The following is a 57671-nucleotide window of genomic DNA, read 5'->3' as shown; positions in this document are numbered from 1 at the left end:
GTAGACCGTCTGGGTATCTTCACGCCTAAGCAGGTCGATACTGACCAGCTGAGCACCGGCGAAGTAGGCTGGGTAGTGTGTGGTATCAAAGACATTCTGGGTGCGCCGGTAGGTGATACCCTGACTCTGGCAAAACACGGCTGTGAAGAAGCCCTGCCAGGCTTTAAGAAAGTAAAACCTCAGGTTTACGCGGGTCTGTTCCCGGTATCGAGCGATGATTACGAGAACTTCCGTGACGCGCTGGGTAAACTGAGCCTGAACGATGCGTCTCTGTTCTACGAGCCGGAGAACTCGGCGGCACTGGGCTTTGGTTTCCGTTGTGGTTTCCTTGGCATGCTGCACATGGAAATCATCCAGGAGCGTCTGGAGCGTGAATACGATCTGGATCTTATCACCACCGCTCCAACGGTAGTGTATGAAGTTGAGAAGACTGACGGCACCCTGCTGTACGTTGACAGCCCGGCCAAACTGCCGGCCGTGAACGACATCGAAGAGATCCGTGAGCCAATCGCCCGCTGTAATATTCTGGTGCCATCTGAGTACCTGGGTAACGTGATCACTCTGTGTGTGGAAAAACGCGGTATTCAGGTTGATATGGTTTATCACGGTAACCAGGTTGCAGTGACTTACGATATTCCGATGGCAGAAGTGGTACTGGACTTCTTCGACCGTCTGAAATCGACCTCGCGCGGCTACGCGTCACTGGACTACAACTTCCAGCGCTTTGAAGCGTCTGACATGGTACGTGTAGACGTACTGCTGAACGGTGATAAAGTCGATGCACTGGCGATGATCACGCATAAAGGTCACTCTCAGACCCGTGGTCGTCAGCTGGTAGAGAAGATGAAAGAGTTCATCCCGCGTCAGATGTTTGATATCGCGATTCAGGCGGCGATCGGTAACCACATCATCGCCCGTTCGACAGTAAAACAGCTGCGTAAGAACGTAATCGCCAAGTGTTACGGCGGTGACGTCAGCCGTAAGAAGAAACTGCTGAAGAAGCAGAAAGAAGGTAAGAAACGCATGAAGCAGATCGGTAACGTTGAACTGCCTCAGGAAGCGTTCCTGGCCATTCTGCACGTCGGCAAAGAGTAACCGGTTTTCCGGAGTTACTCAGGACTGGAAACAAAAATACAGGGAAAGGGTAGGGAACTGCCCTTTCTTCTTTTGTAAGAAAGATCAAAAACGAAGGGATCGAAATGGCAAATACGTTTTCTCTCATTCTGGTGATTGTCACCCTGGTGACCGGTATTGTCTGGGCACTGGAAAAGTGGGTTTGGGCCAAACAGCGTCAGCAGAAGCTGGCGGGTATCGAGGCGCAAACCCAGGAAGGGCTGGATGCTTCAGCTCAGGCCAAAGTGCTGGCACAGCCATGGTGGATTGAAAACAGTGTCTCCATTTTCCCGGTGATCGCGCTGGTACTGATGCTGCGTTCTTTCGTTTATGAACCATTCCAGATCCCGTCCGGCTCTATGATGCCAACTCTGCTGATTGGCGACTTTATCCTGGTGGAGAAGTACGCTTACGGCCTGAAAGACCCGGTATGGCGCACTCAGCTGGTGGAAACCGGCAAACCTGAGCGCGGTGATATCGTGGTCTTCAAATACCCGGTGAACCCAAACATCGACTACATTAAGCGTGTTGTGGGCCTGCCGGGTGATACGGTTTACTACTCAGAAGACAAGCAGCTGTGTGTGCAGCGTAAAGGCGAGAGCAGCTGCAGTCTGGTGCCGACCAGCAATGTTCGTGAGAGCGATTTTGTTCAGGGACGCATCTCTCTGATCCAGATGGAAGAGAAACTGGGTGAAGTAAACCACGAAATTTTGATCCATCCGCTGGTGCGTAACCCGGTAGAGCGTTTCAGACCGCGTCCGGGCGTCGCTGAGTGGGTGGTTCCTGAAGGTCAGTACTTTGTTATGGGTGATAACCGTGACAACAGTGAAGACAGCCGTTTCTGGGGCTTTGTCCCGGAAGGCAACCTGGTAGGCAAAGCGGTCGGTATTTGGATCAGCTTTGAATTTGAACGTGGACAGGACAGCATTCTGCCATCCTGGATCCCGACTGGTGTGCGCCTGAGCCGCATCGGTGGAATTGACTAAAGAGAGAGTATGACTTCTCAAATTGCAACCTTAGAGAGAAAGCTCGGCTATCAGTTTAACAACGCTGAGCTTATCAATCTGGCGCTGACTCACCGCAGCGCCAACAGTAAACATAATGAGCGTCTGGAATTCCTGGGCGATTCAATTTTAAGTTTTGTTATCGCGGATGACCTGTACCACCGTTTCCCGAAAGTGAATGAAGGTGATATGAGTCGTATGCGTGCGACCCTGGTGCGGGGGAATACGCTGGCTGAGCTCGGCCGTGAGTTCATGCTGGGTGACTATTTAAAATTGGGTCCAGGTGAGCTGAAAAGTGGTGGATTCCGCCGCGACTCTATCCTTGCGGATGCGGTGGAAGCGATCATCGGTGCTGTCTATCTCGACAGTGATATCGAGAAAGTGCGCGAGATCATTCTGAGCTGGTACAAGCAGCGTCTTGACTCGATCAAGCCGGGCGTATCGCAGAAAGATCCGAAAACCCGCCTGCAGGAGTTCCTTCAGGGGCGCAGAAAACCACTGCCGGTCTACAGTGTGACTAATATTAAAGGGGAAGCTCACAACCAGGAGTTTACCGTGACCTGTGAAGTCACCGGGGTCGACCAGCCTGTTATCGGTAAAGGCAGCAGCCGCCGTAAAGCAGAGCAGGCCGCTGCAGAAACCGCATTAGGATTACTGACCAATGTCTGACGATAAAGAATTTGACCTGGATGCGTACTTCGCATCCCAGCCGGGCTCTGAACAAACCACTTCAGAAAACCAGCACTGTGGCTTTGTGGCCATTGTTGGCCGTCCGAACGTGGGTAAATCTACCCTGCTGAACCAGCTGCTCGGGCAGAAGATTTCTATCACCTCGCGTAAGCCTCAGACTACCCGTCACCGCATCATGGGTGTGGACACTGAAGGGGATTACCAGGCGATTTACGTCGATACCCCGGGTTTGCACATCGAAGAGAAGCGTGCGATTAACCGCCTGATGAACCGTGCGGCGAACAGCTCGCTGAGTGATGTGAACCTGGTGCTCTTTCTGGTCGATGGTACTCACTGGACCAAAGACGATGAGATGGTGTTCAACAAGCTGCAAAAAGCCAACTTCCCGGTGGTTCTGTGTGTCAACAAAGTGGACAACGTAAAAGACCGCAACGAAGTGATGATGCACATGATGGACCTGTCGAAGAAGATGGAGTTTGTTGACGTAGTGCCAATCTCGGCCAAGCACAATAAAAACATCGACGTTCTTCGCAAGCACGTGCGCGAGCACCTGCCGGAAGCGGTGCACCACTTCCCTGAAGAGTACGTGACAGACCGCTCCCAGCGTTTTATGGCGTCTGAAATCGTGCGTGAAAAGCTGATGCGCTTTACCGGTGAAGAACTGCCTTACTCGGTAACCGTTGAAATCGAGCGCTTCGATTACAATCCGGAAACCGACGGTTTCCATATCAACGCCCTGATCCTGGTTGAGCGTAACGGCCAGAAGAAAATGGTGATCGGTAAAGGTGGCGAGAAGATCAAAACCATCGGCCGTGAAGCCCGCCTGGATATGGAAGAGCTGTTCGGCCGTAAGGTCTTCCTGGAGACCTGGGTGAAAGTGAAATCCGGCTGGGCCGATGACGAGCGCGCCCTGCGCAGCCTGGGTTACATCGACGACCTGGAATAAACCGGTAAGATTTAAAAAGGAGCTGCGGCTCCTTTTTTATTTGTGTAACACTGTGCCTGCCGGGTGGTGTAAGCTTGGTCAGGAAAGAATTTATAACCGGAAACAGAGTGGCCGGAGCCGGGTATTACCCATGGCTCCTGGCAGGCAAAGATCATGTCAGACGGACTTCAGCGTTGTTTTGTGCTTCACCGCCGCCCCTACAGTGAAACCAGCCTGATCCTGGACGTATTCAGCGAAGAATACGGCCGGGTCTCGGTGATGGCCAAAGGCGCGCGCAGCAAACGTTCGAACCTCAAAGGGGCGCTGCAGCCATTTGTACCGCTGCTGCTGAAATGGTCCGGCCGGGGCTCGATGCGCACCCTGCGTCAGGCAGAACCGATAAGCCTTGGGATCCCGCTCAGCGGCATCACCCTGTATTCGGCGATGTACCTGAATGAGCTGCTTGGCCGGGTGCTGGAGAGTGAGACCCCTTATCCGGCGCTGTTTCTCGACTATCTTCAGGCGCTCACCGAGCTGGCGCAAAATGACAACCCGGAGCCGGCGCTGCGCCGTTTTGAGCTCGCGCTGCTCTCTGCCATGGGTTACGGGGTAGACTTTATGCACTGTGCCGGTACCGGTGAGCCGGTTGAGCCGGGTATGACCTACCGTTATCGTGAGCAGAAGGGGTTTATTGCCAGCGTCAGACGCGATAATCTGACCTTTACCGGTGACGAGCTGATCGCGATCAGCGAGCGGCGCTTTATGACCAAAGGCCAGCTGCAGGCTGCCAAACGATTTACAAGAATCGCCCTCAAACCTTACTTGGGCGGAAAACCATTAAAAAGCAGGGAATTGTTTATTCCCCGCGCACGGAGTATTGGAAAATGAGTTCTATTCTTTTAGGGGTTAATATCGACCACGTTGCCACACTGCGTAACGCCCGTGGTACCAAATATCCTGACCCTGTTCACGCTGCTGAAGTGGCCGAGCGCGCAGGCGCAGACGGCATTACCATTCACCTGCGTGAAGACCGCCGCCATATCAAAGACCGCGACGTGCGCATTCTGCGTGAGACCATCCAGACCCGTATGAACCTGGAAATGGCGGTAACCGATGAAATGGTGGATATCGCGCTGCAGACTCAGCCTGAATTTGTTTGCCTGGTACCGGAAAAGCGTGAAGAGCTGACCACAGAAGGTGGCCTGGACGTGGTAGGCCAGCTGGAAAAAGTGAAAGCGGCAACGGAAAAACTCTCTGCGGCGGGCATCAAAGTTTCCCTGTTTATTGACGCAGACCGCGCACAGATCGATGCGGCCAAAGCGTGTGGCGCGCCGTTTATCGAGCTGCACACCGGTCACTATGCGGATGCAGAAAACGATGAAGAGCAGAGCAGTGAACTGAAGAAGATCGCTGCCGGCGCCAGCTACGCAGACAGCATCGGTATCAAGGTTAACGCCGGTCACGGCCTGACTTACCATAACGTTGCGCCAATCGCGGCTCTTCCGGAAATCTACGAGCTGAACATCGGCCACTCGATCATCGGCCGCTCGGTGTTTGATGGCCTGAGCAAAGCGGTTTCTGATATGAAAGCCGTGATGGAGCAGGCGCGCCGCTGATTTGCCGCGCAGTGTAATCATTTCAAAGGCCGTTTCTGTACGGCCTTTTTTTTAAAGGAAACAACCGATGGCAATTGTGGGTCTGGGTACCGATATTGCGGAAATTGAACGAATTGAGAAAGCCCTGGAGCGTACCGGTGAGGCGTTCGCGAAGCGGATCCTGGCTGTGTCTGAGATGGAGACTTTTCAGGGCTTAAAGCAGCAGGCGCGTTTTCTCGCCAAGCGCTTTGCCGCCAAAGAAGCGGCCTCCAAGGCTCTCGGTACCGGTATCGCTAAGGGCGTAACGTTTCACGACTTTGTCGTCAGCAATGATGCGCTGGGTAAGCCTCTGCTCAGGCTGGAAGGGAAGGCCAGGGAGCTGGCTGCAGCATCCGGCGTTAATCATATTCACCTTTCTATCAGTGACGAACGCAGCTATGCGGTAGCGACCGTGATCTTTGAGTCCTGATCTTTCAACTATGGTCTACACTCTTTCTATAGGATTCAGCATCTTGCAATGGCAGGATTCCGGCAAAGGCAGAGAGAGTGAACGGACGTTTTCGTTATTTCCCCCCCCTTCAGTTCAGGCAGACCTACAGCGCCACTATTCTGGCTTTACTGGGGTTGCTGCTTTCTCCCACAGCGGCCGCTGACTGGGAGGAAGCCTGGTCGCGTAATGGCTCGGTATCCGGGTTTGGTAACCTGGCTTATGTTTATGAAGGCAATGACACTCTGGGTTATATCGGCAACCTTAACCAGGCGGCAGACCCGGACTCCGGCGGTTCATTTATTCCCGACTCCAGACTGGGCCTCCAGCTCAGTTACCGTTTTGACCCCAGCTGGTCTGTGACCACCCAGTATGTGATTGAAGACCGTGCCGGGAGTGAGTGGACCGATGGCTTTAAACTGGGTTTTATTGCGTACCGGCCGGATGATCACTGGGATCTCCGTCTTGGCAGGCTGGGGTATGATGTTTTCCTCAATACCGATACCCGGGCGGTGGATTTTGCTCACCTCTGGGCCAGGGCGCCAATGGAGATATATGGCTGGGTTCCGCTGCCGAGCCTGGATGGTGGCGATATCACCTGGCATTTCAGCGCACTGGATCTGGACTGGGCGCTCAATGCCCAATACGGCATTACCAGAACAGCCACTGATTTGCTGGAAGGGGAAGAGTCCCTGCGTTTTACCGGCAAACACGCAATGGCCTTCAGCCTGACTGCCGCGTGGGAGAGCTGGAAAGCACGGCTCTCTTATGCTCAGCTCGAATCTCACAGTGAAGTCCCCGCTTCTATGGCGCAGATCGGAGAGCAACTCGGACTGGTTGCGGCCACCATACCCGGGCCGGTCGGCACAGAAGCGGCGCAGATGCAGCACGACCTGATGGTGAGTGGTGGTAATGTGCGTTATATCCATGCCGGTCTGGAGTACAGTGACGGGCTATGGTATCTGCTGACGGAAGTGGTCAGGGTGGAGACTGACCGGCGTATTTTGCCTAATGGTCATGGTGGTTATCTGATGGCCGGCCACCGTATTGGCCAGTTCACCCCTTACGTTATTGGCTCGCTATTCACCCGTGATACTGAACCGGCAACAGCGCAGACTGACTGGGGGCTGGTTTCCCCCGGGCTGGGTGCGCTGCAGCAGGGGGCCCTGGTGGCAATGAACCGCACCCTGATTGACCAGCAGACCCTGTCACTGGGTCTGCGCTGGGATATCACGTCTCAGGTAAGCCTCAAGGCACAGGCTGACTGGGTCAGCCTCACTAAAGACGGGCTTGGGCTGTGGGCTACTGAACTCACCGATAACGGAGAAGCGCGGGATGTACAGCTGTACACCCTGGCGCTTTCCTTTGTGTTCTAGGTGGCCATTATGAAAAGGTTATGGCTGCTGTTAACCCTGCTTCTTACCCCACCCGTGATGGCGGACATTTATGTGCTGGTGCCGCAGTCCAGTGCGCTGGAGTCCATCTCTGAATCGGAGCTGACCGATCTTTATATGGGGCGTAAAAAAGCCATGCACCGTCATCAGGTGGTGATCCTTGAGCGCGGTGAAGAAGACAGGGAAGTGCTGTTCTCCCACCTGACCAGTCTGACCCTGAGTCAGGTGAATGCTTACTGGGCCAAGCTGCGCTTTTCCGGCCGGGTGATGGCGCCGGTGGTCGTAGAGTCAAATGAAGAGCTGCTCAGGCAGCTCAAGGCCAATCCCAACATGCTCAGTTACAGTCGCAGTATTCCGGATGATGAAGGGGTTAGGGTGATCCTCACCATTAAAGATGATGAATAAAGACTCGTTAGTTCACCGCCTGATCACCGCGGTCGTGATTTTCGCCGCGCTTTACCTGTTGATCGCGGCGGGCTTTTTATCGGTGTTTTACCTGGAGCAGGCAACCAAAAGTGTTTCTGAGACGGAGAAAAAACTGGTGTTGACGGTCTCCGACAGCGCAGCAATCGCGGTGTTTGTTGATAACCCGGAGATCGCCCACGAAGTAATGAACGCCATGCTGCTGCACGACGAGTTCCTCGGGGTGCGTATCCGTGATACCGAAGGCCTGATAAGTTTCAGTGCTTCCAAACTGCCTGCTGCGAAGGAGCGCTGGCAGCATACCGCTTCCTACCCGCTTAAATCCCCGGTTGATGGCCTTGTGATCGGCTATCTGGAGCTGGATATTAACCAGGGCTATATCGATGACATTACCCAGCGGCAGGTGCTGATCCAACTGCTGGTGCTGCTGGTCCAGCTGTTGGTGCTGGTACTGGTGCTGGTTATCGCAGCCCGGCACATTATTGGTATTCCGCTGCAGGAGCTGGCTGTTAACCTCGGTAAGGTAAAACCCGGCCGGGCGGATAAACTGCCGGTCAGTTCTGAGCACAGTGATGATGAGCTGACCCTGGTGACTCACAGCATCAACCACTTTGTTGAATCTTCCGCCAGGGCGCTGGAGACCGAGCGTGACCTGCGCGCCACTATTGAAAAGATGGAGCAGCACTACCGGCACATTTTTGATACCACTCAGGTGGGGATCCTGGTGCTGGATGAAAACGGCTGCCTGATCCATAAAAATCCAACCCTGTTTGGACGGCTTATCCATGAGAGCTATGAGCTGCTGGCTCTGCTGGAAAACCAGCCGTTCTTTAAGCTGGTATTTGAAGACGCGGATGAGGCTTGGGCGATGTCTGAGCAGGCAATGTCGAGCGGGGATGTCGCCGCCGGTGATCTCCGGATCAACCGCCAGTACAGCCCGGATCAGTGGGTGCATCTGTTGCTGTCGGCCTATCAGGATGAGAAAACCGGTGAATGGTTTATCGAAGGGATCATGTATGACATTACCGCGCGGGTGAAACGCGAGCACGATACCCTGCTGCTGGCACTGGAAGACAACCTTACCGGGCTGAAGAACCGTCTGGGCTGTGAGCGATACGTGGAAGGGGTACTGGCATCAGAGGTGTCGGGCACCCTGGTGGTGATGTTGCTCGATCTCGATGGTTTTAAGCCGGTTAATGATCAGTATGGTCACGCTGCGGGTGACCAGGTATTGCGGACCATCGCCAGCCGGCTCGAATCACTGCCGCTGGAAGCGGACCATCAGGTTGGGCGTCTGGGCGGGGATGAGCTGGTGGTGATGCTGGTGGCGGATCCTTTCAGCCAGGATCAGGCTGACCAGGCCGCACAGCAAATAGTTCAGGTGTGCGCTGAGCCTGTCACGCTGGCGGATGGCCAGAAAGTCCGGGTCACCTGCAGTGTTGGGGTCGCGTATGCGCCGCTTGGTGAGTTGGCGTTTACCGCTCTGGTGGAGCGGGCGGATAAAGCCATGTATCAGGTTAAACAGGGTGGGCGAAACGGGGTCTGCCATTACGCCCGGCTGGAACTGCCGCCTCAGTCTAAGTAAGGCGCAGCGGCTGCGACGACTTTTTCCATCTCATCCTGCAGTTCAAACAGCTCCGGCTCAATATCTTCTACACTGCTGCCGGAACGAAGGTTTTTCTCGATAAGGCCGCACAGCTGTTTCAGCCTTGGCACGCCACTGTATGAACAGCTGCCGTGCAGCTTGTGAATATGGTGAACCAGCAGCTCGCCGTCTTGGTTGCCGGACTCTGTCATCTCATCGACAAACTCTTCGACCTCACCGATGTAGCTGACCAGCATCTGCAGCATCTCTTTGGCGAGATCTTCCTGGTTGGCAGCCTGTTTGAGCGCCTGCGGCCAGTCGATGATCACATCCGACGGGCTCTCGCTCATAGTGACCGGGGCGTAGCTGCCTTCGCTGATATTGAGCTTGTCGACCGGGCTGTCACCCTGCTGCGGGCTCCAGTGGACCAGTACCTGCTGAAGAATATGCTCTTCAATCGGTTTGGTCAGATAGTCATCCATACCAGCCTGAAGCAGACGATCCCGCTCACCGGCCATCGCGTGAGCGGTGACGGCGATCACCGGGGTATGAGAGTTGAGTGGGGATTTCTTCACTTCCTGACAGGCGGTCACCCCGTCCATTTTCGGCATCTGAATGTCCATCAGGATCATATCAAAGGTCTGTTCGCGGGCGGCGTTGACCGCCTCTTCACCATTGGAGCAGGTGATCACTTCGGCAACCCGCTCTTTGAGCAGGGCAGTGATCAGTTTAAGGTTGGCCGGATTGTCATCTACCGCCATCACTTTCAGCGGCATTTTCTCACTGTCATCGGTCGCCGGTTCCGGCAGCAGCTGGGTTTCCGGCTCGTCGCGCATCATGCTCATCAGCAGTTTACGTCGCGACAGCGGTTTGGTGATGCACTGGGCACTGGTGCTGGCGGCCAGCAGTTCGGCCAGTGCCAGTTCATTGCTTGGCAGGCCAACCACCACCTGAGGCGCAAACTTAAACGCTTTGTTCACCCAGTTCAGGGCATCGTCCCCGGCGTACTCCTGATTCGGAGACAGGTTGATCAGGGCGTAGTCATGGAGCTCGATCTGCTCAGGCAGGCTGGAACGGTAGGTGACTACGATGCCTTCCTGGGTCAGCTGCTGCTGAACCACAGATGCGGCCTGCATGTTTGGCTCGATCAGCAGCAGATGTTTACCGGCAAACTGTGCAGTATCCAGTTCAGCGGACATCGGCAGCTCGCTCGCTGCCAGACGAAGGGTAAACCAGAAGGTTGAGCCCTGATGGAGACGGCTCGACAGGCTGATCTCGCCACCCATCTGACCAACCAGTTTCTGGGTGATCACCAGACCCAGCCCGGTACCGCCATAGCGGCGGGAGATGCTGGCGTCAGCCTGACTGAAGGCCTGGAACAGCTGGGCCTGCTGGCGCTCAGAGATACCGATGCCGGTATCGCGCACCATAAACTGCAGTTCCACTACGTCTTCTTTCTGTGAGCGCAGCTCTACGCTGATGTCGATGTTGCCGCGCTCGGTAAACTTGATCGAGTTACCCACCAGGTTGGTCAGGATCTGCTGAATACGCAGCGGGTCGCCCACCAGACCGGCCGGGATTTTCGGGTCAACTTTCAGTGTCAGCTCCAGCCCTTTCTCATGGGCGCTGGTGGCCTGCAGGCTGGCAACCTCTTCCAGACACTCCTGGAATTCGAACGGAATGTTTTCCAGCGCCAGTTTACCCGCTTCCAGTTTGGAGAAGTCGAGGATGTCATTGATGATGCTGAGCAGGTTATTAGCCGAGCGCTCGATGGTCACCAGGTAATCCTCCTGGCTCGGCGAAAGCCGGGTTTTGAGCATCTGGCGGGTAAAGCCAATCACGCCGTTAAGTGGGGTACGCAGCTCGTGAGACATGTTGGCGAGGAACTCGGATTTCACCCGCGCGGCTTCCTGGGCGCGTTTCTTGGCGATATCCAGCTCAACGTTCTGGATCTCCAGCTGCTCCAGGGTCTCCCGCAGATCCGAGGTGGCCTGGTCGATGCTGTGCTGCATCTCCACGTGGTATTCCGACAGCGACATCGCCATGGCGTTGATACCGTTTTTCAGCGAGTCCAGCTCACCGTGCATCTTCCCTTCGATCCGCACATCCAGGTGACCACGGCGGATGCGGTCGACCATGTTTTTCATATTGGTGATCGGCAGGGTCACGTCGCGCATCAGGCGGTAAGCAAACAGGCCTGAAAGGCCCAGGCCGAGTACCAGTACCACCAGTGCGGCAAAAATTTCCTGATACTGCTGCAGGCGCAGCGCCGACAGATCCAGCTCGATGGCGATATAGCCCAGCGCCTGGTTGAGCTCGGTTTTGCCTCCCTGAGGTGAAGAGAACTGACCTTCAGCCAGAATAGGGGAGCGGATGATGAGATCGGTATCGACCAGCTCTATGGTGCTGAGCAGCGGGATCGGTTCGTCTTTGGGAAACGTCAGTGCAGCAAAGTTTGGGTGAAAGTTTGAGGTCACGAACAGTTCATGGCGGGCGTCAAATACCGCGATGCTTCGGACAATATTGGAATTTTTGCGATGAGCGTAGCTGATAAGCCGGCGCACGGCCTCGCGGCTCTGCTGGGTCATACCGTATTCACTGGCGATCGCCAGGGGTTCAATCACGCTCATCCCGGTTGAAATCAGCTGTGATTCCAGATCGTTATAGCGGTTTGAGGTAAAAAACGCGCTCAGCAGCAGGCCGATGATCAGGGTCGGGGCCAGGGTCAGGGTGATTACGCGCGCTCTTAAGCCGTATCGGGTCATGTTCTCATTACTGTCCGGATGTGGGAAAATACGCGTCAGGGCAACAGGTCCTGAGCATACGTTTTGTGCTGCAGATTATAATTCTTTTATCCGTGCCCGTGGGCAGGGTGTGATTTTGCAGCAAAATCAGCGGTTAGCTTATCAAACCTGTGCCATTCGACAATCACCCCACAGTTAAATAGTGACTGTGGCGCAGAAAACACACGAACAGGCTGAATCAGATATGGCGCGTTTTTATAAGCCAAGCAAGAAAAAGACTCCCGATACCAAACACCAGGCCGTTGCCATTGGCAAACTCGACCACCACGGAGCCGGGATCGGCCAGCTTGGCGGTAAGCCGGTGTTTATCGACGGCGCCCTGCCGGGTGAAGAGGTGCTGGTGCAGCTGACTGAACAAAAGAGCAAGTTTGCCAAAGCGCGCCTGATCAAAGTCCTTAAAGCCGGTGAAGATCGGGTTGTTCCGCCCTGTCCTCACTACGCAGAGTGTGGCGGTTGTAACATGCAGCACCTGTCTGTGGACGGGCAGCGCCGCTACAAGCAGGCCGCACTGGCAGAGCTGATGAAAAAGTTTGGTGGCAGCACCCGTGAGCTGGATGCGCCGGTGACCGGTGACGAGTGTGGTTATCGCCGTCGTACCCGTATTGCGCTGCAATGGGATAAAAAGCAGCGCGCGCTGCAGTTTGGTTTCCGCCGCAAGGCGAGCAAACAGATCGTCGCGATTAAAGAGTGTCTGGTGCTGGCTCCGCAGCTGAACGCCCTGCTGGCTCCGGCCCGTACCCTGCTGGAGGGCTTCAGTCATCCGGAAAAACTCGGTCACCTGGAGCTGGTGCTGGCCGATTCCGGCCCGGTAGTGGTGCTGCGCCACGACGGTCCGCTGAAAGGCAAAGACCATGATGCGCTGCTGGCTTTTGCCTCAGAACGTCAGGTCGCCGCTTACCTGATGCCGGAATCCGGCCGTCTTGAACAACTGAGCGGCGAAAAGCCGTATTATCGCGAAATCGGGGCTGAGCTGCAGTTTGAGCCGAACAACTTTATTCAGGTTAACCAGCAGGTGAATCAGGCGATGGTGGCCCAGGCGATCGACTGGCTGGACCTTCAGCCGGGCGAGAGTGTGTTAGATCTCTTCTGTGGTATCGGCAACTTCAGTATTCCGATGGCCAAACGCTGCCAGAAGGTAGTGGGCATCGAAGGTGTGGACGCCATGGTGGAGCAGGCCGGCAGCAACGCACGGCGCAATCAGCTGGAGAACTGTGAGTTTTACCAGGCCAATCTGGAAGCGCCGCTCAGCGAAGCAGCATGGGCCAGATCACAGTTTGATAAAGTGCTGCTCGATCCGGCGCGTGCCGGGGCCAGTGGTGTCATCGATCAGATTGGAGAGTTTGCGCCGAAGACAGTAGTATATGTCTCCTGTAACCCGGCCACCCTGGCAAGAGACAGCCAGAGCCTGCTCGCTCAGGGTTACCGTCTGACCAGACTGGCGATGCTGGATATGTTCCCGCATACCAGCCATCTGGAGAGCATGGCTAAATTCGAAAAATAATTAATCCGGTGGCGGGGAATCAAAGACCGGAATAACGGTCATACTGCCGGAAGGCAGTGGAATGACACTTAACCAGGAAAGGAAAATGGTCGCAGTACGAAGCGCGCACTTAACGTCAGAGAAAGAATTTGAGCTTGAGGCCTGGGTGGACAGCCTGGGGCAGGAGAGTAAAACCCGCAAGAAACTGATCAAGGTTTACCGCCAGTGTGAGAAGTGGCTGGAAGGCAATGATCAGGCTGAGCTGCTGCTGTGGCGCGGCCGGGAGATGATTGAAATCCTGATCACCCTGTCGATGGACAGGGCGACTCTGGTGGCAGCGCAGCTGTTCCCGCTGGTCAGCTCCGGCGCCTGTGACCGTGAAGAGCTTGAAGAAAACTACGGCAAAGAGATCATCAAGCTGATTGAAGGCGTCGACGAAATGGCGGCTATCGGTCAGCTGAACGTGACCATGAGTGGCTCTGCGGCTTCGGCTCAGGTCGATAACGTGCGCCGCATGCTGCTGGCGATGGTCGATGATTTCCGCTGCGTGGTGATCAAGCTGGCGGAGCGGATCTGCAACCTGATCGAAGTGAAAAAAGCGCCGGACGAAGTACGCCGCGCTGCGGCCAAAGAGTGTGCCAATATCTACGCCCCCCTGGCGAACCGTCTTGGTATCGGTCAGCTCAAGTGGGAGATCGAAGATTACGCCTTCCGCTACCAGCACCCGGAAACCTACAAACAGATCGCTAAACAGCTCTCTGAGCGCCGTATCGTGCGAGAGCAGTATATCAAAGATTTTGTCGATGACCTGTCAACGGATATGAACGGTTCCGGCATCAACGCCGAAGTGAGCGGTCGCCCCAAGCACATCTACAGTATCTGGCGCAAGATGCAGAAAAAAGGTCTCGCGTTTGATGAGCTGTTTGACGTGCGTGCGGTGCGCATCATCGCTGACCAGCTGCAGGACTGTTATGCCGCGCTGGGCGCTGTTCATACCAAATACAAACACCTGCCAAACGAGTTTGATGACTACGTGGCCAATCCCAAGCCGAACGGTTACCAGTCTATCCATACCGTGATCCTGGGCCCGGAAGGCAAGACCATCGAGATCCAGATCCGTACCAAACAGATGCACGAAGACTCCGAGCTGGGTGTCGCGGCGCACTGGAAGTACAAGGAAGGCGCCAGCGGCCGCAGCGGTTACGATGAGAAGATCACCTGGCTGCGTAAGCTGCTTGACTGGCAGGAAGAGATGTCCGATTCGGGTGAAATGCTCGATGAGCTTCGAAGCCAGGTCTTTGATGACAGGGTTTACGCCTTTACCCCGCGCGGTGATGTGGTCGACCTGCCAATGGGCGCGACACCACTTGATTTTGCCTACCATATTCACTCTGAAGTGGGCCACCGCTGTATCGGTGCTAAGGTAGCCGGACGTATCGTGCCGTTTACCCACAAACTGCAGATGGGTGACCAGGTTGAGATCATTACCTCGAAAGAGCCCAATCCGTCCCGCGACTGGCTGAACCCGTCTCTGGGCTTTGTCCATTCCGGCCGTGCGCGCGCCAAGATCAACGCCTGGTTCCGTAAGCAGAGCCGGGAGAAGAACCTGGAAGCGGGCCGCGAGATCCTGGAAGGTGAACTGAACAAGATCGGTGCGACCCTGAAAGACGCCGAGCAGTACGCGCTGAAACGCTTTAACGTCAATACGGCGGATGAGCTGTACGTTGGGGTGGGCAGTGGCGACCTGCGTATCAATCAGATCATCAACCACATTAACGCGCTGGTGAACAAGCCGACCGCGGAAGAAGAAGACCAGCAGGCGCTGGAAAAACTTCAGGAAGCACAAAGCCGTCCTGCGCCGCAGAGCCGTCCGAAGAAAGATGCGGTAGTGGTTGAAGGGGTGGATAACCTGATGACCCACCTGGCGCGCTGTTGTCAGCCGATCCCGGGCGATGAAATCAAAGGTTATATCACCCAGGGGCGTGGCATCTCGGTTCACCGCAGTGACTGTGAACAGCTGGAAGAGCTGAGTCTGCACGCACCGGAGCGGATCATTGATACCATCTGGGGCAGCGGTTACATTGGCTCGTACATCATCACCATGCGGGTGGAAGCGCTGGAGCGCAGCGGTCTGCTGAAAGACATCACCACACTGCTGGCGAACGAGAAAATCCGTGTCTCCAGCATGAAGAGCCGTACCGACTACAAACGTCAGATGGCGGTGATGGACTTCCACCTGGAAGTGGGCAACGTGGAAGGTCTGTCTCGGATCATTACCCGGGTCGAGCAGATCAAAGACGTGATGTCTGTACAGCGTCTTGGTTAATCACAGTTAAATTACCAAAAGGCGGGTTGAGTTCACCCGCCTTTGTTTTATTTGCAAGTAAGAGAAATCCCTATGAGTCACCCAATCGAACAGCTCACAGAAATCATGGCCAGACTGCGTGACCCGCAGCAAGGCTGCCCGTGGGACCGCAAGCAGACCTTCGACACCATCCTGCCTTACACCATAGAAGAGACCTATGAAGTGGCGGATGCGATTACCCGTAAAGACTGGGGTAACCTTAAAGAAGAGCTGGGCGATCTGCTGTTTCAGGTGATCTTCTACGCTCAGATGGCCAAAGAGCAGGGGTTGTTTGATTTTGAAGAGGTGGTGGAGACAGTGAATGAAAAGCTGACCCGCCGCCATCCGCACGTCTTTTCCGACACCGAATTTGACAGCGAAGCGGAGATCAACGCCAACTGGGAAGCGGAAAAACGCAAAGAAAAATTGCAGGCAGGCAAAAACGAACAAAGTGTTCTAGACTCAATACCAGCTTCGATGCCGGCGCTTTCCCGTGCTACAAAAATTCAGAAGCGGGTGGCCAAATTCGGCTTTGACTGGGATTCTCTCGGGCCTGTGGTGGATAAGGTGCGTGAAGAGGTCGACGAGGTGGTGGATGAAGTGGTTCAGGTCAGCCCGGATGAAAGCAAAGTTGAGGCTGAACTGGGTGATCTGCTGTTCGCTGCGGTGAATCTGGCCCGTCACCTGGGTAAAGATCCGGAAGTGGCGCTGACCAAAGCCAATCAAAAGTTTTGTGGCCGTTTTCACGGGGTTGAACAACTGGTTGCACAAAACGGCAAAAGGTTAGAAGATTGTACGCTTCAGCAACTTGATGGATATTGGAATCAGGTCAAACAAGGTGAGCTAAGCAACCGTTAGCTTTTGCTCAGAATTGATTTGAAGCAAAAAATAAAAAAATTGAATGTGATAAGTTTCACGTTGTGGCGATAAGGCTCTTCTGGTATATTTACGTCCCGTCCAGAAGTAGTCCATTTCCCTCATTCAACCAATTTCAGGTTAAACATGACGACAAATTACATTTTTGTTACTGGCGGGGTTGTATCCTCTCTAGGTAAAGGTATTGCAGCAGCATCTCTTGCAGCGATTCTAGAAGCTCGTGGTCTAAAAGTGACCATTATGAAGCTGGATCCATACATCAACGTTGACCCGGGTACTATGAGCCCGACTCAGCATGGTGAAGTGTTCGTTACGGAAGATGGCGCGGAAACCGACCTGGACTTGGGTCACTATGAGCGTTTCATCCGTACCAAGATGACTAAACGCAATAACTTCACTGCAGGTCGTGTTTACGCAGACGTACTGCGCAAAGAGCGTCGCGGTGATTACCTGGGTGCAACTATCCAGGTTATCCCTCACATCACTAACTCAATCAAAGACCGTGTTATTGCCGGTGCTGAAGGCCATGACGTAGCGATCGTAGAGATCGGTGGTACTGTTGGTGATATCGAATCTCTGCCGTTCATGGAAGCGATCCGTCAGCTGGCGGTTGAGCTGGGCCGTGAGCGTGCGATGTTCATGCACCTGACTCTGGTTCCTTACCTGGCAGCGGCCGGTGAGGTGAAGACCAAACCTACTCAACACTCAGTTAAAGAACTGCTGTCTATCGGTATCCAGCCTGATATTCTGGTTTGCCGCAGCGACCGCATGATCCCGGCGAACGAGCGTAAGAAAATCGCTCTGTTCTGTAACGTGCCTGAAAAAGCCGTTATTTCGATGAAAGACGTGGATTCTATCTACAAGATCCCTCAGCTGATCAAATCTCAGGGTCTGGATGATCTGGTATGTTCACGCTTTGGCATCACTGCGCCGGAAGCGAACCTGTCTGAGTGGGAACAGGTAATTTACGAAGAAGCAAACCCAACCGGTGAAGTTACTATCGGTATGGTCGGTAAGTACATTGAACTGCCGGATGCATACAAGTCTGTGAACGAAGCGCTGAAGCACGCGGGTCTGAAGAACCGCCTGAGCGTTAACATCAAGTATGTTGATTCACAGGACGTAGAGACCAAAGGTGATGAAGCACTGGCTGGCCTGGACGCGATCCTGGTACCTGGTGGCTTCGGTGACCGTGGTGTGGAAGGTAAGATCCTGGCGGCGAAATACGCCCGTGAAAACAAGGTTCCTTACCTGGGCATCTGTCTTGGTATGCAAGTCGCTCTTATCGAATACGCGCGCAACGTTGCGGGTATGGAAGGCGCACATTCAACAGAATTTAATAAAGACACAAAGTACCCTGTGGTAGGCTTGATCACAGAATGGGTTGACGGCGAAGGTAACGTTGAGGAGCGTACCGAGCAGTCTGACCTTGGTGGTACTATGCGTCTTGGCTCTCAGCTTTGTCACCTTGAGAAAGGCACCAAAGCGCGTGAGCTGTACGGTAGCGCGACTATTCATGAGCGTCACCGTCATCGTTACGAAGTAAACAACGTACTTCGTCCGAAACTAGAAAAAGCTGGTCTGAAAGTATCGGGCCTGTCTGCAGACAAGAAGCTGGTCGAGATGATCGAAAACCCGGCACACCCTTGGTTTGTAGCGGCTCAGTTCCACCCAGAGTTCACATCTACTCCACGGGACGGTCATCCACTGTTCTCTGGATTTGTGGCAGCAGCGGGTGAATTCATGCGCGGCGATTTCGAAAAGTAAAAGGATACGGGCAGTAACTCGGGTTGTGTTGCTGCCCTTTATATTTCGACATTAATATTGAACGAGAGGAAACATAATGTCTAAGATCGTTAAGGTTCTAGGTCGTGAAATCATCGACTCACGTGGTAACCCAACTGTAGAAGCTGAAGTACACCTGGAAGGTGGCTTCGTAGGTATGGCGGCTGCGCCATCAGGTGCTTCTACTGGTTCTCGCGAAGCTCTTGAGCTGCGCGACGGTGACAAAGCACGTTTCCTTGGTAAAGGTGTACTGAAAGCTGTTGAAGCTGTAAACGGCGCAATCGCTGAAGCACTGGTTGGCAAAGACGCGAAAGCACAAGCTGACATCGACCAGGTAATGATCGACCTGGACGGCACTGAGAACAAATCTAAGTTCGGTGCTAACGCAATCCTGGCTGTTTCTCTGGCAAACGCAAAAGCAGCAGCTGCTGCTAAAGGCATGCCTCTGTACGAGCACATCGCTGAACTGAACGGCACTGCTGGTCAATTCTCTATGCCTCTGCCAATGATGAACATCATCAACGGTGGTGAGCACGCTGACAACAACGTTGACATCCAGGAATTCATGATCCAGCCAGTTGGCGCTAAGACTCTGAAAGAAGGTCTGCGTATCGGTGCTGAAGTATTCCACAACCTGGCTAAAGTTCTTAAAGCTAAAGGCATGAGCACTGCAGTAGGTGACGAAGGTGGTTTCGCTCCTAACCTGGAATCAAACGCTGCTGCACTGGCTGCTATCAAAGAAGCAGTTGAGCTGGCTGGCTACGAGCTGGGCAAAGACGTTACTCTTGCTATGGACTGTGCTGCATCTGAGTTCTTCGACAAAGAAGCTGGCAACTACAACATGAAAGGCGAAGGCAAGATCTTCACTTCAGAAGAGTTCAACCACTACCTGGCTGGCCTGGTTGCTGAATACCCAATCGTTTCTATCGAAGACGGCCTGGACGAGTCTGACTGGGACGGCTTCAAGCACCAGACTGAACTGCTGGGCGACAAAATCCAGCTGGTTGGTGACGACCTGTTCGTAACTAACACTAAGATCCTGGCTCAGGGCATCGAGAAAGGCGTAGCTAACTCAATCCTGATCAAGTTCAACCAGATCGGTTCTCTGACTGAAACTCTGGCTGCTATCAAGATGGCTAAAGACGCTGGTTACACTGCAGTTATCTCTCACCGTTCAGGTGAAACTGAAGATGCAACCATCGCTGACCTGGCAGTAGGTACTGCAGCTGGCCAGATCAAGACTGGTTCTATGAGCCGTTCTGACCGTGTTGCTAAGTACAACCAGCTGATCCGTATCGAGGAAGCTCTGGGTGAGCGCGCTCCTTACAACGGTCTGAAAGAAGTTAAAGGCCAGGCGTAATTCTTAATTGAATTAACGTTTAGCTTAAAGCTTTAGATAAACGCCTCCGGTTTCGGGGGCGTTTTTTTTTGGTCCTGTGGTTCTGTGGCCCTATGGGGAGCTTGCCTTTACCATAGAACCATAGAACCATAGAACCATAGAACCATAGAACCATAGAACCATAGAACCATAGAACCATAGAACCATAGAACCATAGAACCATAGAACCATAGAACCATAGAACCATAGAACCATAGAACCATAGAACCATAAAACCACAGAACCACAGCTCCGCTCTTCCACGTGCCCTAACCACCTGAATATGATATATATGCAGGTTAAGTTTTATTAGTCGGTGTAATCATGCGCATTTTTGCTTTTACCCTGTTGGTTTTGGTTGCCGGGCTGCAGTATCTGGTCTGGTTTGGCAAAAACGGGGAGTTGGATCTTGCCCGGATTGAGCAGGATATCGAAATTCAGCAGACCAAAAATGCCGGTTTAAAACAGCGTAACGATGAGATGTTCGCTGAGATCGACGATCTGCGCCAGGGCCTGGATGCAATAGAAGAGCGGGCCCGCCATCAGCTCGGCATGGTAAAGCCTGATGAAACCTTCTATCGTATTGTCGGAGAGCCCTCTTCCGGGAAGTAATACTCAGAATGCACAACAACGAATCCAAAAAGCTGACTGCTGTCGTGCCCGCTGCCGGTGTTGGCAGTCGTATGCAGGCCGATGTTCCAAAGCAGTACCTGACTATCGCAGGAAAAACCATTCTTGAACACACCACCGAACGGCTGCTGAGCCACCCGGAGATAGGGCGGGTGGTGATCGCGGTCAGTGACAGCGATCCTTATTTTGCGCAGTCCCCTCTGGCCAGCCATCCTCAGGTGGTGCGGGTCAGCGGCGGCAAAGAGCGCGCTGACTCAGTGCTGTCTGCACTGGACTACCTCACCGGGCAGGAAGAGGCTCCGCAGTGGGTGCTGGTCCATGACGCGGCGCGTCCCTGCGTTCGCCTGAGCGATATTGATGCCCTGATAGCGGAGTGTCTTGAGGCAAACAGTGGCGGCATTCTGGCCGCACCGGTACGCGATACCATGAAGCGCGGTAACGGCGCGGGTGCGATTGCCCGTACCGAAGAGCGCGCCGATATGTGGCATGCGCTGACCCCGCAGATGTTTGAGCTGGAGCCGCTGAAAAGCGCGCTGGAGCAGGCGCTGGCGGAAGGTGTGGCGATCACCGACGAAGCTTCTGCGCTGGAATGGCGCGGTGAGCAGCCACTGCTGGTAGCAGGCCGGGCCGACAACCTGAAAGTCACTCAGCCGGAAGACCTGGCACTGGCAGAATTTTATTTAACCCGTACAGAAACGTAAGGAACAGCAATGATTCGAATTGGTCATGGTTTTGACGTACACAAGTTTGGTGGTGAAGGACCGGTGATTATCGGTGGCGTTGCCATTCCTTATGAGCAGGGACTGGTGGCACACTCTGATGGTGACGTTGCGCTGCACGCATTGAGCGATGCTCTGCTGGGCGCGATTGCTGCCGGTGATATCGGCCGTCATTTTCCGGATACCGACGACAAGTGGAAAGGCGCAGACAGCCGCGCCCTGCTGCGTGATGTTTACCGTCAGGTCAAAGAAGCCGGTTACGTGATTGGTAACGCGGATGTGACCATCATGGCTCAGGCACCGAAGATGGCGCCGCATATCGACGCCATGCGCGCCGCGATTGCCGAAGACCTGGAAACCGATATCGGCAACGTCAACGTCAAAGCTACTACTACCGAGCGTCTGGGCTTTACCGGACGTAAAGAAGGCATCGCCACTGAGGCGGTGGTACTGATCAACAAGAGCAGCCAGTCATGAGCGATATTTTAGCCTCCTTCCAATACCTGCTGGGTGAACCGAAGGCAACCGCCAAACTTAAACTGAAACCGGAACACTTTGTGGTGCTGGAAAACCTGGGTTTTGAATTCAGCGGCGAAGGTGAGCACCTGATGGTGCGGATCCGCAAAACCGGTGAAAACACCAGTTTTGTTGCCAATGAACTGGCCAAAGCCTGCGGGGTCAAATCCAAAGACGTCAGCTGGGCGGGCCTGAAAGACCGCCACGCGGTGACTGAGCAGTGGCTGAGTGTTCACCTGCCGGGTAAAGAGATGCCGGACCTGGGCGCGTTTACCGCTCAGTATCCGTCGGTTGAGATCCTGGCGACAGACCGCCACAACAAGAAACTGCGTCCGGGCGACCTGGTGGGTAACCACTTTGAACTGACCCTGGCGGAACTGTCAGACCCGGAAGCGGTGGTTGCCCGTCTTGAAAAGCTGGCAGAGAGCGGAGTGCCAAACTACTTCGGTGCCCAGCGTTTTGGCCGTGATGGCAATAACCTGGAAGAAGCGCGCCGCTGGGGACGCGAGAATGTCCGTACCCGTAATCAGAACAAGCGCAGCCTGATGCTTTCAACGGCCCGTTCGTGGATTTTTAACCGGGTTCTTTCAGAACGTATTGAACGTGGCTGTTTTGCCACCGTGCTGAGCGGTGACCTGATTCAGACCGCCGAAGAGCTGGTGCTGGCTGAGCAGGAGAACCTTGCAACCCTTCAGGCTGAAGTGGATGCGGGCCGCGCACAGATTACCGCGCCGCTGGCCGGAGATAACGCCCTGCCGGTGCAGGATCAGGCGCTGGCTCTTGAGCAGCCACATCTGGATGACGAGCCGGATCTGATGGCTCTGGTGCGTGGTAACCGCATGCGCCATGAGCGTCGCCCGGTTTGTCTGCGCCCGGAAAATCTGAGCTGGGAGCAAAACGGTGATGAAGTGACCCTGCGCTTTGATCTGCCTGCCGGTCACTTTGCAACGGCACTGGTACGCGAACTGGCACAGGCCACCGAAGCAGAGCGCCACTATGAGTAATAAACTGAAGATCCTGCTCAGCAATGACGACGGCGTACACGCAGAGGGGATAGCAGCCCTCGCCAAAGCGCTGGAACCGATCGCTGATGTGGTGATCGTGGCCCCGGACCGTAACCGCTCCGGGGCGTCGAACTCCCTGACGCTGGAAAACCCGCTGCGGGTAACCCGGCTTGAAGGAGAGGTCTATTCGGTGCAGGGTACTCCGACCGATTGTGTTCACTTCGCCCTGAATGAGCTGATGAAAGATGACATGCCGGATCTGGTGCTCTCTGGCATCAATCACGGCGCAAATCTTGGCGATGATGTACTCTATTCCGGTACTGTGGCTGCAGCAATGGAAGGCCACTTCCTCGGCGTGCCTGCGCTGGCGGTTTCTCTGGTCGGCAAACAGAACTTTGCCACTGCTGCCAGAGTGGCGCGGGAACTGGTGGAAAAGCACCTTGAAGAGCCAATCCCTACCAACCGGCTATTGAACGTCAATGTGCCGGATGTGTCGTATGAGCAGCTGTCGGGTACCTGCGTGACCCGGCTTGGTGCGCGTCACCATGCAGAGGATATGATTAAACAGCAGGACCCACGCGGTCATGCCATCTACTGGCTTGGTCCTCCGGGGCCACAGCAGGATGCGGGGCCGGGCACCGATTTTCATGCCATTGAGTCGGGCCTGGTGTCGGTCACGCCGCTGCAGGTGGATCTGACTGCCCATGAGTCGCTGCCCCGAATGGAACAATGGTTAAAAGGAAAGTGTTGATGAGTCACCCGCAAGCATCGCGCCTTGCCGACTGGCTGAGAGCCAGCGGGATCCGCGATGAAAAAGTTCTGAATGCGATTGCTGCACTGCCAAGGGAGCGTTTTGTTTCTGACGCGATGCAGCATCAGGCGTATGACAATAACGCCTTGCCTATCGGAGCCGGACAGACTATTTCTCAGCCCTACATCGTAGCCCGGATGACCGAACTGCTTACACTGACCCCTTCCAGCCGTGTGCTGGAGATCGGCACCGGTTCCGGTTATCAGACCGCGGTGCTGGCGCAACTGGTGGAGCATGTCTGGTCGGTTGAGCGGATCAAGAGTCTGCAGTGGGAGGCCAAACGCCGCCTTAAGCAACTGGATCTCTACAACATTTCAACCAAGCACGGTGATGGCTGGCAGGGCTGGGCATCGAAAGGCCCGTTTGATGCGATTATTGTGACCGCTGCCGCGGCCAGTGTACCCCAGGCCTTATTGGCGCAGCTCAGCGATGGTGGCATTATGGTGATCCCGGTGGGAGAGCAGGATCAATCGCTGATCAAAATAGAGCGCCGCGGGGATCAATTTGATTCTGAAGTGATAGAAATGGTCCGGTTCGTCCCTCTGGTCGCCGGCGAACTCGCTTAAGGGAAACTCAGTGCCACGAAGGAAGGTTTCAGTCTGGTTTTACGTTTTGCTGCTCGGTCTGTTGACTGGTTGTGCAGCGCGTTCACCTGCTCCTGTTTCCGGTTTAGGCAAGGATTATGACTCCATTGCCGAGGGCTCCTATCGTGGCAGTTTCTACGAAGTCCAGAAGGGTGACACCCTTTACTTTATCTCCTACATCACCGGTAAAGATGTTAAAAAAATCATATCTTACAACCGGTTGAAGTCTCCCTATACCATCTATCCCGGGCAGAAACTCCGTCTGTGGAAGCCGGCCTATGTCGCGCCATCTTATGGTGACGGCGGCACTGCGGTGGTTGCCGTTAGCACAACTGCAGCAGCAGCAGCAACCTCATCTGCGTCTGGTATCAAAACTGAGACAAAATCGAGTAAAACCTCTAAATCAGCGCCAGCCCAGAGTAAATCAGCGATTGCTAATAGCCAGGTGAAAAATAACAAAAAAGTTTCATCCGGGTCGCTTGATCAATCGGGATCAAAGGAGTATGTTGGATCCAAAAGTAAACAGGTTGTTAAGCCTAAATCACAGATTATCACCAGTAATAATAACAAGATCAACAAATGGGTATGGCCAACCAAAGGCCGTGTCATAAAAGGGTTCTCAGCAGGGGATCAGGGCAACAAAGGGATCGACATCGCCGGGCAGCGGGGTCAGTCGGTTGTCTCCACTGCTAATGGAACGGTTGTTTATTCAGGCAACGCACTACGTGGATACGGAAATCTGATCATAATCAAACACAATGACAACTATCTGAGTGCATACGCCCATAATGAACGATTGCTTGTAAAAGAAGGACAAAGTGTAAAAGCGGGACAGAAGATCGCAACGATGGGAAGCTCCGGGTCTGACAGAGTCAGGCTGCATTTTGAAATTCGCTACCAGGGGAAGTCAGTGAATCCAAAACGCTACTTACCTTAAAAAAATCCGCAAACGACATTGGAAGTAGAAATGTCTTGCTAACTCGCCAGGGGGAGGCACTATGAGTATCAGCAATGCAGTCACTAAAGTCGAAGAAGAGTTTGATCTGAATATCGCAGCGCAGGAAAGCTCTGCTGTTGAAGAGAACAAACTCGCGTCAGGCAAACAATCCGGACAAAAAGAAGAGTTTGAAATAACCTCAAAAAGTCTGGATGCAACACAGCTATATCTGGGTGAAATCGGTTTTTCTCCACTGCTTACTGCTGAGGAGGAGGTTCTTTATGCCCGCCGCGCGCTGCGTGGGGATGAAGCCGCCCGTAAACGTATGATTGAAAGTAATCTGCGCCTGGTGGTAAAAATCTCACGTCGTTACAGCAACCGCGGACTGGCACTACTGGATCTGATTGAAGAAGGAAACCTTGGCCTTATCCGGGCGGTAGAGAAGTTTGATCCGGAACGTGGTTTTCGTTTTTCCACTTACGCGACCTGGTGGATCCGCCAGACCATTGAGCGTGCCCTGATGAACCAGACCCGCACAATCCGTCTGCCAATCCACGTGGTAAAAGAGCTGAATATCTACCTGCGTACCGCACGTGAGTTGTCCCAGAAACTGGATCACGAGCCAACCGCAGAAGAGATCGCACAGCAGCTCGATAAGCCGGTGGAAGATGTCAGCAAGATGTTGCGCCTGAATGAGCGTATCAGCTCAGTGGACACCCCGATTGGTGGTGAAAGTGATAAAGCACTGCTGGATATCATCCCTGATATTAACAACTCCGATCCGGAAGTGTGTACTCAGGATGATGATATTAAGAGCTCACTGATCAACTGGCTGGATGAGCTTAACCCTAAACAAAAAGAAGTTTTGGCACGCCGTTTTGGACTGCTGGGGTATGAGCCGTCAACACTTGAAGAAGTCGGTCGCGAGATCAACCTGACCCGTGAACGTGTCCGTCAGATCCAGGTCGAAGGTCTGCGTCGTCTGCGCGAGATCCTCGTAAAGCAGGGGCTGAATATGGAATCCCTGTTCAACGTTGAAAATGACTGAACTAATATGACAGACAGCAAAAAGGGCAACTGAAGTTGCCCTTTTTTAGTGCCTGTAACTTATGCTTTATTGAGTATTAAAGCATTTTCTTCAGCCGGTACAGGGCTTCAAGCGCCTGACGTGGCGACATATCGTCGGGATCAATCTCGCCCAGTGCCAGTTCCACTTCGCTTGGCTCCGGAATAAGGCTGAGCTGATTGGCGATATCGACCTGGTTAGCGCCGCTCATCTCCTGATGACCCAGCTGCTCCAGCTGTGCCAGTTTCTGGCGGGCATTTTTGATCACCGTTTTTGGCACCCCGGCCAGACCCGCAACCGCCAGGCCGTACGATTTGCTCGCTGCGCCTTCCTGTACTGCATGCATAAACGCAATGCTGTCACCGTGCTCTACCGCATCGAGGTGAACGTTGGCCAGATGTGGCATCTGGCTGGCGAGTTCGGTCAGTTCGAAGTAGTGGGTGGCAAACAGGGTCATGGCACCGATCTGGTTCGCCAGCCATTCTGCACTCGCCCAGGCCAGTGACAGACCGTCATAAGTACTGGTGCCGCGGCCGATTTCATCCATCAGCACCAGGCTGGAACGGGTCGCGTTATGCAGAATGTTGGCGGTTTCGGTCATCTCCACCATAAAGGTCGAGCGGCCGGAAGCCAGGTCATCGGAAGCGCCGATACGGGTAAAGATACGGTCTACCGGACCAATCTGTGCCGATTCAGCCGGAACAAAGCAGCCGATGTGCGCCATAAGGGCGATCAGCGCGGTCTGACGCATATAGGTCGATTTACCACCCATGTTCGGACCGGTGATGATCAGCATCTGACGCTGGGCGTTCAGTTCAATCGGGTTGGCAATAAAGGGTTCGTCCATTACCTGTTCAACTACAGGGTGACGGCCGCCCTGGATGCTGATCCCCGGAACATCACTCAGCTGAGGGCGGCAGTAATCCAGGCTTTCGGCACGCTCGGCCATGTTTTGCAGCACGTCGAGTTGAGATACTGCAGAGGACAGATTCTGCAGCTGCTCCAGGTGCGGCATCAGCAGGTCAAACAGCTCTTCCCACAGTTTCTTTTCTACTGCCAGCGCTTTGGATTTGGAATTGAGTACCTTATCTTCGTGCTCTTTCAGCTCAGGGATAATGTATCGCTCAGCGTTTTTCAGGGTCTGACGGCGCACATAGTGAGCCGGTACCAGGTGGCTCTGACCGCGGCTGACCTGAATATAGAAACCGTGGACATTGTTATAGCCCACTTTCAGGGTGTCGATATCGTGGCGCTCGCGCTCTTCGGCTTCCAGCTTCTCCAGGTATTCGGTCGCGCCGTCTGCCAGTGCGCGCCATTCATCCAGCTCGGCGTTATAACCTTCGGCGATGACGCCACCGTCACGGATAACAACCGGTGGATTTTCCTTGATCGCCCGCTCCAGAAGTTCGCAGACTTCATCCATCGGCGTCACAAACTGACGCAGTTTGGCCAGATACTCCTGGCTGACGCCTTCGAGCTCCTGATGCAGTTCAGGCAGTTGCTGCATGGCGTGGCGAAGGCGGGCCATATCGCGCGGACGGGCCGAGCGCAGCGCAAGGCGTGCCAGGATCCGCTCAATATCACCGATCTGTTTTAGCACTGGCTGCAGGTTTTCATACAGTGCCTGCTGTTTCAGCTCTTCAATTGCATTCAGACGCTGGTTAAGGGTGCTGATGCAGCGCATTGGCTGGTGGATCCAGCGTTTCAGCATCCGGCTGCCCATTGCGGTGGCGGTGTGGTCCAGCACTTCAGCCAGGGTGTTGTCGTGTCCGCCGGAGAGGTTCTGGGTCAGCTCCAGGTTGCGGCGGGTGGCCGCATCCAGGATCACTGAATGATCCTGGCGATCCAGCGTCAGCGAACGGATATGGGGCAGGGCGGTGCGCTGGGTGTCTTTTACATACTGGATAAGACAGCCTGCGGCGCACAGTCCGAGTTCCGCGTGTTCAACTCCAAAGCCGACCAGGTCTTTGGTACCAAATTGCTGGTTAAGCTGCTGACGCGCGGTATCGATCTCGAACTCCCATACCGGGCGACGGCGGTTACCGTTTCGGTCGCTCATCAGATGAACCGGTTCAAAATCTTCCGGGAACAGCAGTTCACGCGGCGAGGTGCGCTGCAGCTCGGCCTGCATCGCTTCTTCCGTTTCCGGCTCGATAAGCTGGAAGCGTCCCGAGGTTACATCCAGGGTTGCGTAGCCGAAGCGGCCTTTATGGTGGTAAATCGCGGCAATCAGGTTATCGATCCGTTCAGAAAGCAGGGCTTCATCGGTAACGGTACCCGGGGTCACGATGCGAACGACTTTACGCTCTACCGGACCTTTGCTGGTAGCCGGGTCACCAACCTGCTCACAAATAGCGACCGACTCACCAAGCTGAACCAGTTTTGCGAGGTAGCCTTCCACGGCGTGAAACGGTACCCCGGCCATAGGAATAGGTTCACCGGCAGATGAGCCGCGTTTGGTCAGTGAAATATCGAGAAGCTGCGATGCGCGTTTGGCATCATCGTAGAAAAGTTCGTAGAAATCACCCATACGGTAGAACAGCAGGATTTCAGGGTTCTCAGCTTTCAGCCTGAGGTACTGTTGCATCATCGGGGTGTGTTTTTGTTCGGCTTTCACTGGTCATTACGTCGGTCGGTTCTAGTTGCGGCTTAGGATACGTCAATCAGCTGAAAGCGAAAAGAGACAAGTGCGGATCTGTCTTTCCTCCACCGGTCCTGTTCAGGAAATATGAGCTATTTCTTATGTAACTTCATGATTTATCAATAAGTGTAGATTAATTTGATCCGGGTCTGATATTTGACTGCCAAATATGTTCAATTCATCTCCAGTCTATATGCTCAGTGATTCTTGCGCTCTGATGCTTATGCCTGCTTTGTTTGGTTTAAATGAGCTATCTGTCTGACTTTTTGTTTGGTTGAGTATGTCGGTTTCTGATTTTATTGCTGCCATGGTGCAGTTTCCGGTCAACGTCTTCTTCGTTCCGTTCGTGATTTTTCTGTTCATCATGCTGGCAGATCTGGTGTTTAACTTTGCCGAAAACATGCTGCCGGAGTTTGACCTGTTTGATATGGATGACATACCCGGCGCCGGGCTATTGCTTCCTCCTGCGTTATCAAAAGTGCCGCTGGTCGTGGCTCTGACTGTGGTGCTGTTTGTTGGCACCATCATGGCTTTCTATGGCGCAGAGGCCTGGAGTGCGCTGCTGCCGGAGTCCTGGCACCTACCGGTGGGTATCGTGAGTATTCCGGTTATTGGTTATCTGTCGCTGGTGGTGGCGGCCTGGATTCTTTCTCCCCTCAGTCCCCTGTTCGACAAAAAAAAGGCGTTTGCGACCACAGAGTTTGTCGGCATGCATGCCCGCGTTCACAGCAGTTCAGTGACAAAAGAGTATGGAGAGGCTGTGGTGCTGCATCAGGGTAAAGAGATACTGCTCGACGTGGTGTCCGATACCCGGACCCCGATTTCCTTTGGCGATACAGTCACGATTGTCGCCAGAGAACCCGAGTCACAACGTTATATCGTGATTAAACAAAATTAAATTACAGACAAGTCAGGAGTTGGCAATGATTATGGAAATGGAGATCTCTCCGGGTTTGGTATTTGCAGTGTTTGCTGTAGTTATCGCATTGGTTGTATTGATCTTTCTTACCTCACGCTACAAAAAAGTCCGGGGTGAAGGTGACGCCCTGATCATTAACGGCCTGCACCGTACCCGTGCATCATTAACCGGTACCTTTGTCTGGCCTGTGATCAACCGCTGTGAAAATATGGATATCACCAGGAAGAAGATTTCGGTGACCCGCAGCGGCCGCAAGGATCAGGAAGGTGAAGAGTACGAGGGTCTGCACTGCCGGGATAACATCCGTACCGACCTGAAAGTCGATTTCTATATCGGTGTGAACCACGAAGAAGATGACATCGTGCGGGTTGCAAAACTGTTTACCGCACACGGCGCGTCGAATATCGACAAACTGAAAGAGCACTTCCAGCCTAAGTTCTCGGAAGCACTGAAAACCGCGGTGAAGCAGTTTGAGTTTGAAGAGCTGCTGACCAACCGCCGCGCTTTCCGTGATGCGGTCGTTCAGGTGATCGGCAGCGAAATGGACGGTTTTAAAATTTATGACGTGGTGATCGATAAAATTGACCAGACGTCACTTGATGCCCACAACCCGGACAATATCCTGGATGTGGAGGGTATCCGTAAGATTTCGGCTATCACAGCGCAGAAAAATACCGAAACCAACGCTATCCGTCAGGATGAGCGCACCACCATCAAGAAGAAAAACGTTGAAGCGGAAGCGAACCGCCTGCAGCTTGATAAACAGGAGAAAGAAAGCGAAGCGCGCACCCAGCGTGAGATCGAGATCATCCAGGCCCAGGAAAGCGCCCTGACGGCGGAAAAACGTGAAGAGTATCGCCGCGTTTCTGATCTGGCGAAGCTGGAGACAGAAGAAGAGCTGTCGAAGAAGCGTGAAAGCGTACAAATGGAAGTGGAGATGACCCGGATTGCCAACCAGCGTCAGGTGGCGATTCAGGAAGAAGAGCTCAGCCGTGCGATTGAGACTGAAAAAGTCCGCACCGCGGCAGAAGTGGCTGACAAAGAGATGAAGAAAGACACCGCGGTGGAAGAGTCACTCAAGTCGGTTGCGGAGATGCGCTCTCAGCGGGTAGAGATTGAGCGTAAGATCGCCAAGGAAGAGGAAGAGACCGAAAACCTGCGTGTCGCTGAAAAAGTGAACCGTCAGAAGCGTGTGACTTTGGTTGAGGCTGAAGCTATCGCCGAAGCGGCGCAGCTTGAGCTGCTGGTAGCGGCCAAAGCTGAAAAAGAGGCGGCCCGCGAGCGTTCAGAGCGCCAGCTGATCGAAAATGAAGCCCAGCTGAAGATCAATACCCGCATGGCAGAGAATGATCTCGCAGTGAAAACCCGCGAAGCAGAAGCGGAGCAGGTGGTGGCAGAGAAACGCGCTGAAGCGAATTTTGTGCTGCTTGAGCGTGAAGCGGCCGGTAAAGAGCGTATGGCTCAGGCGGAGAAAGAGCTGATCAGCGCCACTGGTCTGGCTCAGGTTGAAGTTGACCGTGAGCGTGCGCTGGCGATCCGTGAAACCGGTGAAGCGGAGGCTTACGCACTGCAGAGCGCGGGTGAAGCGGAAGCTCAGGCGCTGCGCGCCAAAGGTCTGGCGGAAGCGGAGTCTCAGTCAGCACGCTTTAATGCAGCTCAGCAGTACGATGATCAGACCCGCGAACATGATAAGTGGGTAATGCAGCTGCAGCAGGAGAAAGAGCTGGAAATTGCCCGTATCGATGCACAGAAGACAGTGGTAGGCGAGAACGCCAAAGCGCTGGCACAGGCGCTGTCTCAGGCGGATATCAAGCTGTTTGGGGGTGAAGGCATGGAGCAAATCCGCCGTACCATCATGGATGCAGCTGCAGTTGACAGCAAGTTTGCTGAGTCCAAAGTACTGAATCCACTGGTGTCAGAATACATGCAGGGCAACCGCAGCCTGCCGCAGGACATTAAAGAGATCCTGGAAAACACAGACCTTAAGAGCAGCGACCTGAGTAACGTAGCGCTGGCGGGTCTGCTTAACTCTCAGGGCGGGGCTACCGAGCTGCTGAAGAAGATTCAGACTTCACTCTCTTCTTCCTCAGAGCCTGAGGCCTGATCCGTTCTTCTCTCTCACAGAGTCCCGCGCCGTCCGGTGCGGGACATTCAGGTGTCATCATGTCAGAAACTAATCAGACAACTGTGAGTGAAAGCGGTGCCTATGAGGTACTCAAAGCCCGTCTGTCCCAGCAGGGAGACGGACTTAAACAACTCACGCAATCTTTCAATTTACAGCGCCAGCAGGTCTTTGGCGGCCAGGACATGCAACTGGTCGGCAAAGTAAATGCCCAGACCGAAACGCGCTGCATTCCTGTCGATATGGCCCAGGTGAACCAGCAACTTCTGTTTGGTTATCAGGTTCACCTTGGCATGAAGAGCGTCCCGGCGCTCAGTGACGTGTTCGGCCTTTATCAGCTGCACTTCGAAGAAGGGACTTTTCGGCTCGAACCCTGCAGCCTGGAGGGGAGTTTTTTAGCCGACTCCCGCTTTACCGCCGAGCTGACGGAGCTGTTTACCTATTACAAAGATACCAGGCTGGCGCAGATATCCCGCCAGGAGCAGATGCTGTACCTGGTATTTCAGATTGGCATGCGGCCGGAAGACTGTAAGGTTTTCCGCTTTGAGATCGGTAAAGGCGCGGTACGCTACCTCGACTCTCAGGGTCATGCCAGTCTGAAAGACGTTCCTCAGCATGATTTTGAATGGATCCCGACCACCAGGGACGATCATGTTCCGGGGAATCATCCTCACATCTCGATTCAGGATAAGCTGTTTGTTGAGTGTGTTGGCGGGGATCTGACGATCAAGATCGAAGACAACACCGATGATGGTCAGGGGATCTATGCCGAAGAAGTTGAAGATCCTCACCAGAGCGTGGCAGACGCAGACGTTGAATATGCCCTTATCGGCGATCTTATCGCGCTTCGGATCCTGCCCAACCGGGAAAAGCATTTCCGATACTTTATCTATAACCCGATTAACCAGTCGGTGACCCGGGCCGATGCGCTGGATATCAGCGCCAGGATCCTGCCGGAAAATCACGGCGTGCTCTATTCGCACGGTTATGTGCTGGCGAACGGGGAAGCGCGTCAGTTTGATCTGCCGTGGCAGCAGCTGGAGTTTTTCCAGAAGATCGCGTCGCCAAACGGGGAAGATGTACTCTACTTCTTCTTCAATGCCCAAAAGGGCAGCTATGTGGCATTTACCTACAACATGATCGAGAAGCGCTTTTCTGCGCCGCTCGAAAGCCATGGTTACAGTATCTATCCCGATGGCCGGATGCTGATATTTCAGCTGGCGGACAACGCAGAAGCTTCCACCCTGCATCCCATCCGTATCTGGGATACGCCGTTCTCTGCGGCGGAGTACTACACCAGCCGAAGCGGTCAGCAGGGGGGCGGTGGTCCGCTGTTTAATCTGGGGAATGCCGAGCTGGTCCGGGCGCTCTCTTCAGTGCTTTCCATCTGTCATCTTGCCCGCAGCGAAGAGGTGACTCAGGCGTCGTATGAGGTACTGCTCAGGCAGTGTCAGGCTACTCTTGACCATTACGACTGGCTGAAGGAGGAGTATGCGCTGGGAATAGGCAGTGCCATCGAAACCCTGATGGATACTGCCGGAAACATCATCGGCGAGTTTATTAAAGTCCGTCAGCTGACCACACACGCCGAAGAGAGTCTGCAGCAGCAGAAGCAATTGGTGAACGGCCTTGTTGGTAAGATCAAACTGGCTCCTGGCGATCAGGCGGCGACGTTACTGACGCTGCTGGCAGAAGTTAAACGTCAGACCGGTGCGGTGATGTCGCTGCGCCAGCAGCACTATATGGATCAGGATGGTATCGCGGCGCTGCTCGCTACCCTGCAGCAGGAGCGGGATATTTTAAATACCCGTCTGCTTAGCCTGCTTCAGGATGAAAAAGCCTATCAGCCATTCCATCAGCAGCTTCAGTCAGTGGAAGAGGCACTGTCAGAGACCGGCAAGACAGCAGAGCTCAGTCAGCTTCAGAAAAAAACTGAGCAGCTCAGGGCTGAGTTGCAGCTGGTTTCGGAAGAAGTCGCGGAGATAGAAACTGAAGATCCGACTCAGGCAACCCGCATCCTTGAGCTGACAGCAGAGGTCTCATCAAAACTTAATACGGTCTCCGCCCGGCTGAGAAACAAAGCTCAGCAGCTGCAGAGCGATGAAGCCAAAGCCGAGTTCGGTGCCCAGATGAAGCTGCTCAACCAGTCGGTCAGCAGTGCGATGGAGCAGGCCGCAACGCCGGATGAGTGTGACAACCAGCTGGCGAAGCTGCTGGGTTTGATGGACAAACTCGAATCCCGCTTTGCCCATTTCGACCAGTTCCTGACGGAGATTTACACCCGCCGGGATGAAGTTCAGTCCACGCTGGAAAATCATAAACAGCAGCTGGTGGCTGCGTTGCAGCGACGGGTGAAAAACCTGTATCAGGCAGCGCAGGTTACCCTGGCCAGTGTTGAAAAGCGGGTTAACCGTTTTGACAGCGCCGATGAGCTCAACGCCTATTTTGCTACCGATGCCATGGTGCAAAAGCTGCAGCAGCTGTCTGAATCTGTGCGTGAGCTGGGTGACAGCGTAAAAGCGGATGACGTGGATGCGAAACTTAAGAGCATCAAAGATCAGTCGCTGCGCGCTCTGCGCGACAATCAGGACATTTTCGAGCAGGGAGGTAAAGTCCTGCGCCTTGGCCGGCACCGTTTCAGTGTCAATCAGCAGGCGCTGGACCTGAGCCTGGTCGAGCATCAGCAGCAGCTGTGTACCCATATCACCGGCACCGATTTCTACCAGCCGGCTGATGTCTCAGGGCTGGACTCACTCAGTCAGGCATCCCGGCTGGATATCGTTTCTGAGAGCGACCGGGTGTACCGGGCGGAATATCTGGCCTGGCTTATCCTGGAGCAGGCGCAGGATCCCGGTGCAGAGCTGAGTGCGGAGAAACTGCATAAAGCCTCCGGCAGCAAGAGCATGACGGAACTGGTGCAGCGCTTTGCTGCGCCCCGCTATCAGGAAGGATATATAAAAGGGATCCACGATTATGACGCTGTCCGGTTGCTGGAAAAAATCCTGCCGGTTTACCGTGAATCGGGATTGCTGAGATTCAGTCAGGCGGTCCGGGCGCAGGCGATGCTCTGGCTGTTCGGCCTCAGCAAAGAGGCGCTGAACGGGTACACCGAACGCTGCCGAAATGCCTGGCTGATGAAAGAACACCTCGGCAGTCTGGAAGCGTTTGAGCAGCTTCAGCAGCAGCTGAGTGAGGCGTTTTCCGGTGATGACTGCGGCAGCGTGGCTGAGTATCTGATCCACCTGCTGGCTCAGGAACAGGCGGGGATTGAGGTCAGTAAAGATGCCTGGTCCCTGTGTGAGGATTACCTTCAGTTCCGCCGCAGTCTGGGATGGCGGGCCGCTCCGGCGGATCCGCATCAGGATTTTGCGGATCACCTTCAGTGGCTGAGGGCTTATACCGGCAAACATCAGTATGGTGAAGCTTTTGTGCAGGAAGCGGCGGCGATCGCCGTGTGTCAGAAGATGACGGCCCTGCCGCTCAGGGGCGTGGATTTCTCCCTGGTCGCAGAGGTGGATGGACTGCTCGGTGAACACGCGCTGGTGCGTGACGGGAAACGAGCTCTGGTACTGGATGATTTTCTCAGCCGTTGTGAGCATCACCATAAGGTGGTCAGGCCCGCGTTTGATGAGTATCTGCGTCTGCGCGGAGCACTGCTCTCTGATGCTAAAGAAGCGTTCCGTCTGGATGAGTTCCGGGCCCGCCCACTGACTTCATTCGTGCGTAACAAACTGATAAGCGACAGTTATCTGCCGCTTATCGGAGACAACCTTGCCAAGCAGATGGGAACCCTTGGGGACAACAAGCGTACTGACCTGATGGGCATGCTGCTGCTTATCTCCCCGCCGGGTTACGGTAAAACCACCCTGATTGAGTACATCGCTCATAAACTTGGTCTGGTGTTTATGAAGGTCAACGGACCGGCTCTGGGTCATCAGGTGACGTCTCTCGACCCGTCTGAAGCGCCGGACAGCAACGCCGCCCGGGAGGTTGAAAAGATTAACCTTGCACTGGAAATGGGCAATAACGTCCTGCTGTATCTGGATGATATTCAGCATACCAGCCCGGAGCTGTTGCAGAAGTTCATCTCGCTGTGTGATGGCTCAAGACGTATTGAGGGCTGCTGGCAGGGTAAAAACAAAACCTATGATATGCGCGGCAAAAAATTTGCGGTGGTGATGGCCGGTAACCCGTATACCGAAACCGGGGAAGCGTTCCGTATTCCGGATATGCTCGCCAACCGTGCGGATATCTACAACCTGGGTGACATGCTGTCTGATCAGCAGCAGGCGTTTGAGCTCAGCTTTATCGAAAACTCACTCACCTCAAACCCGGTGCTGGCTCCTCTGGCGACCCGTGATCTGGCGGACCTGTACCGTTTTGTGCGTATGGTGGATGGCGAGAACATCGCGCTGAGCGAAATGAGCCATGCATACTCTTCCGCCCAGGCTGATGAAATCGTTCAGACGCTTGGAAAGCTGATGCATGTGCAGAAAGTCGTTCTGAAAGTGAACCAGCAGTACATTCAGTCGGCTGCACAGGCCGAAGAGTACCGCACTGAGCCGCCGTTTAAGCTGCAGGGCTCTTACCGCAACATGAACAAACTGGCTGAGAAGATCTCAGCGGTGATGACCAGCGAAGAGCTGGAAACCCTGCTCTGGGATCACTACCAGGGTGAGGCGCAGACCCTTGCCGGTGGAGCAGAAGAGAACCTGCTTAAACTGGCACAGTTAAGCGGCTCTCTGGACCAGGAGCAGGCTCAGCGCTGGCAGGAGATCCTGCTGGGTTATCAGAGAAAGAAAATGACGGGCGATTCAGATGACAGAGCCGGCCAGGTGGTTCAGCAACTGGTGACGCTCAATCAGCACATTGCCCGGTTTGGCAGGGAGGAAGTATGAATCAGGAACAATGGTCACAATGGCTGCAGAGCTCACTCTGTGACGGGCGGCTCGATGACTTTGAACGCCGGGAGCTGCATGCCCGGCTGACGGAATCATCACTGTCCCGTGAAGAGCGTTCAGCGCTGCGTAATATGAGCTTTCGTATTGCTCACAAAGCACTGGAGAGCGGGGAGGATGCACCGCAAACCCTGAGGTGGCTCGAGAGGGTGGTGAAAACACTCGACAACAGTCAGAACCGGGATACTGCGGGTTCTGAGATTGCGGGAAGCTGGTTCTCCCCCGGGCGCTCCTGCGTTAACGGGATCGTGGAGCAACTCAGGCAGGCCCGTCACTCAGTGGATATCTGCGTGTTTACCATCGCCGATGACACACTGAGTAAACAGGTGCTGGCGGCGCATAAGCGTGGGGTAAGAGTTCGCGTTATTACCGATAATGACAAGTCGCTGGACCGCGGCAGTGACATTGACTGGCTGGCAGAGAAAGGCGTGGAAGTGAAAGTGGATACCACCCTTCATCACATGCATCACAAGTTCGCCATTTTTGACAACAAACGGCTGATTAATGGCAGTTTTAACTGGACCCGCAGCGCGACCCAGCACAATCAGGAAGACATTACCCTGACCGGGGACCCGCGCTTTGTTCGCGAGTTTGGGGCGCGTTTTGAGAGCCTGTGGCAGCAGTTTCCCTGCCACGAGCCGGTAAGCTGACAGGAGAGCAGAATGAAAGAGGTAGTTATGAGCCAGCAGGAAGAGCAGGACGTGCCGTGTACACAGCCCTCTGAGCAGGTGATTGAACTGGCAGACAAATTTGATCCGTTTGATACGGTTGCCACCATCACCTTTGGTAAAGAAGCGCTGGAGGCGATCACTGCGTTTTCGGATGGAGTGCTTGAGCAGGTTCGGGTACGGGATTCCGGTGAAGCCGGAGAGGTTCTTCAGTCGATGGTTGAGGCGATGGACAAAACCGATCTCAGCCAACTGGAAAAAAACAGTATTTTGGCGAAGCTGCCCCTGTTTGGTGAGTTATTCGACTCGTTTAAGAAGTTCACCACCGGATTTGATTCGGTGAAAAAGCAGCTCGATTCGCTGGTGGTCAGCCTCGAAGGTCAGGAGCAGAAACTGGCTTATGATATTAATCAGCTTGACGGGCTCTATCAGCACAATCTGGAGTTGCTGACCGGGCTGGAGCAGTACATAGAAGCGGGTCGCTATAAGCTTGAGTACCTGAACCAGCAGTTGTTGCCTGAGCTGCTGAAGGCAGCAGAAAAGAGCGGGGATCCGCTGGAAGCGCAGAAGCACCGCGATGCGACTCAGGTGATTGCCCGGCTTGAGAAGCGGGTTCACAACCTTGAACTGACCCGGCTGGCGGCAATTCAGACTGCGCCTCAGATCCGTCTTTCTCAGGAAGGGAACAAGATGCTGATGGAAGATATTCAGGATATCGTCCATAACACTTTCCCGTTGTGGAAACGCCAGTTCCTGATCGCGATCTCCAATTATGAGAAAGAGAAAGCACTTAAAGTCACCCGTGCTGTGAAGGATTACACCAATAAGCAGTACGTGAGAAACGCAGAGAAGCTTAAGGTGCTTGAAGAGCAGATAGCGGAAAACTATCAGCGCGGTATTCTGGATATTGATTCTCTGCAGACGGTGAATCAGCTGACGATTGAAACGCTGAACAATACCCTTGCCCGGGTAAAAGAGGGCAGGGAGCAGCGTGAGAAAGCGCAGCAGGTGATTGAGAAAGCAGAGCATGAGCTTAAACTCGCCCTGCAGCAGTCACTGACTGATTAAGAGCAAAAACGGCAGCGCAAAACGCTGCCGTTTTGTTATTCTTGGGGCAGAGTTTTTCCCGGAGTAATGCAATGAGTTCAAGTTTAAGTTACCTGCTTGGTCAGGCGCTGCTGGCTTCTGAGCAAATCCTTGCTACAGCAGAGTCGTGCACCGGTGGGATGATCAGCGCAGCGGTGACGGATATCGCCGGCAGCTCAGCCTGGTTTGACCGGGCGTTTATTACCTACAGCAACCAGGCCAAAACCGACATGCTGGGTGTTGAAAGCGTGGCTCTTGAGCAGCATGGTGCCGTCAGTGAAGTGGTGGTGAAGCAGATGGCTGCCGGTGCACTTGAGCGTTCGCTGGCAACGCTGAGCGTTGCGGTGAGCGGAATAGCCGGGCCAACTGGTGGCAGTGACGAAAAACCGGTAGGAACGGTCTGTTTTGGATTCGCCGGTGAAGATGGCTGGAAGGTGCAGCAAACCCTGCACTTTTCCGGAGACCGTGACGCGGTGCGCCGCCAGGTCACTGAGCACGCTTTGCGGGTGCTTTATCAGTATGTGTCGGATGGATCAGATTTTTCACCTGCTGACTAAATTTTTTTCATACAGGTATGGACACTGTATGAATCAACAGTATAATAATTTCCATCAACAGGGAGCCAGGCTCCTTTGCAAAGAACAATGATTCTATACTCATCCGCCTGTGATGGGTAAACCGGAGAAAGTAATGGACGAGAACAAACAGAAAGCGCTCGCCGCTGCGCTGGGACAGATTGAGAAACAGTTTGGTAAAGGCTCGATTATGCGCCTGGGTGACAACCGTGCGATGGACGTTGAAACCATCTCTACCGGTTCGCTTTCTCTGGATATTGCCCTTGGTGCGGGCGGTCTGCCGATGGGCCGTATCGTAGAAATCTACGGTCCGGAATCTTCGGGTAAAACCACCCTGACTCTTGAGCTGATCGCTGCGGCCCAGCGCGAGGGTAAAACCTGTGCCTTTATCGATGCTGAGCACGCGCTGGATCCGGTTTATGCCCGTAAACTGGGTGTAGATATCGACGCGCTGCTGGTTTCCCAGCCGGATACCGGTGAGCAGGCGTTGGAAATCTGTGACGCTCTGGCCCGCTCTGGTGCGATTGACGTTATGGTTGTGGACTCAGTTGCCGCACTGACACCAAAAGCAGAAATCGAAGGTGAAATGGGTGACAGCCACATGGGTCTGCAGGCACGTATGCTGTCTCAGGCGATGCGTAAGCTGACCGGTAACCTGAAGCAGTCTAACTGTATGTGTATCTTCATCAACCAGATCCGTATGAAGATTGGTGTGATGTTTGGTAACCCTGAAACCACCACCGGTGGTAACGCACTGAAATTCTACGCTTCTGTTCGTCTTGATATCCGTCGTACCGGCTCTATTAAAGAAGGTGACGAAGTGGTGGGTAACGAAACCCGCATCAAGGTTGTGAAGAACAAGATCGCGGCGCCGTTTAAGCAGGCTGAAACCCAGATCATGTACGGTCAGGGCTTTAACCGCGAAGGTGAGCTGATTGACCTTGGCGTGAAGCACAAGCTGGTGGAAAAAGCCGGTGCATGGTACAGCTACAATGGCGACAAGATCGGCCAGGGTAAAGCAAACGCGTGCAAGTTCCTGCGTGAAAACACTCAGGCAGCCAAAGAGCTGGATACCAAACTGCGTGAAATGCTGCTGACACCAGCGCAGGCAGAAGAGCCTGAAACCGGTGAGATGCCAGAGAAAGAACTGTAAGTTCTGACCTGACTTTTTGTTTCCTGGGCCCCGGAATTCCATTCCGGGGCCTTTGTTTTATCCGGAGATCCCATGTACTCCAGACCTTCAAATTCCAGACCCTCCCTGTCGGCGAATGAAGCTGCGGTTCAGTTGCTCAGCCGCCGTGATCACGGTGAACACGAGCTGTATCAGAAGCTGCTTGGTAAAGGTTACCCTGAGCAGGAAGTGGCAGCAGCCCTTGGCCTCTGCATTGAATACGGTTATCTCGATGACCTGCGTTATGCCCGCAGTCAGGTGCGTCAGCACATCAGCAAGGGACACGGCGAGCGGCGTATTCGTCAGGAGCTGAAACAGAAGCGGGTGGGAGAAAGCGATATCGAACAGGCGCTGGAGCAGGAGGGGACCGACTGGTGTGAGCTGGCCCGCCAGGTTGCGCAGAAGAAGTTTCCTGATGGCCGCTCACAGGAGCCAAAGCTGTACGCCAAACAGGTCCGTTTTCTTCAGTACCGCGGCTTTGACTTTGACCAGATAAGTTACGCCCTCAGCCCGGACGAAGACCAGTAGCCAACCTGCGCTCTGCCAGACCCGACAGCCTGTCCGGGTGGTATTTATGACTTTTTTTTCACCCCGCCAGCGTGCGGGGTGTTTTTTTTGCATTTATTGACAGAAATATTGCCTGATTTTCATGTTGTTAGATAATTTCATCGTAAATTTAAGCCATGTTGAAGAAAATTAGGCGATCCGGTGAGCATGATCTACAATACGGCAAAATTCTAACTCGACTATTTTCCCAGGAAGAGCTGCATGTACATGAGCACTGATGAGGTGCGCAACGCGTTCCTCAAATATTTTGAAAGCAAAGGACACCAGATCGTAGATAGTTCATCGTTGGTGCCTGCCAATGACCCAACCCTGTTGTTTACCAACGCGGGTATGAACCAGTTCAAAGATTGTTTCCTTGGCCTGGAAAAACGTGCCTACACCCGGGCGACCACTGCCCAGCGTTGTGTACGTGCAGGTGGTAAACACAACGACCTGGAAAACGTAGGTTTTACCGCGCGTCACCACACTTTCTTCGAAATGCTGGGTAACTTCAGCTTCGGTGATTACTTCAAAGAAGACGCGATTAAATTTGCATGGGAGTTTCTGACTGACGTTCTGAAACTGCCACAGGATCGCCTGCTGGTGACCGTTTACGAAACCGATGACGAAGCGTTTGACATCTGGAACAAGCAGGTAGGTGTTCCGGCTGACCGCATCGTGCGTATCGGCGACAAGAAAGGCGGCAAACCTTACGAGTCAGACAACTTCTGGCAGATGGGTGATACCGGCCCTTGTGGTCCGTGTACTGAAATTTTCTACGATCACGGTGAGCACATCTGGGGTGGCCGCCCTGGTACACCTGAAGAAGACGGTGACCGCTTTATCGAGATCTGGAACAACGTATTTATGCAGTTCAACCGTCACGCTGACGGCACCATGGAACCGCTGCCTAAGCCATCGGTAGATACCGGTATGGGTATCGAGCGTATCTCTGCGATCATGCAGGGCGTGCACTCGAACTACGAGATTGACGTATTCCAGACCCTGATTAAAGCTGCGGCAGAAGTGACCGGTCACGAAGACCTGTCTAACCAGTCACTGCGCGTTGTGGCTGACCACATCCGTTCGTGTGCATTCCTGATCGTTGATGGTGTTATGCCGTCAAACGAGGGCCGTGGTTACGTGCTGCGCCGTATTATCCGCCGCGCGGTTCGTCACGGTAACAAGCTGGGCGCGCAGGGTTCATTCTTCTACAAACTGGTTGCGACCCTTGCTGATGTAATGGGTACAGCGGGTGAAGAGCTGAAGAAGCAGCAGGCAGTAGTTGAGAAAGTTCTGCGCATCGAAGAAGAAAACTTCGGTCGCACCCTGGAGCGCGGTATGGCGATCCTGAACGAATCTCTGGACAGCCTGGAAGGTAAAGTACTGGACGGTGAAACCGTATTTAAGCTGTACGACACCTACGGCTTCCCGGCTGACCTGACCAACGACGTTGCACGTGAAAAAGGCTTCTCTATCGATGAAGAAGGCTTTGAAGCGGCGATGGAAGCCCAGCGTCAGCGCGCGCGTGAAGCGGGCCAGTTTGGCACCGACTACAACGCAGCGATCAAGACCGACGCTCAGACTGAATTCTGTGGCTACACTTCTGCGAACGGCAGCAGCGCGGTAGCGGCTCTGTTTGTTGAAGGTGAAGAGGCTCAGTCTCTGTCTGCCGGCGACAAAGCGATTGTTATCCTGGAGCAGACTCCGTTCTACGCAGAGTCAGGCGGTCAGTGCGGCGACAGCGGCGTACTGAAGACCGAATCTGGCCTGTTCAAAGTAGAAGATACCCAGAAACTGGGTAACGCGATTGCGCACCACGGCGTACTGGCCGAAGGCGTACTGGCTAAAGGCGATGAAGTTTCCGCTGAAGTTGATGCAGAACGCCGTGCGGCTATCTCGCTGAACCACTCAGCGACTCACCTGCTGCACTCAGCCCTGCGTGAAGTTCTGGGTGAGCACGTGGCTCAGAAAGGCTCGCTGGTGAAGGCAGAGAACCTGCGTTTTGACTTCTCTCACCTTGAAGCGATGACTGCTGATGAGATCAAACAGGTTGAGCGTCTGGTGAATGCCCAGATCCGCCGTAACCACACCATCGAAACTGCAGTGATGGATATCGAAGCGGCAAAAGCCAAGGGTGCGATGGCGCTGTTTGGTGAGAAGTACGATGACGAAGTGCGCGTACTGTCGATGGGTGAGTTCTCAACCGAGCTGTGTGGTGGTATCCACGCAGACAACACCGGTGATATCGGCCTGTTTAAGATCACCTCTGAAGGTGGTATTGCAGCGGGCATCCGTCGTATCGAAGCGGTAACCGCAGATGCAGCGCTGGATGCGATTGAAGCGCAGAACGCGAAATACGAAGAGAAACTGAATGAGTCAGCGGCGAAAGCCAAAACTCTGGAAAAAGAAATTCAGCAGCTGAAAGACAAGCTGGCGTCGCAGGAGAGTGCAAACCTTGCAGGTCAGGTGAAAGAGATTTCAGGTGTGAAAGTACTGGTAAGCCAGCTGAACGGCGCGGATAACAAAGCGCTGCGCGGCATGGTCGATGAACTGAAAAACCAGCTTGGCAGCGGCATTATCATGTTGGGTAATGTCTCTGGCGATAAAGTTGGTTTGATTGCAGGCGTTACCAAGGATCTTACCGGCAAAGTAAAAGCCGGTGAACTGGTGAACATGGTCGCCCAGCAAGTGGGTGGTAAAGGAGGCGGTCGCCCTGATATGGCACAGGCAGGTGGTAGTGATGCAAATGCACTGCCGGCAGCACTGGCGTCAGCAGAAGGGTGGATTGCTGAGCGCCTTTAAGTAATACCAGTCTACATAATTATCTGGTCGCCCTTGCTGGTTAAACCCGCTGTTTTCCGCGTTGGAGATTTTGTAATTAGCACCACTGGTTACGGCAATCTCCGTCTTGAAAACAACGGGTTTTCCTGCGCAAATGGCTGACCCGCTACTTATTCCGACTGGTATGGCTGCGCTCTATACCACTAATTTAACAACGGGGATTTAAGCCCCAGGAAGGTGAAGAGAAAAAATCGTGACAACTCAAGTGCATAACTCACTGATCGTGCAGAAATATGGTGGTACATCAGTCGGCTCAACAGAGCGTATTGAAGCAGTTGCTGAGCGAGTTATTAAGGCAAAGCAGCAGGGACACAGGTTGGTAGTTGTGGTCTCTGCTATGTCCGGTGAGACTAACCGTCTCATGGATCTTGCACAGCAGATTGATGCTGTGCCTGCAGCGCGGGAACTTGACGTTCTCTTGTCGGCGGGGGAGCAGGTCTCAATGGCCCTCCTGGCTATGGCTCTGAATAAGAAGGGGATTGACGCAGTATCGTTAACCGGGTGGCAGGCTGGAATCCAGACCAACACTCAGCATAACGATGCAAGCATCGACAGTATAGATACCCGGACGATTGAGTCATATTTAGCAAAAGATCATGTTGTGATCGTCGCTGGTTTTCAAGGCATTACTGATAAGGGTAATATTACAACATTAGGACGTGGTGGCTCAGACACCACAGCCGTAGCACTGGCAGGCGCATTATGTGCCGACGAGTGTCAGATTTTTACCGATGTTGATGGCGTTTATACCTGTGATCCAAGAGTGGTATCATCCGCCCAACATTTAAAGCAGGTCGATTTTCCGAGTATGGAAGAGATGGCCTGCAAGGGAGCCAAAGTGCTTCATCTTCCTTCTGTGCAGCACGCCTGGAAACAGAGTGTGCCGCTCAGAGTGCTTTCGTCTTTTTCTGATAACCCGGGTACCCTGGTGAAAGGAGAGAAGGCGGGCAAAACGATTTGTGGTCTGGCTTTGCAGCGTGATCTCACGGAGGTTCAGGTTGCCAAAGACGGTCTGCATAATTTAACCAGTCAGTGTCAGCTGCTCGGCATTGACGTTTGGGGTGTGATTGAGACAGAAGAATCCGCTGGAGCTGTGATTAACCAGGCTGCGCTGGCTAAGCTCTCTCTGATTCTGTCTGACAGCATACTTGCAACCCGGGTTGTGAGCGCCGTCAACGCGGTTGGTGGTGCTGCCGGAGAGTATTTGGCTGCGATGAAGACGGTGCTGGATGAAAACAGCATTGCGCTTTTTGGCACGGAATACGCCTCAGGTTCGGTCGCGATGTTTGTTTCACCGGACCAACTCGATCTTGCAGCGAATCTTGTTCACAATTCCTTTGTAGTGGCAAACGCAGAGCTTGATGAAGAGCAGGCGCTTATGGTTTCATAGCTGACAGTGATGGAACATAACCCTGTATATATTTACTGACATCAGATAAAGAATAAACTCAAGAGATGACTCAAGGAGCACAAGAATGCTAATTTTGACTCGCCGTGTAGGTGAAACGCTAATGATCGGTGACGAAGTGACCGTAACTGTTTTGGGTGTAAAAGGTAACCAGGTACGCATCGGTGTAAATGCACCAAAAGAAGTATCGGTACACCGTGAAGAAATCTACATGCGAATTCAGGCTGAAAAAGGGACCGGCGGTCCTGCTTCAGGTAACTACTAAAATCGCATTAAGGTCAGCCGTCAGGCTGGCCTTTTTTTATGCCCGGTGTCTGCCCTGACGGGCAGGAAGCACATTTTTACGCCGCTTTGGTTAAATACCCAACGCTTAAGCGAAATTTAGCAAATTTTGCCAAGAAAGTGTTTGACTTATTTTTGGTAAATCGTAATATGTGCCTCCGCAAGACGGTGAGGTGGCCGAGAGGCTGAAGGCGCTCCCCTGCTAAGGGAGTATACGGTTTGTAGCCGTATCGAGGGTTCGAATCCCTCCTTCACCGCCATTTCTTGCACTGCGCGCTCGTAGCTCAGCTGGATAGAGTACCTGGCTACGAACCAGGCGGTCGGAGGTTCGAATCCTCCCGAGCGCGCCATTATTCCTGTTTAGGGAACAATAAGGTGAGGTGGCCGAGAGGCTGAAGGCGCTCCCCTGCTAAGGGAGTATACGGTTTGTAGCCGTATCGAGGGTTCGAATCCCTCCCTCACCGCCATTATTGACCTGAGGTCAATTTTTTTGTTCCATAAGCTTAAAAATGTGATACACTTCACATTCTGCGCGCTCGTAGCTCAGCTGGATAGAGTACCTGGCTACGAACCAGGCGGTCGGAGGTTCGAATCCTCCCGAGCGCGCCATTATTTAAAATTAGGGCTCAGGCCTTAATTACAATTTGATTTATACTGCGCGCTCGTAGCTCAGCTGGATAGAGTACCTGGCTACGAACCAGGCGGTCGGAGGTTCGAATCCTCCCGAGCGCGCCATTATTTCAAATTAAGGCTTATGCCTTGATTACAACCTGATTGTTGCGCGCTCGTAGCTCAGCTGGATAGAGTACCTGGCTACGAACCAGGCGGTCGGAGGTTCGAATCCTCCCGAGCGCGCCATTCTTTTAAATTGAGGCTCAGGCCTTGATTACAATTTGATTTATACTGCGCGCTCGTAGCTCAGCTGGATAGAGTACCTGGCTACGAACCAGGCGGTCGGAGGTTCGAATCCTCCCGAGCGCGCCATTATTTCAAATTAAGGCTTATGCCTTGATTACAACCCGATTGTTGCGCGCTCGTAGCTCAGCTGGATAGAGTACCTGGCTACGAACCAGGCGGTCGGAGGTTCGAATCCTCCCGAGCGCGCCATTCTTTGAGAGCCCCGCTTTATGCGGGGTTTTTCATATCTGCAACATTTCCATTTCTTTTCCTTTACATCATCTCATTGTTTTTACAGGTTAAAATCGTTTTTTTAACTGCCTCTCAGTATTTTGCATTTAACTTGCGTATCTTATGAGCAGGTTACTAATGTGGTAATTTTGTGGGCCGTGTTAGCGCCTTTATTAAACAAAATTGACAATTTTTCACCAATCGAGATAATCCTAGACCCTTGTCCCTGTATTTCTCAGGGCCACACGTTGTCAGGATGACATTGAAAGGAAGCAAAATGACAAATATTGGAAGTCTGCTGGGAGAGGCGGCCGCGATGATGCTGACAGGCATGGTCACGGTATTTATGTTCCTCACTGTTCTGGTATATCTGGTTCGATTGATGTCGGCACTGGTCCCGGAGGATGCCCCGGCACCTGCACCGGCCGTTGCCCGCCAACCTCAAACATCTTCAAATTCATCTGCTGTTAAGCCACAGGTTGTGGCGGCGATCTCAGCCGCGGTACATCAGTACCGGACGTCAGCAGCCAAATAGGTTCTTAAAAAGGAGTTTATGAGCATGTCTAAACCACTTGCTATCACCGATGTGGTGTTGCGTGACGCCCATCAGTCGCTGTTCGCTACCCGTATGCGGATTGAAGATATGCTGCCTATCGCAGCAGAACTGGATAAAGTCGGTTACTGGTCGCTGGAAACCTGGGGCGGCGCTACGTTCGATTCATGTATCCGCTTTTTGGGTGAAGATCCGTGGGAGCGCCTGCGTGAGCTGAAAAAAGCGATGCCAAATACCCCGATGCAGATGCTGCTGCGTGGCCAGAACCTGCTCGGTTACCGTCACTACGCCGATGACGTGGTAGAAAAATTTGTAGAGCGTGCCCATGCCAATGGTATGGACGTGTTCCGTATCTTTGATGCGATGAACGATGTACGTAACTTCCAGACCGCGGTAAAAGCTGCGGTGAAGTCCGGCGCACACGCACAGGGTACCCTCTCTTACACCACCAGCCCGGTGCACAACGCCCAGACCTGGGTGGACCTCGCTAAGCGTCTTGAGGACCTTGGCTGTCACTCCCTGTGTATCAAGGATATGTCCGGTCTGCTCAAGCCTTATGAGGCAGAAGAGCTGATCAGCAGCATTAAAGAGTCATGTGATGTGCCGCTGGCGCTGCACTGCCACGCGACCACAGGCCTGTCGACTGCGACCGCAGTTAAAGCGGTAGAAGCGGGTATCGACATTCTTGATACCGCGATCTCGTCAATGAGCCAGACTTATGGCCACACGCCAACGGAAACTGTGGTCGCCATGCTGCAGGGCACTGAGCGTGATACCAACCTGAAACTTGAGCAGCTTGAGCCGATCGCGGCTTACTTCCGTGAAGTGCGCAAGAAGTACGCCAAGTGGGAAGGGGCGCTGAAAGGTGTGGACTCCCGTATCCTGATCGCTCAGGTACCTGGCGGCATGCTGACCAACATGGAAGGCCAGCTGAAAGAGCAGGGCGCAGCAGACCGTATCGATGAAGTACTGGAAGAGATCCCGAAAGTTCGTAAGGATCTTGGCTACATTCCGCTGGTAACCCCGACTTCTCAGATCGTTGGTACCCAGGCGGTGATCAACGTGCTGACCGGTGAGCGTTATAAGAGCATCACCAAGGAAACCGCTGGCGTGCTGAAAGGCGAATACGGCGCAGCACCAGCCGAAGTGAACGCTGAACTGCAGGCCAAAGTGCTGGAAGGCGCAGAGCCGATCACCTGTCGTCCTGCTGACCTGCTTAAGGCGGAGCTGGAAACCCTCTCTGCAGAGCTGTACGAAAAAGCACAGGCAGACGGTATCAAGCTGGCTGAAGAGCGCGTGGATGATGTTCTGACTTACGCTCTGTTCCCTCAGGTTGGCCTGAAGTTCCTGAAAAACCGTAACAACCCGGATGCGTTTGAACCAGCGCCAGGCACAGAGCCTGCACCGGCTCCTGCGCAGGCCGCTCCGGCTCCGGCAGCGGGTGGCGTTGAGACTTACAGCGTGAAAGTTGACGGCCAGGTTTACGATGTGGAAGTTGGCCCGCAGGGACAACTGACTTCAGTAACCCCGGCTCAGGCTGCTCCGGCAGCAGCTGCTGCACCGGAACCGGCTGCAGCAGGTGAAGATATTAACGCTCAGCTGGCGGGTAATATCTTTAAGGTCAATGTGGAGCCTGGCTACCAGGTCGAAGAAGGCGACGTACTGCTTATCCTTGAAGCGATGAAGATGGAAACGCCGGTTACAGCACCGAAAGGTGGTGTGGTGCAGAACATCCACGTGAAAGAGGGGGATTCTGTTGCGGTTGGCGCACCTCTGGTGAGCATTGGATAAGGGAGTCACATGGACGGTTTAATGACCTTATGGTCGGAAACAGGGATAGCCAACTTCGAGCTCGGTCAGCTCATTATGATCGCCGTTGGCGGACTGTTGTTGTTTTTGGCCATACGCAAGGGCTTCGAGCCCCTGCTGCTGGTGCCGATTGGCTTTGGTGCCATTCTGGCGAACATTCCTAACGCAGGCTTTACCGAGCCGGGCGGGCTTTTGTACTACGTCTACTACATAGGGATCGAATCCGGGGTATTCCCGCTGCTGATCTTTATGGGCGTAGGGGCCATGACCGACTTCGGTGCGCTGATCGCTAACCCCAAGACTCTTTGGCTGGGGGCGGCGGCGCAGTTTGGTATTTTCGCTACTCTGTTTGGTGCGATCCTGCTGAACTATGTGCCGGGTATGGAGTTCTCCATGGCAGATGCGGCGTCGATCGCGATCATCGGTGGTGCCGATGGCCCGACGGCGATCTTCCTTGCCAGTCAGCTCTCACCAGAACTGCTGGGTGCGATCGCGGTGGCGGCCTACAGCTATATGGCGCTGGTGCCGATCATTCAGCCGCCGATCATGAAAGCGCTGACAACGGAAGATGAGCGTAAGATCAAGATGGCTCAGCTGCGTCACGTCAACAAAGGGGAGAAGATCCTCTTCCCGATGGCGGTACTGGGTATGACCATACTCTTCCTGCCGGCCGCAACGCCGCTGGTTGGTATGTTCTGTCTGGGTAACCTGATGCGTGAAGCGGGTGTGGTAGAGCGTCTGTCTCAGACTGCACAAAACGAGCTGATCAACATTGTGACCATCTTCCTGGGTCTGGGTGTGGGCTCCAAACTTCAGGCGGACAAGTTCCTGAACATGGAAACCCTGGGCATCCTGGCACTGGGCGCGGTGGCATTCAGTATCGGTACCGGTGCGGGTGTGCTTATGGCGAAAGCGCTGAATAAGTTCTCCAAAGAGGACATCAACCCACTTATCGGTGCGGCGGGTGTTTCTGCAGTGCCGATGGCGGCGCGGGTGGTGAACAAGGTTGGCCTGGAAGCGAACCCGCAAAACTTCCTGCTGATGCACGCTATGGGGCCAAACGTGGCCGGTGTGCTTGGCTCGGCGGTTGCGGCAGGTGTGTTGCTGGCCCTGGTTGGTTAGTAATTGCGCAATTTGCGATCAGATGGTTAACGCAAAGCCATAATTTGGTTTATAGTCAAAGGGATGCCAGGTGCATCCCTTTGTTTTTACTCATAAGGACTATGTATGACAGAAAATCATCGAGTGGTTATTACCGGATTTGGTGATACCAGCGTGCTGGCCGTTGAGTCTGCTGCCATGCCTGTACCAGGGCCGGGAGAGGTGCTGGTCAAAGTCTTGTTCGCCGGGGTGAATCCCATTGATGTTAAGACCCGGGCGGGACTTGGCTGGGCGGCTGAGCAGAACAGGGACAAACTGCCGTGGACGCCGGGTTATGACATCTCCGGTCAGGTTGCCGGACTGGGCGAAGGGGTGGAAGAGCTCGCTGTCGGTGAGACTGTCGCCGGGTTTGTTGGCTTTCCCCTGCAGGGCGGCGGTTACAGTCAGTACCTGTGTGTGGCGGTTGATGCCCTGAGCCGGGTGCCGGACAGCGTGACTCCGGAAGCAGCGGCGGTATTGCCGCTGGCAGGTCAGACTGCAGCGCAGGCGCTCAATAAAGCCCGCGTAACAGCCGGTGACCGGGTATTGATCCTGGCAGGCGCCGGTGGTGTTGGTCACCTGGCGGTTCAGATAGCCGTGGCGGCTCAGGCCGAAGTCTATACCAGCTGCAGTGAGAAGAACCTCGATTATCTTGCTACTCTTGGCGCACACGCGATCAACTATGAGTTTGCACCGGTGTCAGAACGGTTGCAGGACGTGGATGTCCTGATCGATCTCGTGGGCGGGGATGCGGCACTCGATGCGCTGAAGTGTCTCAAAGACGGTGCCCGGGTGGTGACCGTTCCGACCATTACCGCAGATCTTATCTGTGAAAAAGCTGGCCTGCTCGGTTTTGAAGCCAGCGGTATGCTGGTAGAGCCGGACCCGGAGCAGCTCGATACCATGCTGTACATGGTGGGTGTCGGCATTCTGAAGACCGAGATCCAGCACATTTATCCATTCCATGAGGTGGCATCCGCTCACCAACAGGTCGAAACCGGCCATACCCGGGGCAAGGTTCTGCTTGATATGCAATGTTAGAGTCACTGGCGCTGTGGTTCAGTGATTCTGCCCTTTGGGTACTGTTTGCGACCGGTTTTCTCAGTGCTACCCTGCTGCCCGGCGGCTCAGAAGCCGGGCTGCTGGCCACGCTTAAGCTCGGCCAGTATCCGGTCGCGGAAGTGATTCTGGTGGCGACGATTGGTAATACCCTTGGCGGCCTGACCAACTACTGGCTGGGTATTTTGTTGCCCAACCGAACCCAAAACGAAAAACATGGTCATAAAGCTATAAGCTGGCTCAGCCGTTATGGCTACTGGACGTTGCTGCTCAGCTGGTTACCGGTGATCGGTGACCCTTTGTGCCTTGCAGCCGGCTGGCTGAGAATGAAATTTTTACCCTGCGTTGTGCTGATTGCCACAGGCAAAGCGCTGCGCTATACCGTACTGGCCGCGGCTTTTTACGGTTTGTTTTAATCGCCGGTATCCGTGCGGTGGTTGTTGTCCAGGGTGCTGCGGACAACCGCACAGCATTCATTGCAGCATAAACAGGTCTGAACTATGAAAAAATTCTGGATAGCGGGAGCCATTTCTCTCGCTCTTGCCGGGTGCGCTTCGGTTTCTCCGGTCGCATTCTTCTCATCGCTCCCGGAAGGGGTAACCCTGGTGGATGAAGCGGACTCTTCCGCCGGTGAAGTCGCGGTCGCCTATGAAAAGTACCAGCTGGATAATGGCCTGACCGTGATTCTGGCACCGGATCACTCCGATCCCCTGGTGCACGTGGATATGACCTACCACGTCGGATCTGCCCGTGAAGAGCTGGGGAAATCGGGCTTTGCCCACTTTTTTGAACACATGATGTTCCAGGGCTCTGAGCATGTCGGGGACCAGGAGCATTTTCGTATCGTTACCGAAGCTGGTGGCAGCCTGAACGGCACCACCAACCGCGACCGGACTAACTACTTTGAAACCGTGCCGTCCAACCAGCTGGAGAAGATGCTGTGGCTGGAATCCGACCGGATGGGCTTTTTGCTCGATGCGGTTTCCCAGCGCAAGTTCGAAGTGCAGCGCGATACGGTGAAAAACGAACGCGCCCAGAACTACGACAACCGCCCTTATGGCCTGATGTGGGAGCGTATCGGTGAAGCCATGTATCCGGAAGGTCACCCTTACTCGTGGCAGACCATAGGCTATGTGGAAGATCTCGATAAAGTCGATGTGAATGATCTGAAGGCCTTCTTCCTGCGCTGGTACGGCCCGAACAACGCCACCCTGACCATTGGCGGTGACATCGATACCGACCAGACCCTGGAGTGGGTGGTGAAATACTTTGGCTCCATTCCAAAAGGGCCGGAAGTTACCCCGGCAGACAAACAGCCAGCGACACTGGATCAGGACCGTTATCTGACCCTGGAAGACAGGATCCGCCAGCCAATGCTGGTAGTGAGCTGGCCAACCTCGTATATGGGGGCGGACGATCAGGCGTCGCTGGACATGCTGGCCGCCCTGCTGGGTGGCGGCACTTCCAGCCCGCTGTACAAGGAGTTTGTTGAAACCAATAAAGCGGTCAGTGCCGGGGCGTTCCATGACTGCGCCGAACTGGCGTGTACCATGAACGTCTACCTGATGGCCAAAGCCAATACGCCACTTGAGCCGCTTTATCAGGAGCTGAAACAGACCCTGGCGGATTTCAGCAAACAGCCGGTGGAGAAAGCCCGTCTCGATGAGCTGACCGGCCGCGCCTATGCCGGTGCCGTCTTTGGCCTGCAGAGCGTGAAAGGCAAGGTGACCACGCTGGCAGAGAGTGAAGTGTTTTACGGTGAGCCAAACCGGATTCAGACTGAGCTTGACGCGCTGAAATCGGTCACGCCGGAAACCATTTCAGAGGTGTATCAGCGTTACATGGCAGACACCCACAGGGTAACCCTGAGCGTGGTGCCAAAAGGCCACCCAGAACTGGCGGCGGCGAAAGATAACTTCAGCCGGCCGGTACGTGATTACGGGGAGCCTGAGAAGATCAGCGAGAGTGAACTCAGTTACCGTCGTGCCACCGATGATTTTGACCGCAGCCAGATGCCGCCGGTCGCTGGTCCGGTAAAAGGCAAGATGCCGGAGCTGTACCGCCTCTACCCGGATAACGGCATGGAAGTGCTGGGCACGGTCAGTGATGAAACCCCAACGGTTCAGCTGCGCCTTGAGCTGCCTGCCGGTAAACGCTACGTCGCGCGCGGTAAGGAAGGGCTGGCAGGCCTGACCGCCGCAATGATGGAGGAGGGGACGACCTCCCATACCATTCAGCAGCTGGAAGCGAAACTGGATATGCTCGGCAGCCAGGTGAGTTTCCGGGATAACGGCTATACCACTACGGTTTATGTGGCGAGCCTTGAAGAGCACTTTGACGCGACCCTGGAAATCGTGCGCGAAATGCTGCTTGAACCGGCGTTTGATGAAAAGGCGTTTGAACGGGTGAAGCAGCAGGCGCTGCAAAGCCTTATCTATGAGCATCAGAAACCGTCCTGGCTGGCGTCTCAGGCGACCCGTCAGGCGCTGTATGGCGACTCCCTGTTTGGCCGCGCCAGCGATGGTACCCAGGCTTCGGTATCGGCACTGACCCTGGATGATGTGAAAGAGTTTTACCGTCAGCACTACACTCCTCAGGGGGCGCAAATGGTGGTGGTCGGTGACATCAGCAAACGTCAGCTCAAACGTTCACTGGCTCCGCTGACTGAGTGGCAGGGACGTCTGGCACCGCTGTACACCCCACAGATCATCCGGCCAAAAACAGACCGGGCGATCTATCTGGTGGACAAGCCTGATGCGCCGCAGAGCATCGTGCGCCTGGCCCGTAACGGCCTGCCGTTTGATGCCACCGGAGAGCTGTACCTGACCCAGCTGGCTAACTACAACCTGGCCGGTAATTTTAACAGCCGCATTAACCAGAACCTGCGCGAAGACAAAGCCTACACCTACGGTGCCAGCGGATACGCTTATGGTTCGCGGGAAACCGGCGCCATCGTCTTTGATGCCCAGGTACGGGCGGATGTGACCGTGCCGGCGCTGGAAGAGCTGATCAACGAGATGAATGAGTTTGCCCTGAGCGGTGTGACGGAAAAAGAGATCCGCTTTATGCAGCTGGCGGTCGGGCAGAGCGATGCACTCAAGTATGAGACGCCGCGCCAGAAAGGTCAGCTGATGAGCGGGATTCTGACCTATTCGCTGGATGAGGATTACCTCGACCAGCGTGACCGGATCCTGCAGCAGATCGACAAAACCACCCTGGATAAGATCGCCGCCAAATGGTTTGACCCTCAGGACTACCAGATCATTGTGGTCGGGGATGCGACTAAGCTGAAAGGAGAACTGGAAAAACTGGGTCTTCCTTTAGTAAAGGTTGAAATACAGCCTTAGCGGACACATAACAAAAGCAGCGCTCCGGCGCTGCTTTCATTCATGCTACAGAATGATTATGCTTACCCAAAACCACTATAAGAAGTGAAGTCAGTTTTGAATACTTTCTCTGAGCGACTGGCACAGGTCGCACAACATGCCTCAGCATTTTCCAGCTTTAACCGGGGGGTTGAGCGCGAAACTTTGCGTTATCAGGACCAGGGCAAACTGGCTGATACGCCGCACCCGCAGGCGCTCGGCTCGGCGATGACCAACCAGTGGATTACCACCGATTACGCAGAGCAGTTGCTTGAGTTCATTACTCCGGTATCCGGCTCGGTGACTGAGCTGCTCGACCAGCTGAGTGACATCCACCACTACACCCAGACCCGCCTTGGCGACGAGAACCTGTGGCCGCTTTCCATGCCGTGTTATGTGGCGGATGAAGACGACATCACCCTGGCGCAGTATGGCAGTTCGAACGCCGGTAAGATGAAGACCCTTTATCGTCAGGGACTGAAAAACCGTTACGGTAGTCTGATGCAGGTGATTTCCGGGGTGCACTTTAACTTCTCATTCCCGGATGCGTTCTGGGATGCGGTGCTCGAAAAACCGGAACAAGACCGCCAGGCTCAGATCAGTGAGGCCTATTTTGGCCTGATCCGTAACTACTATCGCTTTGGCTGGCTGATCCCGTTCCTGTTTGGTGCCTCACCGGCGCTGTGCCCTTCGTTTATCAAAGGCCGCGATACCAGGCTGGCCTTTGAAAACGTGGGTAAAACCCTCTATCTGCCGCAGGCGACATCTCTTCGTCTCAGCGATCTCGGCTACACCAACAGTGCCCAGAGCGAGCTGAAAATCGGCTTTAACAGTCTGGAACAGTATCTGGACGGGCTGAACAAAGCGATCAAAACCCCGTCGGCAGAGTTTGCAGAGATCGGGATTAAAGTGGACGGCGAGTACCGTCAGCTCAACAGTAATGTGCTGCAGATTGAAAACGAGCTCTACGCACCGATCCGTCCCAAGCGGGTAACCGAAGGGGATGAAAAACCGTCTCAGGCGCTGGCACGCGGTGGGGTGCAGTACATCGAGGTCCGCTCTCTGGATGTGAACCCGTTTGCCCCGACCGGTATTACCGCTGAGCAGGTTCGCTTCCTCGACCTGTTCCTGACCTGGGCGGTGCTGAGTGAGTCAGACCCTATGGATAACTGCGAACTGGCATGCTGGCACGATAACTGGCAGAAAGTGATCCTTGAAGGGCGCAGACCCGGCCTTGAGCTGCAGATTGGCTGCCATGGTGAGCGGCTGACCCTGCAGGAGTGGGCACACCGTGTCTTTGCTGACCTGCGCCAGGTCGCAGAAGTGATGGATGCTGCGCAGGGTGGCAGCGAATATCGTCAGGTTTGCGATACACTGGAAAGCTGGATAGATAACCCGGAGCTGACCATTTCCGGTCAGTTGCTGGAACACATCAAACAGCACGGTGGGCTGCTGGCTTCCGGTTGTGAGCTGGGTGAGCGCTACCGCGATCATCATCTTGGTCAGGGCTACCGTACCTACACTGAGCAGCAGATGAGTGATGAAGCGCAGCAGTCGCTGGCGAAGCAGGCAGCGGATGAAAATCGGCCTCAGGCACCGTTTGATGAGTTCCTCGAAGACTATTTTGCTTATATGCAGGAGTAAGCTTTGAAAGTACGCGAATGGATGCGCATTACCGCGGGCGTGGCACTGGGACTGGCTGTCAGTGGCTGCGCCACACCGCCTCCTCAAAAGCAGGCCAACCTGTGTGATATTTTCCGTGAAAAGCCGGGCTGGTATGAAGATGCGCTCGATATGGAAGATGAGTGGGGCACGCCTATCCAGGTCGCGATGGCCTTTATTAAGCAGGAAAGCAGCTTTATTCACGATGCCCGGCCACCCAAAGATTACGTGCTGGGCTTTATTCCCTGGGGACGGGTCAGCAGCGCTTATGGCTATGCCCAGGCTCAGGACCCGGCCTGGGAAGACTTCCAGAAAGCCACCGGCCACGGCGGTTCGCGTACTGACTTCGATGACGCGCTGATGTTTGTCGGCTGGTATACCCACGAGACGCAAAGACAGCTCGGGGTATCTAAATGGGATGCATATAACCAGTATCTGGCTTACCATGAAGGGCGCGGAGGCTTTAAGCGAAAAACCTATAACAGCAAGCCTTCAGTGAAAAAAGTGGCACGCAAGGTTGAGCAGCAGGCCAAAAACTATGGCTGGCAGCTCAAACAGTGCCGGGAAGAATTAGACGACAACCGCAGCTGGTTGTTTTAACGAAGGAGTTTTGAAAGATGCCTCTGTTGGACAGTTTTACCGTTGACCATACCCGTATGCACGCACCTGCGGTGCGGGTAGCCAAAACCATGCAGACCCCGAAAGGCGATACCATTACCGTGTTTGACCTGCGTTTCTGTGTTCCGAATAAGGCCATTTTGTCTGAAGAGGGTATCCATACTCTTGAGCACCTGTACGCAGGCTTTATGCGTGCGCACCTGAACGGTGATAATGTGGAGATCATCGATATCTCGCCAATGGGCTGCCGCACCGGTTTTTACATGAGCCTGATCGGTACTCCGGGTGAGCAGCAGGTGGCAGACGCCTGGCTGGCTGCGATGCATGACGTGCTGAAAGTGGAAAGCCAGAACAAGATCCCTGAGCTGAACGAATATCAGTGTGGCACCGCGGCGATGCACTCGCTGAGTGACGCGCAGCAGATCGCCAAAGATATCATTGAGGCGGGTATTCAGGTCAACAAGAACGACGAGCTGGCACTGCCGGAGTCGATGCTGAAAGAGCTGAAAGTCTGATTTGTCAGATAACAGATACCAAAACGGCCACCTTAGGGTGGCCGTTTTTTTATGTTTTTGTTTTGGTCAGGAAACCGGTTTACGCGACTTTGGCCGGGTAGACCCTGACCATTTTGATCCTGTTCTCGGTGAAGTCGACGATCTCCATGGTATGGCTGGCGATCTGCAGGCTGAGGTGGCTCTCCGGAAGGTCTTCCAGGTGCTCCAGGATCAGGCCGTTCAGGGTGCGCGGTCCGTCGGTCGGCAGCTCCCATTTCAGGCCTTTGTTGATGTCGCGGATATTGGCGCTGCCTTCAATCAGAAAGCTGCCATCGCTTTGCGGGGTGATTTCCTCGGCCAGGCTCGGGGCAATCGAGGTGGTAAACTCGCCGACGATCTCTTCGAGAATATCTTCCAGAGTGATAAGGCCTATGATGTCGCCGTACTCGTCGACGATAAGCCCCACCCGTTCT

46 protein-coding genes and 8 tRNA genes (2 of these 54 cut by a window edge) are annotated in these 57671 nt (G+C 54.2%); 51 read left to right on the top strand and 3 right to left on the bottom strand.

What is annotated here, in order from left to right; all coding sequences use genetic code 11:
- The 10 genes from lepA to ACVB80_RS15555 all read left to right on the top strand — a co-directional run.
- On the top strand, positions 1-1095 hold the 3' portion of the coding sequence (gene lepA, locus ACVB80_RS15600) for a translation elongation factor 4 (RefSeq protein WP_481082207.1). Its footprint begins 699 nt before the window's first position; 1095 of the gene's 1794 nt are visible here — the last part of the coding sequence; the start codon falls outside the window, past its left edge; the stop codon is at positions 1093-1095.
- A gap of 104 nt (positions 1096-1199) precedes the next feature.
- Positions 1200-2099, top strand: a complete 900-nt coding sequence (gene lepB / locus ACVB80_RS15595; RefSeq protein ID WP_481082206.1) for a signal peptidase I — start codon at positions 1200-1202, stop codon at positions 2097-2099.
- 9 nt (positions 2100-2108) lie between these two features.
- Entirely contained in the window at positions 2109-2786 is a 678-nt protein-coding gene (rnc, locus tag ACVB80_RS15590; protein WP_481082205.1) for a ribonuclease III, read from the top strand.
- Positions 2779-3753 carry a GTPase Era gene (gene era, locus ACVB80_RS15585; RefSeq protein ID WP_481082204.1) on the top strand — a complete coding sequence of 325 codons (975 nt, stop codon included), beginning with the start codon at positions 2779-2781 and terminating at the stop codon, positions 3751-3753. The genes rnc and era overlap by 8 nt, the downstream gene beginning before the upstream one ends.
- A gap of 153 nt (positions 3754-3906) precedes the next feature.
- The gene (gene recO / locus ACVB80_RS15580) at positions 3907-4620 is read left to right on the top strand and encodes a DNA repair protein RecO (RefSeq protein WP_481082203.1); all 714 of its coding nucleotides are present in this window, start codon (positions 3907-3909) and stop codon (positions 4618-4620) included.
- Positions 4617-5348 carry a pyridoxine 5'-phosphate synthase gene (gene pdxJ, locus ACVB80_RS15575; RefSeq protein WP_481082202.1) on the top strand — a complete coding sequence of 244 codons (732 nt, stop codon included), beginning with the start codon at positions 4617-4619 and terminating at the stop codon, positions 5346-5348. Before recO ends, pdxJ begins: the two co-directional genes overlap by 4 nt.
- Positions 5349-5415: 67 nt before the next feature.
- Positions 5416-5796 (top strand): holo-ACP synthase, encoded by a 381-nt coding sequence (gene acpS, locus ACVB80_RS15570; RefSeq protein ID WP_481082201.1) that lies wholly within the window; start codon positions 5416-5418, stop codon positions 5794-5796.
- A gap of 77 nt (positions 5797-5873) precedes the next feature.
- Positions 5874-7190 (top strand): hypothetical protein, encoded by a 1317-nt coding sequence (locus ACVB80_RS15565; RefSeq protein WP_481082200.1) that lies wholly within the window; start codon positions 5874-5876, stop codon positions 7188-7190.
- Between the two features lie 9 nt (positions 7191-7199).
- Positions 7200-7613: a hypothetical protein gene (locus tag ACVB80_RS15560; protein ID WP_481082199.1), complete on the top strand. Its 414-nt coding sequence runs from the start codon at positions 7200-7202 to the stop codon at positions 7611-7613.
- Positions 7603-9216 carry a diguanylate cyclase domain-containing protein gene (locus tag ACVB80_RS15555; protein ID WP_481082198.1) on the top strand — a complete coding sequence of 538 codons (1614 nt, stop codon included), beginning with the start codon at positions 7603-7605 and terminating at the stop codon, positions 9214-9216. Before ACVB80_RS15560 ends, ACVB80_RS15555 begins: the two co-directional genes overlap by 11 nt.
- Here the strand turns inward: ACVB80_RS15555 and barA are convergent.
- Entirely contained in the window at positions 9204-11981 is a 2778-nt protein-coding gene (barA, locus tag ACVB80_RS15550) for a two-component sensor histidine kinase BarA (RefSeq protein ID WP_481082197.1), read from the bottom strand. The genes ACVB80_RS15555 and barA overlap by 13 nt on opposite strands.
- Positions 11982-12204: 223 nt before the next feature.
- Here barA and rlmD point away from each other — a divergent pair, with 223 nt between their 5' ends.
- From rlmD to rpoS, 13 genes are all read left to right on the top strand, one after another.
- A complete protein-coding gene (gene rlmD, locus ACVB80_RS15545) occupies positions 12205-13521 on the top strand; it encodes a 23S rRNA (uracil(1939)-C(5))-methyltransferase RlmD (RefSeq protein WP_481082271.1) in 1317 nt (438 codons plus the stop codon).
- An 85-nt stretch (positions 13522-13606) separates the two neighbouring features.
- A complete protein-coding gene (relA, locus tag ACVB80_RS15540; RefSeq protein WP_481082196.1) occupies positions 13607-15826 on the top strand; it encodes a GTP diphosphokinase in 2220 nt (739 codons plus the stop codon).
- 72 nt (positions 15827-15898) lie between these two features.
- Entirely contained in the window at positions 15899-16702 is an 804-nt protein-coding gene (mazG, locus tag ACVB80_RS15535) for a nucleoside triphosphate pyrophosphohydrolase (RefSeq protein WP_481082195.1), read from the top strand.
- A 144-nt stretch (positions 16703-16846) separates the two neighbouring features.
- Positions 16847-18487 carry a CTP synthase gene (locus tag ACVB80_RS15530; RefSeq protein WP_481082194.1) on the top strand — a complete coding sequence of 547 codons (1641 nt, stop codon included), beginning with the start codon at positions 16847-16849 and terminating at the stop codon, positions 18485-18487.
- 76 nt (positions 18488-18563) lie between these two features.
- A complete protein-coding gene (gene eno, locus ACVB80_RS15525; protein ID WP_481082193.1) occupies positions 18564-19865 on the top strand; it encodes a phosphopyruvate hydratase in 1302 nt (433 codons plus the stop codon).
- 342 nt (positions 19866-20207) lie between these two features.
- Positions 20208-20495: a cell division protein FtsB gene (gene ftsB / locus ACVB80_RS15520; protein ID WP_481082192.1), complete on the top strand. Its 288-nt coding sequence runs from the start codon at positions 20208-20210 to the stop codon at positions 20493-20495.
- Between the two features lie 8 nt (positions 20496-20503).
- A complete protein-coding gene (ispD, locus tag ACVB80_RS15515; RefSeq protein WP_481082191.1) occupies positions 20504-21214 on the top strand; it encodes a 2-C-methyl-D-erythritol 4-phosphate cytidylyltransferase in 711 nt (236 codons plus the stop codon).
- Positions 21215-21223: 9 nt separating this feature from the next.
- Positions 21224-21709, top strand: coding sequence for a 2-C-methyl-D-erythritol 2,4-cyclodiphosphate synthase (gene ispF / locus ACVB80_RS15510; protein WP_481082190.1), 486 nt, complete (start codon positions 21224-21226; stop codon positions 21707-21709).
- On the top strand, positions 21706-22752 hold the full coding sequence (truD, locus tag ACVB80_RS15505) for a tRNA pseudouridine(13) synthase TruD (protein WP_481082189.1): 1047 nt from the start codon (positions 21706-21708) through the stop codon (positions 22750-22752). Before ispF ends, truD begins: the two co-directional genes overlap by 4 nt.
- Complete coding sequence (surE, locus tag ACVB80_RS15500) at positions 22745-23503, top strand: 5'/3'-nucleotidase SurE (RefSeq protein ID WP_481082188.1); 759 nt, start codon at positions 22745-22747, stop codon at positions 23501-23503. Before truD ends, surE begins: the two co-directional genes overlap by 8 nt.
- The gene (locus ACVB80_RS15495; RefSeq protein ID WP_481082187.1) at positions 23503-24129 is read left to right on the top strand and encodes a protein-L-isoaspartate(D-aspartate) O-methyltransferase; all 627 of its coding nucleotides are present in this window, start codon (positions 23503-23505) and stop codon (positions 24127-24129) included. Before surE ends, ACVB80_RS15495 begins: the two co-directional genes overlap by 1 nt.
- A 10-nt stretch (positions 24130-24139) precedes the next feature.
- The gene (locus tag ACVB80_RS15490; RefSeq protein WP_481082186.1) at positions 24140-25084 is read left to right on the top strand and encodes a peptidoglycan DD-metalloendopeptidase family protein; all 945 of its coding nucleotides are present in this window, start codon (positions 24140-24142) and stop codon (positions 25082-25084) included.
- 61 nt (positions 25085-25145) lie between these two features.
- Positions 25146-26132 (top strand): RNA polymerase sigma factor RpoS, encoded by a 987-nt coding sequence (gene rpoS, locus ACVB80_RS15485; protein WP_481082185.1) that lies wholly within the window; start codon positions 25146-25148, stop codon positions 26130-26132.
- Between the two features lie 76 nt (positions 26133-26208).
- On the opposite strand, the gene mutS is transcribed toward rpoS, so the two are convergent.
- Positions 26209-28767 carry a DNA mismatch repair protein MutS gene (gene mutS, locus ACVB80_RS15480; protein WP_481082184.1) on the bottom strand — a complete coding sequence of 853 codons (2559 nt, stop codon included), beginning with the start codon at positions 28765-28767 and terminating at the stop codon, positions 26209-26211.
- A 304-nt stretch (positions 28768-29071) separates the two neighbouring features.
- Here mutS and ACVB80_RS15475 point away from each other — a divergent pair, with 304 nt between their 5' ends.
- The 28 genes from ACVB80_RS15475 to luxS all read left to right on the top strand — a co-directional run bounded on the left by ACVB80_RS15475 (position 29072) and on the right by luxS (position 57219).
- Positions 29072-29689, top strand: coding sequence for a DUF1449 domain-containing protein (locus ACVB80_RS15475; RefSeq protein WP_481082183.1), 618 nt, complete (start codon positions 29072-29074; stop codon positions 29687-29689).
- Positions 29690-29714: 25 nt separating this feature from the next.
- On the top strand, positions 29715-31814 hold the full coding sequence (locus ACVB80_RS15470; protein ID WP_481082182.1) for a peptidase: 2100 nt from the start codon (positions 29715-29717) through the stop codon (positions 31812-31814).
- Between the two features lie 59 nt (positions 31815-31873).
- The gene (locus ACVB80_RS15465; protein WP_481082181.1) at positions 31874-36730 is read left to right on the top strand and encodes a DNA repair ATPase; all 4857 of its coding nucleotides are present in this window, start codon (positions 31874-31876) and stop codon (positions 36728-36730) included.
- Positions 36727-37440, top strand: coding sequence for a phospholipase D-like domain-containing protein (locus tag ACVB80_RS15460; protein WP_481082180.1), 714 nt, complete (start codon positions 36727-36729; stop codon positions 37438-37440). Before ACVB80_RS15465 ends, ACVB80_RS15460 begins: the two co-directional genes overlap by 4 nt.
- A 27-nt stretch (positions 37441-37467) precedes the next feature.
- Complete coding sequence (locus ACVB80_RS15455) at positions 37468-38526, top strand: toxic anion resistance protein (protein ID WP_481082270.1); 1059 nt, start codon at positions 37468-37470, stop codon at positions 38524-38526.
- A 71-nt stretch (positions 38527-38597) separates the two neighbouring features.
- A complete protein-coding gene (pncC, locus tag ACVB80_RS15450; RefSeq protein WP_481082179.1) occupies positions 38598-39101 on the top strand; it encodes a nicotinamide-nucleotide amidase in 504 nt (167 codons plus the stop codon).
- Positions 39102-39234: 133 nt separating this feature from the next.
- Positions 39235-40272 carry a recombinase RecA gene (gene recA / locus ACVB80_RS15445; protein WP_481082178.1) on the top strand — a complete coding sequence of 346 codons (1038 nt, stop codon included), beginning with the start codon at positions 39235-39237 and terminating at the stop codon, positions 40270-40272.
- Positions 40273-40344: 72 nt separating this feature from the next.
- Complete coding sequence (recX, locus tag ACVB80_RS15440) at positions 40345-40818, top strand: recombination regulator RecX (RefSeq protein WP_481082177.1); 474 nt, start codon at positions 40345-40347, stop codon at positions 40816-40818.
- A 240-nt stretch (positions 40819-41058) separates the two neighbouring features.
- A complete protein-coding gene (alaS, locus tag ACVB80_RS15435) occupies positions 41059-43641 on the top strand; it encodes an alanine--tRNA ligase (RefSeq protein ID WP_481082176.1) in 2583 nt (860 codons plus the stop codon).
- Between the two features lie 244 nt (positions 43642-43885).
- Positions 43886-45070 (top strand): aspartate kinase, encoded by a 1185-nt coding sequence (locus ACVB80_RS15430; RefSeq protein ID WP_481082269.1) that lies wholly within the window; start codon positions 43886-43888, stop codon positions 45068-45070.
- Positions 45071-45155: 85 nt separating this feature from the next.
- Positions 45156-45353, top strand: coding sequence for a carbon storage regulator CsrA (csrA, locus tag ACVB80_RS15425; protein WP_481082175.1), 198 nt, complete (start codon positions 45156-45158; stop codon positions 45351-45353).
- A gap of 184 nt (positions 45354-45537) precedes the next feature.
- Positions 45538-45630: transfer RNA gene (locus ACVB80_RS15420), tRNA-Ser, on the top strand.
- Positions 45631-45643: 13 nt separating this feature from the next.
- A tRNA-Arg gene (locus tag ACVB80_RS15415) sits at positions 45644-45720 on the top strand.
- Between the two features lie 24 nt (positions 45721-45744).
- Positions 45745-45837 (top strand) — tRNA-Ser (locus tag ACVB80_RS15410).
- A 65-nt stretch (positions 45838-45902) separates the two neighbouring features.
- Positions 45903-45979: transfer RNA gene (locus tag ACVB80_RS15405), tRNA-Arg, on the top strand.
- A gap of 49 nt (positions 45980-46028) precedes the next feature.
- Positions 46029-46105: transfer RNA gene (locus tag ACVB80_RS15400), tRNA-Arg, on the top strand.
- 46 nt (positions 46106-46151) lie between these two features.
- Positions 46152-46228, top strand: a tRNA-Arg gene (locus ACVB80_RS15395).
- 49 nt (positions 46229-46277) lie between these two features.
- Positions 46278-46354 (top strand) — tRNA-Arg (locus ACVB80_RS15390).
- Between the two features lie 46 nt (positions 46355-46400).
- Positions 46401-46477, top strand: a tRNA-Arg gene (locus ACVB80_RS15385).
- A gap of 298 nt (positions 46478-46775) precedes the next feature.
- A complete protein-coding gene (locus ACVB80_RS15380; RefSeq protein WP_481082174.1) occupies positions 46776-47033 on the top strand; it encodes an oxaloacetate decarboxylase subunit gamma in 258 nt (85 codons plus the stop codon).
- Between the two features lie 24 nt (positions 47034-47057).
- On the top strand, positions 47058-48842 hold the full coding sequence (gene oadA, locus ACVB80_RS15375) for a sodium-extruding oxaloacetate decarboxylase subunit alpha (RefSeq protein WP_481082173.1): 1785 nt from the start codon (positions 47058-47060) through the stop codon (positions 48840-48842).
- Between the two features lie 9 nt (positions 48843-48851).
- Positions 48852-49982, top strand: a complete 1131-nt coding sequence (locus tag ACVB80_RS15370; RefSeq protein ID WP_481082172.1) for a sodium ion-translocating decarboxylase subunit beta — start codon at positions 48852-48854, stop codon at positions 49980-49982.
- 105 nt (positions 49983-50087) lie between these two features.
- Positions 50088-51041, top strand: a complete 954-nt coding sequence (locus tag ACVB80_RS15365) for an NADP-dependent oxidoreductase (RefSeq protein WP_481082171.1) — start codon at positions 50088-50090, stop codon at positions 51039-51041.
- Positions 51035-51475, top strand: coding sequence for a YqaA family protein (locus tag ACVB80_RS15360; RefSeq protein WP_481082170.1), 441 nt, complete (start codon positions 51035-51037; stop codon positions 51473-51475). The genes ACVB80_RS15365 and ACVB80_RS15360 overlap by 7 nt, the downstream gene beginning before the upstream one ends.
- An 84-nt stretch (positions 51476-51559) precedes the next feature.
- On the top strand, positions 51560-54406 hold the full coding sequence (locus tag ACVB80_RS15355) for a M16 family metallopeptidase (RefSeq protein WP_481082169.1): 2847 nt from the start codon (positions 51560-51562) through the stop codon (positions 54404-54406).
- A gap of 96 nt (positions 54407-54502) precedes the next feature.
- On the top strand, positions 54503-56068 hold the full coding sequence (gshA, locus tag ACVB80_RS15350) for a glutamate--cysteine ligase (RefSeq protein WP_481082168.1): 1566 nt from the start codon (positions 54503-54505) through the stop codon (positions 56066-56068).
- A gap of 21 nt (positions 56069-56089) precedes the next feature.
- Positions 56090-56686 carry a transglycosylase SLT domain-containing protein gene (locus tag ACVB80_RS15345; protein WP_481082268.1) on the top strand — a complete coding sequence of 199 codons (597 nt, stop codon included), beginning with the start codon at positions 56090-56092 and terminating at the stop codon, positions 56684-56686.
- Positions 56687-56703: 17 nt separating this feature from the next.
- Positions 56704-57219, top strand: a complete 516-nt coding sequence (gene luxS, locus ACVB80_RS15340) for an S-ribosylhomocysteine lyase (RefSeq protein WP_481082167.1) — start codon at positions 56704-56706, stop codon at positions 57217-57219.
- A gap of 79 nt (positions 57220-57298) precedes the next feature.
- On the opposite strand, the gene ACVB80_RS15335 is transcribed toward luxS, so the two are convergent.
- Positions 57299-57671, bottom strand: partial view of an HlyC/CorC family transporter gene (locus ACVB80_RS15335; RefSeq protein ID WP_481082166.1) — the 3' end only. Its footprint extends 896 nt past the window's final position; the window shows 373 of its 1269 coding nt (coding positions 897-1269); its start codon lies off the right edge, out of view; the stop codon is at positions 57299-57301.

It is taken from the genome of Vibrio sp. 9-16B-A1 (assembly GCF_056726165.1).
Note: the sequence above shows the minus strand (reverse complement) of the source record. Positions and strands in the feature narration are given on the sequence as shown.

Bases quoted from the DNA above. Each gene is read 5' to 3' on its own strand.
- lepB (WP_481082206.1), top strand. From the start codon at position 1,200: ATGGCAAATACGTTTTCTCTCATTCTGGTGATTGTCACCCTGGTGACC.
- rnc (WP_481082205.1), top strand. From the start codon at position 2,109: ATGACTTCTCAAATTGCAACCTTAGAGAGAAAGCTCGGCTATCAGTTT.
- era (WP_481082204.1), top strand. From the start codon at position 2,779: ATGTCTGACGATAAAGAATTTGACCTGGATGCGTACTTCGCATCCCAG.
- recO (WP_481082203.1), top strand. From the start codon at position 3,907: ATGTCAGACGGACTTCAGCGTTGTTTTGTGCTTCACCGCCGCCCCTAC.
- pdxJ (WP_481082202.1), top strand. From the start codon at position 4,617: ATGAGTTCTATTCTTTTAGGGGTTAATATCGACCACGTTGCCACACTG.
- acpS (WP_481082201.1), top strand. From the start codon at position 5,416: ATGGCAATTGTGGGTCTGGGTACCGATATTGCGGAAATTGAACGAATT.
- ACVB80_RS15560 (WP_481082199.1), top strand. From the start codon at position 7,200: ATGAAAAGGTTATGGCTGCTGTTAACCCTGCTTCTTACCCCACCCGTG.
- ACVB80_RS15555 (WP_481082198.1), top strand. From the start codon at position 7,603: ATGATGAATAAAGACTCGTTAGTTCACCGCCTGATCACCGCGGTCGTG.
- barA (WP_481082197.1), bottom strand. From the start codon at position 11,981: ATGACCCGATACGGCTTAAGAGCGCGCGTAATCACCCTGACCCTGGCC.
- rlmD (WP_481082271.1), top strand. From the start codon at position 12,205: ATGGCGCGTTTTTATAAGCCAAGCAAGAAAAAGACTCCCGATACCAAA.
- relA (WP_481082196.1), top strand. From the start codon at position 13,607: ATGGTCGCAGTACGAAGCGCGCACTTAACGTCAGAGAAAGAATTTGAG.
- mazG (WP_481082195.1), top strand. From the start codon at position 15,899: ATGAGTCACCCAATCGAACAGCTCACAGAAATCATGGCCAGACTGCGT.
- ACVB80_RS15530 (WP_481082194.1), top strand. From the start codon at position 16,847: ATGACGACAAATTACATTTTTGTTACTGGCGGGGTTGTATCCTCTCTA.
- eno (WP_481082193.1), top strand. From the start codon at position 18,564: ATGTCTAAGATCGTTAAGGTTCTAGGTCGTGAAATCATCGACTCACGT.
- ftsB (WP_481082192.1), top strand. From the start codon at position 20,208: ATGCGCATTTTTGCTTTTACCCTGTTGGTTTTGGTTGCCGGGCTGCAG.
- ispD (WP_481082191.1), top strand. From the start codon at position 20,504: ATGCACAACAACGAATCCAAAAAGCTGACTGCTGTCGTGCCCGCTGCC.
- ispF (WP_481082190.1), top strand. From the start codon at position 21,224: ATGATTCGAATTGGTCATGGTTTTGACGTACACAAGTTTGGTGGTGAA.
- truD (WP_481082189.1), top strand. From the start codon at position 21,706: ATGAGCGATATTTTAGCCTCCTTCCAATACCTGCTGGGTGAACCGAAG.
- surE (WP_481082188.1), top strand. From the start codon at position 22,745: ATGAGTAATAAACTGAAGATCCTGCTCAGCAATGACGACGGCGTACAC.
- ACVB80_RS15495 (WP_481082187.1), top strand. From the start codon at position 23,503: ATGAGTCACCCGCAAGCATCGCGCCTTGCCGACTGGCTGAGAGCCAGC.
- rpoS (WP_481082185.1), top strand. From the start codon at position 25,146: ATGAGTATCAGCAATGCAGTCACTAAAGTCGAAGAAGAGTTTGATCTG.
- ACVB80_RS15475 (WP_481082183.1), top strand. From the start codon at position 29,072: ATGTCGGTTTCTGATTTTATTGCTGCCATGGTGCAGTTTCCGGTCAAC.
- ACVB80_RS15470 (WP_481082182.1), top strand. From the start codon at position 29,715: ATGATTATGGAAATGGAGATCTCTCCGGGTTTGGTATTTGCAGTGTTT.
- ACVB80_RS15465 (WP_481082181.1), top strand. From the start codon at position 31,874: ATGTCAGAAACTAATCAGACAACTGTGAGTGAAAGCGGTGCCTATGAG.
- ACVB80_RS15460 (WP_481082180.1), top strand. From the start codon at position 36,727: ATGAATCAGGAACAATGGTCACAATGGCTGCAGAGCTCACTCTGTGAC.
- ACVB80_RS15455 (WP_481082270.1), top strand. From the start codon at position 37,468: ATGAGCCAGCAGGAAGAGCAGGACGTGCCGTGTACACAGCCCTCTGAG.
- pncC (WP_481082179.1), top strand. From the start codon at position 38,598: ATGAGTTCAAGTTTAAGTTACCTGCTTGGTCAGGCGCTGCTGGCTTCT.
- recA (WP_481082178.1), top strand. From the start codon at position 39,235: ATGGACGAGAACAAACAGAAAGCGCTCGCCGCTGCGCTGGGACAGATT.
- recX (WP_481082177.1), top strand. From the start codon at position 40,345: ATGTACTCCAGACCTTCAAATTCCAGACCCTCCCTGTCGGCGAATGAA.
- alaS (WP_481082176.1), top strand. From the start codon at position 41,059: ATGTACATGAGCACTGATGAGGTGCGCAACGCGTTCCTCAAATATTTT.
- csrA (WP_481082175.1), top strand. From the start codon at position 45,156: ATGCTAATTTTGACTCGCCGTGTAGGTGAAACGCTAATGATCGGTGAC.
- ACVB80_RS15380 (WP_481082174.1), top strand. From the start codon at position 46,776: ATGACAAATATTGGAAGTCTGCTGGGAGAGGCGGCCGCGATGATGCTG.
- oadA (WP_481082173.1), top strand. From the start codon at position 47,058: ATGTCTAAACCACTTGCTATCACCGATGTGGTGTTGCGTGACGCCCAT.
- ACVB80_RS15370 (WP_481082172.1), top strand. From the start codon at position 48,852: ATGGACGGTTTAATGACCTTATGGTCGGAAACAGGGATAGCCAACTTC.
- ACVB80_RS15365 (WP_481082171.1), top strand. From the start codon at position 50,088: ATGACAGAAAATCATCGAGTGGTTATTACCGGATTTGGTGATACCAGC.
- ACVB80_RS15360 (WP_481082170.1), top strand. From the start codon at position 51,035: ATGTTAGAGTCACTGGCGCTGTGGTTCAGTGATTCTGCCCTTTGGGTA.
- ACVB80_RS15355 (WP_481082169.1), top strand. From the start codon at position 51,560: ATGAAAAAATTCTGGATAGCGGGAGCCATTTCTCTCGCTCTTGCCGGG.
- ACVB80_RS15345 (WP_481082268.1), top strand. From the start codon at position 56,090: ATGCGCATTACCGCGGGCGTGGCACTGGGACTGGCTGTCAGTGGCTGC.
- luxS (WP_481082167.1), top strand. From the start codon at position 56,704: ATGCCTCTGTTGGACAGTTTTACCGTTGACCATACCCGTATGCACGCA.